Below are 57,671 nucleotides of genomic sequence, written 5' to 3'. Positions count from 1 at the left end.
GCAGTGATGCTGGGAATTATGTCATTTTGGTCTCCGGTGGACTTTCCGATAACTACAGTTTCGATTATAATGACGGTAATCTAAACATTGCAAAGGCCAATCAGACCATCACTTTTAGCCCTATCTCAGACAAGGTTTACGGGGATGCGGACTTTGAACTTTCCGCAAGTAGTGACAGCGGACTGCCTGTCAGCTTTGCCGTAGCTTCGGGACCTGCCACCCTTTCCGGGAATACCGTCACCATTACCGGAACGGGATTAGTAACTATTGAGGCTAGTCAAATCGGGGATGTCAATTATGAAACTGCCCCAACTGTAAGCCAAAGTTTTGAGGTAACAAAGGCATTATTGTCCGTTACCGCTGATGACCAAAACATCGTTTACGGGGATGCTATTCCTTCCCTGACCATTTCCTACTCGGGTTTTGTCAAGAACGAGGATGCCTCGGATTTAAATACTGCACCAGTGGCCTCCACTATGGCAGATGCTAGCAGTGATGCCGGGGTTTATGCTATATCGGTCTCCGGTGGCGTCTCCGATAACTACAGTTTCGATTATAATGACGGTAATCTAAACATTGCAAAGGCCAATCAGACCATCACTTTTAGCCCTATCTCAGACAAGGTTTACGGGGATGCGGACTTTGAACTTTCCGCAAGTAGTGACAGCGGACTGCCTGTCAGCTTTGCCGTAGCTTCGGGACCTGCCACCCTTTCCGGGAATACCGTCACCATTACCGGAACGGGATTAGTAACTATTGAGGCTAGTCAAATCGGGGATGTCAATTATGAAACTGCCCCAACTGTAAGCCAAAGTTTTGAGGTAACAAAGGCATTATTGTCCGTTACCGCTGATGACCAAAACATCGTTTACGGGGATGCTATTCCTTCCCTGACCATTTCCTACTCGGGTTTTGTCAAGAACGAGGATGCCTCGGATTTAAATACTGCACCAGTGGCCTCCACTATGGCAGATGCTAGCAGTGATGCCGGGGTTTATGCTATATCGGTCTCCGGTGGCGTCTCCGATAACTACAGTTTCGATTATAATGACGGTAATCTAAACATTGCAAAGGCCAATCAGACCATCACTTTTAGCCCTATCTCAGACAAGGTTTACGGGGATGCGGACTTTGAACTTTCCGCAAGTAGTGACAGCGGACTGCCTGTCAGCTTTGCCGTAGCTTCGGGACCTGCCACCCTTTCTGGGAATACTGTAACTATTACTGGAACGGGATTAGTAACTATTGAAGCTAGTCAAATCGGAGATGTCAATTATGAAACTGCCCCAACTGTAAGCCAAAGTTTTGAGGTGGAAAAGGCGGTTGCTGATATTCAAATCATGGATACACTTCAAAACTTTGACGGTAGCCCAAAAGAAGTGACCGTTATCACGCAGCCTGAAAACCTGAACTTTAATATTACTTATGATGGTAGTAATAATCCTCCTTCCATTGCTGGTATTTATACTATAGAAGTAACTATAGTAGAAGATAATTACAAAGGAGAACTAACAACTCAATTAATAATCAATAATGCTCCAACTACAAGCGGTATTCCAAATCAGGAAGTTGCGGAAGACAGCAATCCAATTCAGCTGAATTTATTAAATTACTTCAATGATGTAGAAGATGAGGATTCAGAATTAACATTTAGTGTGACTGAAAATTCAAAGCCTTCATTATTTTCCAGCATTAAATTAACGGATAACATAATAGAATTGAGCTTTAAACCTAATGCAAATGGTATAAGCACCATCACCATTAGATGTACAGATAGTAATGGTTTATTTATTGAGGACAGCTTTGAAATGGAAGTAACACCAGTGCAAGACCCTCCATTTTTTACAAGCGAACCCATAACCGAAGTCTTACAAGATGAAGAATATCAGTATAATATTACTGCCACGGACTATGATCAGGATGATATATTAACTATTTCAAATATCATAACATTACCATCGTGGTTAGAACTAATTGATAATGGTGACGGATCGGCTGTTTTGTCTGGATCAACCAATAATGATTTGGTTGGCACTTATGGAATTGCAATTGGTGTAACTGACGGTGAAGGCAATTCAGCCAATCAATTTTTTGATATAACAATTATTGACGTAAATGATCCTCCAATTTTCACAAGTTCACCTTTAATTGAAGCGGAGGTTGACCAGCCTTATACTTACAATATTACAACTCAAGATATCGATCAAGATGATGAAGTTTCAATTTATGTTGTTAAAAAACCTTCTTGGCTTTCATTTTCAACTGAAGCATTGCCTCAAGGAAATGCCACATTACAAGGCACACCCACCAATAATGACCGAAACAGCTCGCAAGAAGTAGAATTAATAGCTGTGGATTTAAGACAAGACACTACCTATCAAAGTTTTACTATAAATATAGATTTCCCCAATACGGCTCCATATTTCAAATCAGCTCCTATTTCTGAGGCCACACAGGACATAGATTATGAATATCAAATTGCAGTAGAAGATGCAGAGGGCGATTCCTTAAAAGTAACTGCTTTAAATTTGCCAGAATGGCTTGATTTCAATGAAGAAAGTTTGATTTTAGCAGGCTCACCTGGTAATAGTGAAGTAGGAGAGCATGAGGTAAGCATGGAAGTTGAAGATTTTTTTGGCTTAAAAGCCACCCAAAATTTCACTATTGAAGTCGAAAATGTGAATGACCCTCCAACTATCGTCTCAATTCCAGATACAATTGCGATTCAAAATCAGCTTTATGAATACAGAATTGAAACAGAGGATATTGATTTAAATGATAATGTTGAGATTACCATCCTTAAGAAACCAGATTGGCTAAACTTTGACAATGAAAATTTACTAAGCGGAACTCCTGTTTTTGAAGATGTTGAAAATAGCCCTTTTGAAGTAGAAATAAATGCTACAGATAATGATGGGGCAACAGACACCCAATCATTTAATATAAATGTCCAACTGGAAAATCTCCCGCCTACCATTGATCCTATTGACAATCCTGAAGCTATTTTAGAAGATTCGGATGAAGAATATACCATTAACCTGACAGGTATATCAGATGGAGGGGAAAATAATCAAGAAATAACCATTAAAGCCTCAACTGATTCCCCTGATCTTTTTCAAGAACTACATATTGAATATGAATCTCCTAATGCAGAAGCCATTTTGAAATATCAAATTCTACCTGATTCTTTTGGCATTGCTCAAATTACAATCAAAGTGGAAGATAGTGGCCCAAGCTCAATCAATTTTACAGAAATTTCTTTTCAAATTGAAGTTACTCCTATAAATGATGTCCCCGAAATAACTTCCACGCCAGTAGAAAGAACCTTGCCAAATGAGTTTTATCAATATCAAATTACAGCTATTGATGCCGATCCAAATGACGAATTAACTTTCACACTAACAAATGGGCCAGAATGGTTAAATTTAATAAATAAGGGAGATCAAACTGCAACTTTAGAAGGACAGGTGCCGGAAAATGCCACAAGTGAAGAAATTTCCATAACCGTCACTGATTTGCAAAATGCAAGCAATACTCAATCATATCTATTAAAGATTAATGACCCACCAATAGTTACTGACTTTGGCGTCAAAACGGATGAAGATATTCCTTACCATTTTGTAAATAGTGATTTTACAGAAAATTACACTGACCCTGAGGGTGATGATATAGAGGCAATCAAAATATTTTTCAACAGAGGCCGAATTCAATTAAATGGAATAGAAATATCAACCGGGGAGACCATTGATTTTGAAGATGATTTTAATTTACAATATATTCCTCCACAGGATTTTTTCGGGAATATCAATCTGGAATGGTCCGCAAGTGATGGTTTTGTATATTCGGAACTGGCCAATATTTTAGTAGAAATTGATACTGTTAACGACAAACCCATTTTATCGAATATTGAAAATACAACATTAGAATTCATACAAGGCTCAGAACCAATTACTATTACAGAAACCATGACAGTTTCCGATATAGATGATTTGACTATGGATACAGCTTGGGTTCAAATCACCAAAAATTACAATCCTTCAGAGGATCGGCTTTTTTTAATCGCGAACAGTAATAATGAAATAACATTTGAATTTAATCAAAGTTCTGGTTTACTATTGATTACTGGTAACGCTCCAAAATCGGACTATGATTTTATTCTGAGGTCTGTAACTTATCAAAATATAAATTCCTTATCAGATGATATATCGCTAAAAAATATAAGCTTTAGCATTGGTGACGGTGAGAATAGAAGCGAGGAAATTTCAAGGGAGGTTCAGTTAGCCAATGTTTTACCTGAATTGGATTTTGTAAATGCCTTTACTCCAAATGGAGACCAGGTTAATGATTCCTGGGATTTTCCAAATTTAGAAGCATTTGAACAAGTGAATATTTCAGTATTCAATACACAAGGAGTTCGAGTTTTCCATTGCACCACAAATGAATGTGAATGGGATGGAAATTTCAATCAGCAAGAACTTCCAGCAGGGACTTATTTCTATCTAATTAAATTAAATAATGGCAGAAGAAAATATGAAGGAGATGTTACGATCCTTAGATAAATTCAATATATATAAAGCCATTATTCTATTTTTAATGGTATATTTTTGCATAATTGAAACTTTGCAATCACAAGACATATTGTCTAGAACACAATTGTTTCATGCTATTGAATGGCAAAGCCCCGCAATGGCAGGAATACAAAATAATCTGTCTGCAGACATTATGTATCGCCAAGCATTAAATGGTTATGGAAATCAATCTGGTTATGTACAAGCAGGATTATTTTATCCAATCAAAAAAGCAAAAGGAGAAAACATTAACAACTCTTCCTTTGCCCTAAGTAATCCTGAAAAAGCAGAAGAATTTTATAATTCAAAAGTGGCCAGAAGAAAACAAGGTATAGGGCTACAACTCAACTCAATTCAACTTGGCCCTTTGGATAGAACAGAAATAAAAGGATTTTACGCTTATCATATTCCAGTAAATAATGCCTTCAATTTAAGTTTAGGAAGCGCAATGAAATTTCAACAGAATACAATTGGCTTTAATAATTTAAATGTTCGTGACAAGGCCAATGATGAATTATATCAAAGATTGATGAATTCTGATGCAGGAAGACAATCCAATGTCCAAATGGATTTATCTTTAGCCTATTATAGCAATAAATTATATTTTAGCTTTGTGGCTAATTCCCTTTTCACACAGTCTTTTCAGGAAAATGAAATGGCCGCCTATATGAACGATGGTTTGAATTTCAGTTTAATGGCCGGATATAAATGGAACTTAAATTCGGAATTGAGCCTTTTGCCTAATGCAGAAATCAATTACTTTGCCACCACTGGAGGACAATATAAATCTTCACTAAGATTAAAATATAAAGAATTAATTTATATCGGTATGGGAATGCATCACCAATTAAAATGGGCTGGATTATTCGGGGTGAATGTTCCGGGAAATTTTTTCGTTCATTATTCCTATGATTACTATACGGGATTTATCCAAGAATTCTCCAATGGTGTGCATGAAGTGAGCTTAAGCTTTTTGTTTAACAATAAAAATTCATCTACTCCATATACATGGTAAGACATTCTTTCTTTTATTTTTTAGGTTTATATTTATTCAGTATTCAAATTTTTGCTCAAAAACAAGTTGAATCATTAGAGAAACTATCTGAGCAAATTAATACGGAAGCAGAGGAGATACTGCCACTATTGAGCCCTAGTGGTGACAGTTTGTTCTTTGCAAGGGTATTCCATGAATTAAACAAAGGGGGTAAATACAGCGGTTCAGACATTTGGTTAAGCATATACGATAATGAAAGCCAAACTTGGGCGATACCAACAAATGATTTAAGGAATTGGAATGATAAACGCAATAATTTTATAATTGGCATAAATCCTAATGAAAAAATTATTTATCAAAACAATCCGAAAGATCCGGAGAAAGGAATTCGTTTTGTAAAAAACATCAATAACAATTGGACAAAACCTGAAAATTTATCATTGCCTGGAATCCCAAAAAGCGGATATCAGGGGATGTATGTAAGCCCAGATTATAGTGTTATTCTTATTTCAATGAAATCTTCCAATAATTATGGAAAAGAAGATTTATATGTAAGCACAAAAAATAATCAAGGCAATTGGACAGCGCCTGTAAATTTAGGTACCACCATTAATACCTCGGAATCAGAAATATCCCCTTTTTTAACTGCAGATAAAAAGACCCTATTCTTTGCTAGCAAAGGTCATGGCGGATATGGGGATATGGATATCTTTATGGCAGAAAGGCTATATAACAGTTGGACAGTGTGGAGCAAGCCCCAAAATTTAGGCGATCAAATAAATTCTGCAGCTTTTGATGGTTATTATAGTGAATATGGAGATAGTATTGCTTTTTTTAGTAGCAATAGAGAGGGGGAGTTGAGCGATGTTTATGGAGTGAGGTTTGGCAAAAACTTAGACCCTAGTATTAGAGAAAATTTCCTGGTATATAATGAAAAAAATATATTAGATAAAAATGAGGTTTTAAATATATTCGGTTTTCAGATTGATTCGTTGATTTACTTTGAAGAAAACACTGATAATATCAAGTCAAATTCATCAGAATTACTATTTTTCATTGCGAATAACTTGAAGAAAAAATATGATATTTCAATTCTACTTATCGGAAATGGGTCATCTGCTTTAACCAACACAAGACAAAAGAAAGCATCAATATATCTACAAAATAATGGAATATCTCCTAATAGAATTGAGACTGAAATCAAAAGCAATCTATCAAATTCAATAGATGATAAAATTTTATTATACTTTTACAGAAATAAAGAATAAGGTTAAAATAAAAGTATGGACTTAATAACGATTATAAAAGTACTTCTTAAAAGGAAATGGTTACTCATTGGAATACCTATTGTAGCTGGAATTACAGCCTTTCTGTTTACCTTAGATTTTAAAAAAACATATCGATCTACTGCTCAATTATCCACAGGCTTCACCATATCTGATGAGGTACAAATAACTGCAGAAAGGTTTAATTTATATGAAGCAGATGTAAAATTCAATAATTTAATTGAAACAATGAATTCATCTAGGGTAATGTCACTGTTATCTTATAGATTATTGATTCATGACCTACAAAATCCATCAAAAGCATTTAGAAGTATTGATGCGAAAAAAGAAGAAGATCCAGTTCTTAATGGAATGAATTTGGATAACATGTTAATTATTGCCCAGGCAAAATTAGATTCTTTAGCTCCCATTAATACATATATTGAAACAGATCAACGTCTTAAAAAACTATTAGAAGCTTATGAATACGATTTTGATGAAATAAATGATGATATCAATATATCTAGAATTCGAAATACAGATTATGTATCAGTAAATGCATATTCTGAAGATCCATTTCTTTCGGCTTTTATGGTAAACACATTATGTTCTGAATTTTTAAGATATAACCAAACAGTCCTGTCAGATAGATCTACCGAATCAGTATCCACTTTTAAAAAACTTGTTGAACAGAAAAAGGCTGAATTAGAGGAAAAGTCAGAGAAATTAAGACAATTCAAATCAAATAATAGCTTGCTTAATTTTTCTGCAGAAAGTGAGAGTAAAATTTCACAGTTATCTGAATTGGAAACCAGTCTTGACGATGAACAACGAAAACTAAGAACATATACTTTGCAACTTGAAGATGTGGATGCACAGATTAGAAGAGCTGGTGGTTCGCTAAGTACAAGCAACTCTAATATAGTTGACCTGAAGAAAAAAATATCCTTACTCAATCAAAAATATATTTCAACTGGATCTAATAATCCAAAACTTCTTGATTCTTTAAATGAATTAAGAACTGAACAACAAAGATTAATAATAGCTGCATCTTCAAAAACAAATAATTCTGATGAATTGAAGCGTTTAAATGACCGAAAGAATGATTTAGAGGTAAACAAACTGATATCACAGCAAAATATTGACGCTATTAAAGGTAACATCTATCGTCTTAGAAGAAATGTAGGAGGCTATGCAACAAAAGAGGCTCAAATTTCTGCATTACAAAGAGAAGTAGATGTTGCAAGTGAAGATTATAAAAATGCCCAAGAAAAATATAATAAATCACTAGATGTCTCTCTCGCATCAAGGAACTCAATTAATCAAATTTTAATCGGTTTACCACCATCCGAACCCGAACCATCTAAAAGACTAATAATAACGGGGTTATCTGGAGCAAGCACTTTTATTCTATGTGTTTTAGTCATAATTTTCTTAGAATATATTGATGTATCTATAAAAGATGTATCAAACTTTAAAAAGAAAGTAGATCTGCAATTAATAGGGTTTTTAAATACAATACCTTTAAAGAAACAATCATTAGTTCATTTATTTAAGACACCAACCGATGGATTAGACAAAAGCAAAAGTGTCTTTAGAGAGAGCTTGAGAAAAATAAGATTTCAAATTGAGAATCAAAAGAGGAAAATTTATTTGGTTACCAGTTTAAAACCAAGTGAAGGTAAATCAGTAATAATTGAATCTTTAAGTCTTGCCTTAAGTACCAGCGGACATAGTGTATTAATGATTGATTTTAATTTCTCAAATAATATATTAACCAGAAAATTTGGTGCTAATACCCACATTGAAAAAATACTAAATCCTAAAAGTGATAAAATAAATATAACAGTAACTAAAACAAGAATCAACGGTGTTGATATTATTGGATGTATGGGAGGTAATTACACACCTTCTGAAATATTTGAGATGAATAAAATATCTGTTTTACTGAACACTTTAAAAGATAAATATGACTTTATTTTTATAGAAGGTGCATGCCTTAATCGTTATTCTGACAGTAGAGAAATATCCAGTTTTGTAGAAGGAATAATTACTATCTTTTCAGCAGAATCTATTTTAAAAACTACTGATTATGAATCGATTGATTTTATAAAATCACTAAAAAACAAAAATTGTGGTGCTATTCTTAATAAAATTGAAAAGGATAATATGAACGTTTAGCTTTTGTTATTAGCGGGGAATTCAAAAAGAAAAGTAATTTTCAATTTAACTAGATATTTATATATCATTATAGGAATGATTACTCCAGATAACCAACCAACTATTAATATTACCGCTGGTTCATAAATATTTAAAACACTTGTAAAAAATAATCTTATAGCCGAAACAACCAATAAATGCATTAAATAGATATAAAGAGAATGTTCACCTACAATACTCAGGAAATTTAATTTATTGGTTTTAGTTAATAGAAAAGAAATTGTAAAGACATAAAATGTTCCCAGAATTGCTATAAGTCCGAATAAGAAAATATTTAGTTCTTGATTATTTAACCAATACCACTGAGAGAACCAAAAAAAAGGTGTCAAAATTAAAAATGGTTTAAAAGAATAGAAAAATTTATAATTATCCCTATTCAATAATATTTCACTTGTTACGTGTCCTAAAACGAAGAAAATAAAGTAATAAAAAATATCATGGATTAAACTATATTCTTTTACAAATACTGACAACCCATATAAAGCAATACCAATAATAAGTAACCAAAATTTATTCAATTTTAACTTTTGATAAAATAAGAAAAATAAGATAGAACTGTTGAATAATGCATACAGGTACCAAAGTTGATCTATAGCTCTAGGGTGAATTAACAAGTAAAGAAAGTCCAATAAATCCCTATTGGCATTTGTGTAGTTTGAAAGTATAATTTGAATACTTATTTGTATAACTCCCCAAATAAGATATGGATAAAATATAGTATTAAATTTGGTCTTCAAAAATTCATTTCCTTGTCTTTTTGCAATACTTTTAGCTACAAAAATACCTGACAAAACAAAAAATAAAGGCATCCTAAAGCTATATACTATTTCATTTGCTGTTTTTAGCCATATCTGTACATCAATACCAGACCTTTCAATACCAATTAAAATATGCCGATATACTACTAAAATGATAGCGATTCCTTTGGCGTAATTAACCCATTCTAATTTTGTGTTTTTTGTTTTTATCGAGTTTTTCAATTTATATTATCTCTAATCAGATTTTATTAGTATTCTTATATTTCAAATTTAAATTTAAATATTATTGCGGAATTTAAAACATAATTACTGGGTGAAGTCAGGATTTTTTACAATTTCTCAAAGACTTTCAGTACCCTTATTTGGAGTAGGAAGCTTTTTGATAATTATTAGGTCCTTATCCGAATATGAAATGGGTGCATGGGCATTATTCTTAAATATGGTCACAACACTTGAAGTTGCAAGAAATGGTCTTATCAAAGGAGCAATTGTGAGGTTCTATAATTCTGAAGAAAAAAGCCAGCATGAAAGTATAAGAGCCTCTTCTCTTCTTATTAATACAATATACACTATTATAACTACTAGTTTATTAATCATATTTGCTTCCACTATTGCAAATGCATTGAACACCCCATTGCTGACTGATATGTTATATTTATATACAATTTCAGCAATTTTCATGATCCCATTCTCACATTTTGAATACATTCAGCAATCAAATATGAATTTCAAAGGGGTGTTTTATGGTTATTTAACCAAACAAGGTCTCTTTTTTTTAACTATTCTCACTACCATTATTTTACTGGACATTAATGTAAATCCGAGACATCTGGTAGTTGCACAAGCTTTCGGAATTTTAATTGGCACTATTATTTCTTTTAAGTTTGCTCGGAAATATTTGAGTATGACATTAAAAATAAAAAAAGAATGGGTCAAAAAGCAGTGGTCATTTGGTAAATATGGTTTTTTAACAAATGTGAGTAATTCAGGATTAACTACAACTGATCATTTACTGATTGGTGGAATTGTATCAACAGCTTCGGTTGCCGTTTATAATGCTGCATCACGAATTACAAATATTTTCATTATTCCATCCGTTGCAATTGCAGACATATTATATCCTAAAAGTGTAGATGCTCAATCAAAAAGTGGCAATGACGCAGTAAGAATTTTATACGAAAAAGCAGTGGGTGCCACTTTAGTTCCTATGATACCGGTAATTTTAATTATTTGGGCTTTCCCCGAATTGATAATTGAAATTTTAGCTGGTTCTAAATATCTCGATTCCATCAATGTATTAAAAGTTGCAATCTTATCGATTGTGCTATTACCATTCATGAAGCAGTTTGGTACCATGATGAATACTTTGGAAAAACCGCATTTTAACTTTTATTTTGTTTTAAGTCTATCAATCTTCAACCTCTTAATGAATTATCTATTTATTTCTAATATAGGAATACTTGGCGCAGCTTACGCTACTTTATTATCCTATTTCATAGGATTTATTGCTTCTCAAATTATTTTAAAAAGAATGATCAATTCTTCTATAAAAAGAATAGTCTTCAATACTTTCCTGTTCTATAAAGATATTTTCAATTTACTTTCAAAAATTAAAAACAAATGACAAACACTACCCCACCTATTATTTGTATGGCATTCACTGCTTACAGGGGGAACTTTGCTAAAAGCACTACCCAAATTATAGGAAGACTCGCAAAAAATCATCAGGTATTATACATTGATTATCAATATACTTTTAAAGATCTAATTGATTGCTTTCTTGGAAAAAAAATAATTGAATGGAAAAGAATTCTTGGTTTGAAAAATAGAATTGAAAAGATTGAAACTGAATTTGATTCTTCAGTCTATGTATTATCCCTTCCTCCTGTAATTCCGGTTAACTGGCTCAATAATTATTCACTTTTTAAGAAGGGATTAAAACTGAATACTTTCTTAATTAGAAATTCGATAGAAAAATCAATGGAAAAATTAGGTTTTAATACCCCAACTATTATTAATGCTTACAATCCTTTTTATGGCTTATACAGCCGAAATATATTTCAAAATGAAAAAATTATTTATTACTGTTATGATGAAATAAGTGGCTCACCTTGGGCAAAAAAACATGGGGCTAAAATTGAAAAAGAATTCCTTAAAATAGCAGATTTGGTAATTACTAGTTCAAGCTCCTTACAAAAGGAAAAAGCAAAACATCACAATCGTGTTGAAATAATAGAAAACGGAGTGGACTTTGAGTTATTTAACAGTCAGATGGATAAAACAAAAAAGAATTCAAAGCCAATAGTAGGTTATATTGGAAGTTTAGATGAAAGAATTGATTACGAACTAATAGCATTCCTTGCATCTAAAAGACCTAATTTTATTTTCCGGTTAATAGGTAGAGTTGTTTATCCTGAATTGTTAGACTTAATACGAAATCTACCAAATATTGAGTTAATAGGACCAGTACAATATAGGCAGTTGCCTAAAGAATTATTAAATTTTGATTTATGTCTCATACCGTTTCTTAAAACAGAATTTACAAAAAATATCTACCCACTAAAAATAAATGAATATTTATCGATGGGCAAACCAGTAGTAAAAACAGATTTTGCTAGTTTACCAGAGTTTAATGAAGTAGTATGGACAGGTTCAGATTATAATGATTTTCTAAATAAAATGGAAGAAGCACTCACATATCAGGACGATGGTATTATCAAGAAAAGAATTCAAATTGCATCCGACAATTCATGGGCGAACCGAATTCAAAAGTTTCTACATTTAATTTAACAAAAACATTAAAGAAAGAATATTTTATTATATATTTAATTATATTTTTAACCTAATATATGAATACAAGAAGTACAATTATTTTTATTACTAGCTTTTTCATTTCCATGACTATTTATTCCCAGAATATAGATTATAACAAGGTCATTTTACCAGAGGAAGCGACTACAGATAAGATGGGAGAAAAGCTGGTTCAGATTGCCTGGCAAAATCATCCTTCTAATTTAGCAGTGAAAAAAGATAAAGAAATAGCAGCTAGAAATGTATCCTTAGCGAAATGGACTTGGTTGAACCAAGTATCGGCAAGAGGTAATTTGAATGAATTTACCATAAATCCAGATCCACAAATTAATAATTTCTTCCCAAGATATAATTTCGGTGTAACAATTCCATTGGGAATCATCCTAGAAACAAGTAATAATACCAAAATTGCTAAATTAGAACATCAAAAAACTGACTTAGCTATTAAAAATCAAAAGCTGACCGTAAGAAATGAGGTATTAAAGGCGTATCAAAATTATTTAATGGCTGAAAAAATACTAAAACTTAAAAATGAAATTACAGAAAATGAATATACAAATTATTTAACAGAAGAAGAGAAATTTGAAAACGGAACTAGCACAATTGAAGAATATAGAACCGCAACCAAGGCCTATAATAAAGAATTAGAAGCCAAAATAATAGCCACAAATAATTTTGAAAATGCAAAACTTGAATTGGAAATGCTAATTGGCATCCCATTAGAAGAAGTAGAATAATCTTTTTAATAACCAGTTTATGGAATTTATAAATAATAAATATAGAAATCTTGCTGAAATTGGAAATGAATACGCTAAAGAATATAGTAGCGCTAAACCTTTTCCAAATATTTATTTTGATGATTTCTTTAATGAAGATTTCTTAAATAAAGTATTGGATGAGTTTCCTGATATGAGTGGCAAACCTGATCTAAAATTTGACAACCCAAATGAAAAAAAATTAGCATCAAAAGGAGAGGCCAGATTTGGTGAAAACACTAAACTTTTTATGCATTTTTTAAATTCACAACCATTTCTTGAATTTTTATCTGCTCTTACTGGTATTGAAAAACTTATTCCGGATCCATATTTTGAGGGTGCTGGCTGTCATCAAATTCAACCTGGAGGATTATTAAAAGTTCATGCAGACTTTAATAAGAATAGATTTTTAGGATTGGATAGAAGATTAAATGTATTGATCTATCTTAACAAAGATTGGGAAGAATCTTATGGTGGTCATTTTGAACTTTGGGATAAGAATATGGAAAATTGTGAAAAGAAAATTTTGCCACTGTTCAACCGAATGGCAATGTTTAGTACCACAAGTGATTCTTACCATGGTCACCCTAACCCATTGACTTGTCCACCAGATAGAAATAGGAAATCTTTAGCACTTTATTATTACACAAATGGAAGGCCTAAAGAAGAAATTGAAGAAGGACTAGAAGAACACCGTACCATCTTTAAATATCGAAAAGAAGATGAGGAAGCACAGAAATTTGCAAAAAAACAAAGCACAAAGGAGCTCATAAAAGATTTTATACCACCTATTCTATTAAAAGCATTTAAAAAGAACTAACTACTATAAGAAATGAAAAAGGATGATGCCTACTACCCTAGTGCTTTTGCAGCCAATAAATACTTTCAATATTTTAGATATCTTATTGAATTTGCGAAATATAATGACTGGGCTTCAATAAAATCTTCATTCCGGTTGGTTTTGATGGGTTCCGCTGAAAAAAAACAAAGAATTGCTAAATCAAGATTAGGAAATTTTTTAATTCGAGAAGGAACTACCGACTTTCAATTTATTAATTATGCTTATGAGCGAAAAATTAGAAATTACCTTAAAACAAACATTAACTCATTTGATGTTTTTATTGATATTGGTGCTTGTATAGGAGAATATTGCGTCTGGTTAGCTCAACACAATAAAGAGTGTTATGCTTTTGAGCCCGTTCCGAAGAACTATATTGCACTTGAAGAAAATATCAACTTAAACAATGTAAAGAATAAGGTGAAAACCTACCCTTATGGTTTAGGAGAAAAAGAAGAAGAAGTATTATTTGAAGTAATGGATTCGGTAACAGGTAGTAGCCATATTAATAGAAATAATAATATTTCTGGTGAAAAGATTAAAATAAAAGAATTAAATAACATTTTACCTGAAAGCGAGATTAACAGCGAAAAAAGAATAATATTGAAGATGGACGTTGAAGGTATGGAAGTAGATGTTCTCAACGGTGGACATAAATTCATTGAGCGAATAAAAAACTTAAGAGTAATATACGAACATAGTTTTTCTGGAGCTGATGAGATAAAAAATAAGCTTTTAAAGTTAGGCAACTTTGAATTTAAACATCTTGATGAGTATAATATGATGGCAACCAAAAAATCTTCTTAATTATCATTTAACCTTAGCAAAATAGGAGAAAAATGCTATTTAATTCAATTGATTTTGCAATCTTTCTACCCTTAGTTTTTACTATTTATTGGTTAATTGGAACAAAGAGATTAAAATTTCAAAATCTACTCATCCTTTTAGCAAGTTATGTCTTTTATGGATGGTGGGATTGGAGGTTCCTTTCTTTGGTAGCATTTAGTTCCTTTGTTGATTTTTTTGTAGGCTTAGGTATTTATAAAACTAATAATAAATTAAGGAAAAAACTTTTATTGTGGACTAGTATAATCGTAAATCTAGGTTTATTAGGCACCTTCAAATATTATAATTTTTTCTTAGAAAATATTCAAGATGCTTTCTCATTCTTTGGACAAAATATAAACATAGGTTTTTTAAATATAATATTACCTGTTGGGATCAGTTTTTACACTTTTCAAACCTTAAGTTATTCTATAGATGTTTATAAAGGCAAGTTGATTCCCTCAAAAAATTTCATAGCTTTTTCAGCTTTTGTTTCCTTTTTCCCTCAATTAGTAGCAGGACCTATTGAAAGAGCCAAACATTTACTCCCTCAATTCAATAAACCAAGGAAATTTAATAAAACTGAAGCAATATATGGTCTTAGACAAATGCTCTGGGGTTTTTTTAAAAAAATTGTGATTGCGGATAATTGTGCAGAAATAGCAAATGAAATATTTAATAATTCTACAGATTATAATGGAAGTACATTATTAATTGGTGCTCTATTTTTTACTTTTCAAATCTATGGAGACTTTTCAGGATATTCCGATATTGCCATTGGTCTATCCCGATTATTTGGGTTCAATCTAATGAAAAATTTTGCCTTTCCTTATTTTTCACGTGATATAGCTGAGTTCTGGCGAAGATGGCATATTTCTCTTTCTACATGGTTCAGAGATTACCTTTACATTCCATTAGGTGGAAGTAAGGGTGGTAAATTGAATAAAATCAGAAATACATTCATAATTTTTATAGTGAGTGGTTTCTGGCACGGTGCTAACTGGACATTTATTATTTGGGGCGCGTTAAATGCAATTTATTTCTTACCACTATTGATATCAAAGAAAAACAGAAATAATCTAGACGTAATTGCACAAGGCAGGTTTATACCAAAATATAAAGAATTTGGACAAATGCTACTAACATTTTCGCTTACGGTAATAGCATGGATATTTTTTAGAGCTGAAAATGTTTCCCATGCAATTAATTATCTAAGTACGATATTTTCTGTTTCCATCTTTGAGCCAATTCAATTTCAGACCCTTAATTTAAATTTTAGTCTAATTCCTATTATAATAGTTTTCATATTGATAGAATGGTTAGGAAGAGAAAATGAATTTGCTATTGAAAAAATATTCAATAAATGGTATAGACCTGTCAGATGGGGAGTGTATTACACAATAATTGCAATAATATTGGTATATTCTGGAGCTCAACAAGATTTTATTTATTTTCAATTCTAGAGAAAATGAAATATTTTATAAAAGAAATTATCAAATTTTTATCTCTTATTCTACTAGTTTTATTGATTGGTATTTTCATCCCAACGACCCCCAGAGCTTCAAAATCATTACTCTTTGCTAAAATTAAAAAAGACTCTCTGCTTGAAAATGTGGAAAGTCCTCGAATAATTTTCATTGGGGGTTCAAATATAAATTATGGTATAAATAGCGCCATGATAAAGGATTCATTAGAATTAAATCCAATTAATACAGGTATTCATGCCTCTTTAGGTCTTGTTTATATGATGGACAATACCTTACCCTACATTAGAAAGAATGACTTAATCATAATGTCACCTGAATATGCACACTTTTTTGGCACATTCGCATATGGACGAACAGAACTCTTAAGAACAGTCCTTGATGTTGATAAAAGAGAAGCATTAAAACTGGGATCAAAACAATGGATCAATATCATAAGATACTTTCCTAAATATTGCTTAACAAAATTAAAACCAAGTGAATATTTTAATGTAGAGGAAGATAAATTTTACGGTGTGAATTCTTTCAATAAATTTGGAGACACCTATTCACATTGGGGAGAAGAACCACAAAATTTCACACCTTTTGTTAGAACAAAAAAATCTTTCAACCACAATACAATAAATGAAATTTTAGAATTCGAAAAAAATATAAAAGCTAAAAGTGCTGAATTATATATAGTATATCCCGGAATTCAATCCACTTCATTTAATAATATATATGAACAAATAAAAAAAGTAGAAAAAGAATTAAATAAGACCAGTTTATCAATAATCGGGAACCCTGAAAAATATAAAATGGCAGACAGTTTATGCTTTAATTCACCTTTACATTTAACAAAGGAAGGAATGGATTTTCGCACCACCCAGTTAATTAAAGATCTTAAAACTATAATTAATTAACAATGAATTATTCCAAAATAACATTTATATGATCGTATATTTTTTCTGTTTTAACAATCATAATATATTGTCCAGGCTCAGCTTCAATATCCTTAATATTCCATTTCAAAAGATGACTTCCAGCAACGTAATTCCCTGTATTTAATTTCTTAATAAGTTCTCCACGTATGCTATATAATTCCACATCTACTTTACTCGATCGATCCAATATGATTTCTAATGTAAGCAAGTCTGATACAGGGTTTGGATATAAATTTGAGATCAAGTTTTTCTTGGTGTTGATTGGTTCCAGCAAACCTGTAGTTACGACTGAGCCATACTCATAAGCTCCTATATCAAAACCCTCACCAGTTGGTCGCTCCCCTTTTTCAAAATCAAATATCACTCCAAAATCAGAAACATCCATTCCTACATCAATGGCAACAGAACCCTCTAAAAGACGAAAATCATTATTATCCATATTTCTGAATTTCACATCAGAAACTAAATAATCCACAGCTGATTCCCCATCCCTTGCAAATATATTATTTTGTTTATTAGCTGCATCCCTTAGTTCTTTCACAGAAAAGTCAATAAAAGATTCTTCAGCCCCTTTCCAAAACCCACTATTTTCATAGTCACTCCCTGGGTTAATAATTAAATTGTTAATAAAATTACTTTCAATGTAATCTCTACACCCCCCCCCATTAGGAATACAAGTGTTAAAATAGATTCCTCGGCCGTACATACCATTTGAAGCTTTTCCCGGAGAAATAATAGTATTATTAATAAAAGAATAAGACTTTTCTAAATCTACAACCGCATCAGTCATTCTTATATGCATCCAAATTCCATATTCTCCTGGATTAACAATAATATTATTAAAAAAAATGGTACCTGACAATGGGCTAATACATGTGATTCCTCTTTGTCCTTCCACTGCATACTCTTCTTTTTGTATTATCTTATTATTATATATTCGCCCTCCAGTTCCGCCTCCAATACCCATTCCATCAAACTGGGCTGTCTCCCCTTTGGTTCCATATCCATTTATTGTATTATTATAAATCTCGACATTACCTTGACAAAGAGAAAATTGCATACCATCCCAACCAGTGTCTTCCAATAGGTTATCATGGACTTTTACATTCTCAAGAAGATGAGCAAACCTTTCAATACCATCACATTCTAAAGCTGAAGTTTCATATCCAAAGGTAGCCCCTATATACATGCCTTCCCCGCCTGAATTATGAATATAATTATCATGAATATGAAGGTTTTTAAATGTATAATTTTCACGCCATGTTTCTGGTCTGTCGCATTTTGGATCAGTTTTAGCTGATATACCAGCAAAACCTGCGTTGGCAATCTCCAAATGATCTATCTCAAAATCAGAACTTAAATCTGACACTCCAAGTCCGACCTGACCTTTACTTTTAATTTCACTAATCTTTATTCCATATTTTTCAGATTCATCCCCTGTACCTGTTAAGTGAATGAATTCAGACTGTCTAAAAGATATGCCAGAGTATGTGGTAGCTACTATATCAACCAAACCTCCACAATTTTTAAATATTAAAGGATTTTCAGCAGTACCTTTAAACCCAATTAAACGAATTGCATCATAATTGCCAGCCTCAAAACAGAACACGTCACCAGGTTCATAATCAAAATCAGACGATTCTAAAACTAACAAACCATCACTTGGGCTAATAGTATGATCACAACCACAATCTTGCGCATAAACCATTGTAGTAATCAAGAAAAAACAAATTGAAGTAAAGAGTAACTTAGAGGGTTTCATAGTGGTACATTTAAGTAAAACAAAACATTACCAGATTTGTATTGAATCTTAAAAGAAAAATGTGGCTTAATAAAAATAATTTAATTTAATTTATTGCTTCATTCATTTCTAATTTGTATATAAATATATGAAAAATATATTCTTTTATGTAAATTTTTTACTACTATTATTGTTTATATTGCTTTTTATATCCTCGTTTATTAACCCATATAATATACCAATTGGCAATCTATCGTCTGTCTTCTTACCTTTTGTAGCCATATTTATTTTATTCTATTTCTTAATTTTAATTATTATTAATTATTCCAAAAAGTGGCTATATATAGCTGGAATCTCAATTGCTTCATTCGCACTAAATAAGAGCTATTTCTTAAATTTTGAATCCTCTAAAATTGAGCAGGAGAACATAAAAATCTTAAGTTATAATGTGAGCTTTTTTTCAGTAAAAAAAGTATTCAAAAAAGATTACTTTGACTCAAGTAAAAACAAAGAAGTTCAGTTAATAAGACAATTTGCTCATAAAGAAAGTCCAGATGTAATGTGCCTACAAGAGTTCTTTAATGATGAAAATTCCACAATTTATAATTCAATAGAAAGATTTGAAAAATTAGGTTATCATTATTTTTTAAAATCCAAACCCCGTCATGACAATGGTTTAAATAGAGGTCTAATAACTTTTTCAAAGTACCCAATAATTAATAGTGACATTATAGCTGAATCAAATAGAGAATATAATGGGGCAATTCTTACAGATTTGAAAATTTCAGAGAAGGATACCATTAGACTTATTAATGTACACCTTACGTCTATGGAATTAAACAAGGGAAGTAAATCATGGATAGAATTTATTAAGCCATTCTATAGCGCTTATACAACTGCAACTGTTGAAAGAATTAATCAATTAGAAGATATAATGTCATATATTAAGAACTGTCCATATAAAGTAATATTAGTAGGTGATTTTAATGAAACACAATACTCCTATTTATATAAATCTATTAAATCATTAATGAATAACAGTTTTGAAGAAAAAGGTAATGGACTAGGTATAACTTTTCCGTTTAAAATTCCTGGAGTAGGTGTAAGAATTGACCATATGTTCTACACTCCTGCAATTGAAATAATAGATTTTAATACATTGACAGATTTAGAACATTCAGAACATAAACCTATAATAGGCACTTTCAAAATTAAATAAAATCAAGTTAACCAGTGTGACAAATCTTTTTTAAGTAATTTCTGTAAGTCTAAAATATCTTCCTGATAAATATCTGAGGTAATCTTATTTTTTAATTCATTGTTCAACTTTACTTTATCAATATTCTTTGCTCTCAGTTTTTCAACTGTCTTTTTTAAGATTTTATTATTCTTTATATTATTATAATTATTAGGAAAACTTCTTTTCAAGAATTTCATAATAACACTCTCATGACCTACTAATTTATTAATTGATTCATTTTTTATCTTTCCTGATTGATTAAATTGAGTATCGGTTTCAAAATTAAATTCCTTTATTTCTAAAAACTTTACAATCTCCTTCATTGTAGCATTTGTGTCTTTAACCAAATCTTCAAAAAGTAATACCTTAATATTTGAGTTGTCAAAATTATTATAAAATGGCAGTAAGTGCTTAGCGTAAAATCCTTCTTGAACCAAATCGGCTCTTTTCCACCAAATTGAATCTTTATTAAAAACCTCTTTTTCAAATGAATCAGTAGGAACCTTACCCACTCTAAGTAAATGAGAATATCGGGAAAATAATCGCTCTGCAGGTTGTCTGAGAATTGCAATCAACTTAACCTCTTGTAAATACTTCTTTATTGCACTAATTGCGTGAGGCATATACATTGTAGTATTTGAAATTTCCCCAATAACTTGATTATTCTTTGCCGCACGGAATAATTCCAAATACTCATTGTAAGAGGTAATTGAGCCTTTGTAATGCTGAATTGTCTCATAATCCGAAATATCAGCAAAATCATGTTCTACATAAGCTAAAAAATTTGGTTCCTTAACTGTGGCCATATAAACCTCGGGATGTTGATTTAAATAATAGTCCAATGAAGTAGTTCCGGACTTTCCCGCTCCAATAATTAAAAAATCTGGTAGGTTTTGACCAATTTCGTTTCTCATTTTAATCTAATTAAAAATTTATTTCATACAAATATAGAAAAGCTATCGGAGGTTAAAAGGTATATTTATATCTTTACCCCACTGAAAATGTAAAATATGATTGTTGACTACATTAAACTAATTAGGCTCAAACACTGGGTTAAAAATTTATTTCTTTTCATACCTGTTTTTTTTGCAGGAGAAGTTCTTAACACTTCATTATACACTCCGTTAATAGCTGGTTTTTTTGCTTTTAGCTTAATAGCTAGTACAATTTATATTCTTAACGATCTTAAGGATATAGAAAATGATAAACTTCACCCAAAGAAGAGATTTAGACCATTAGCTTCAGGTACAGTATCCAAAAATGTAGCAATAGCTATTATCCCCGTTTTCTTAGTAATTGGTTTTATTATAGCCATAAGTATTAGCCATAAATTTAGCTTTGTGTTAGCTATTTATTTTTTGATGAATATAGCTTATACTTTTGGGCTTAAAAGAATTTCGATATTAGATATTATTATTGTTTCAATTGGCTTTGTATTAAGAATAAAAGCGGGTTCAATAATCACGCTTATCCCTCTTTCTCAATGGATAATCATAATGGTATTCCTCCTTGCTCTGTTTCTCGCTATTGCGAAAAGAAGAGATGACTTACTCATTAAAGAAGACTCTGGTAAGGATATGAGAGCTGCAAGCAAAAAATATAGCTTGGAGTACCTTAATGTTGCATTATCTTTAATTTCAGGTGTCATTATAGTTGCCTATTTGATGTACACTTTATCGCCAGAAGTAATAGAAAGAATAGGTACATATAGATTGTTTTATACAACTATATTCGTTATTGCCGGCCTGTTACGTTATTTACAATTAGCCTTAGTTGAAAATAATACAGGGTCACCCACAAGCCTTTTATATAAAGATAGATTTATTCAGTTTGTTATAGTAATGTGGGTGATGAGTTTTTACCTTTTAATTTATTTTAAGGACCTATCATTATTCTCAAACTAATTTTTTCTTATGTAAACCTCAATAAAAGAATCTGTAGGCCTACGAGGTGCCAAAAACTTATCCTCTAGCTTATAATGAACTTTCAGCGCTGAATGGACTTCATCAGGAAAAAAATTATTTAAATATGGTATGATTTCAAACAAGACAACATCATACTTTTCTGCCTCTATCTCACTTATGAAAATATCAACCTCCCTTTGAAACATGCCAACTCCTTTATGATACCAAAGTGGTTTATTTTTCTTTAGCTCATAGCCAATCTCATGAGCCAGAGGTGTCAATTCAGTCATATTAAGAATTTGAGGGTTTTCTTTTTTTACTTCCTTCATCTGCATCAACCTTTCCATACCTTTAACAGTAGATTCAGGCATGTATATACCTTTAAAAGCTCTTAAGTCTGAAAAAACCCATTGTCCCATTCCAATATTATTTTCCATTCTATCTGAAACCATATATGTGTTTTTAGAAATAGCATCTTCATCTACTTTTGCTAATTCAGGAAAAACCCTTATAACTTTTCGCTCAATATATTTCCAATATACGCCAGACCACCAAAACATTATTAGCAAACCAACTATCACCAGCTTTGGTAATTTCTTGAACTTCGCAGAAATATCAGTCAAACTGAAAAAGTAGGCAAAAGCAAAGCTATGAAAGAATATATTGTTATCGGGTGGAGTGTAACTTGTCACTTGAAACAACAAAGCCTCAACTAATATCCCTAAAGTGAGAAGAAAGAATAAAAAATCCCTTTTGTTAAATAGAAAAGATTTAAAATTCGAAGACTTCATCATAAGAACAAAAATAATCCCACTAAGATAAAATTTCTCCCACTTGGATTCTCCAAAAGCAGTCTTAATAAAGTCTAGCAAATGGATTCTGGAATTATGAGGTTCTTGCCCTAAATTAAACCAATAAACAAAATCATAAGATAAAAAGGGAAGAATAAATATAGAAACCCAAATTGCATAGGCTCCTAGAAAATACAATATATCCAAATATTTACGATCTATGATGGCATGATATAGCAATAAGAAAAAAGCTAACATAAATGCTAGACCTCCTCCGTCTTGCTTAGTATAGAAAGATAAGAATAAAAAGAAAGTAGCTCCCAACAAAAATAAAAAACGGTTCAAGCTATTCTTTTCCATAAAAATAAATTTTAAAAGAAATGCTAAACCAACTAACTCAAATACAATTACCGAATGATTATACCATGGCCAGAAATTAAAAAAAGAATATGATATTAAGAAGAGTAATATACTTGTTAACCGTAAACCACTGTTAATTTGAAAACTTTTTAAAATAGAGCTAAATGAAAACGCTGATATGATATTAATAAATACCTGAGCTTTTAAAAGTGAAAGCATGTATGGCCCAAATAATTTAAAAAACAACGCGGGAATAAGCCAATATCCAAATCCCATAGGAATACCAAAATCTTTAAAAGGTATCTGTCCTAAATATAATCGATAAGCTCCTTCCCATGATAAGAATATATTCACTCTATAAGGAAAGCTTGAGAAAAGTGGAATCACAGCAAAAGCAATAATTAATAATACTTCAAGAACATTTATTTGCTTCTTACTAAATTCAAAATGAGAAATTCTATTGATCAATGCCATTTTTCAAGGTTTTAATACCTAGCAAAACTACTATTTATTCATTAATTATTGCTAGATTTACATTGAATTATTAAATTATATGAATACCTATACCTATCGGGTAATAAAAGTATGAAGCAAAAAGTATCAAATTGGAGTAAGTACCCTAAAAAGGAATCAGAAGTAAAAAATTTCAGAGGAGAATTTATTAATGGTAGTAATACTATTGCTAGAGGGATGGGTCGTTGCTATGGGGATGCTGCATTATCTGACAATATACTTTCTACTTTAAATCACAATTTATTACTCTCATTTAATGAGCAGAACGGAGAATTAACATGTCAAGCTGGTGTTACATTAAAAGACATATTAGATGTTTTTGTTCCCAAAGGATGGTTTGTACCGGTAACTCCTGGAACAAAATTTATAACCGTAGGTGGTGCTTTAGCTTCTGATGTACATGGAAAGAATCATCATGTAGAAGGTTGTTTTGGTGACCACGTCACAAATTGCAGCTTAATTACAGCAGATGGAAGCAAAATAGATTGTTCTTCTAGAAATAATAAAGAGCTTTTTAATGCGACTAGAGGTGGAATGGGTTTAACTGGCATTATTGATACAGTTACCTTTAAACTCAAAAAAATTGAGACTAGTTACATAAATCAAAGGCAAATTAAGGCAAAAAACCTTTCACATATTTTCGAACTTTTCGAGCAGTATAAAGACCACACCTATTCAATGGCATGGATAGATTGCCTTAAACAAGGTGAGCAATTTGGGAGATCCATTATGATGATGGGAGAGCACTCAAAAATGGAGGATTTAAATACTAAACAAAAAAAGAATCCTCTTTCTACAGGGAAAGGTAATTTAATGAATATGCCAATTAACCTTCCTCCATTTGCGTTAAATAAACTTTCTATTAAAGTATTTAATTGGTTATACTACGCTAAAAATACCAAACAAGATATGGAAGGCGTAGTACATTATGATGGTTTCTTTTATCCATTAGATGCTATTCTGAATTGGAATAGAATGTATGGTAAAAAAGGTTTTGTTCAATACCAATTTGTTTTACCCATAGATAACAGTGAAGACGGTTTAAAAACTATTTTAAAAAAAATCAGTGAGAAAGGCTGGGGATCATTTCTTGCCGTTTTAAAATTATTCGGAAAACAAGACAGCCTTATTTCATTTCCTATGGAAGGCTATACTTTAGCATTAGACTTCCCAATTAAAAAAGGTCTTTTTAAATTTCTTGATGAACTGGATGAGGTAGTCATTTCATTAGGAGGCAGAATATACTTATCAAAAGATGCCAGAATGAAAGCTAATACATTTTGGGAAAGCTACCCTAATAGTAAAGAGTTTATTGAAATAGTAAAAAATTACAACCCTGAGTTTAGAATAAGCTCAGATTTATCAAAAAGATTAGCCATCCATTAACATGAATTCAGTATTAATTATAGGCGCTACAAGTGATGTTGCAATATCAACTGCTCATTTATATGCAAAAAAAGGTTATGAAATTTTATTAGCCGGAAGAAATTCAGAACAACTTGAAAAACTATGTTCAGATATCAAAATTCGGTATGATGTCATATGTAGTGCTCATAAAATAGATTTGTTGGATTTTCCTTCGCATAAATCATTTATAAATCAAATAGGTATAAAATTACCTAAAACTACGATCTGTTTTGCAGGTTTCTTGGGTGAGCAAGAAAAAGCTGCGGTTGATTGGGATGAAGCGCAAAAAATAATACAAACGAATTTCACAGGCATAGTCTCCATCATTAATTTAATTGCTGAGAAATATGAGTCAGCAAAAAAAGGAGAAATAGCAGTCTTGAGCTCGGTCGCAGGTGACAGAGGACGCCAAAGTAATTACACATATGGAGCTTCAAAAGCAGGCCTCACTGCATACTTATCAGGATTACGTAATAGGCTACATAAAAGTAACGTCCATGTATTAACAGTTAAACCTGGGTTTATCAATACAAAAATGACTGAAGGATTAGATTTGCCTAAAGCATTAACTGCACAGCCAGAACATATTTCAAAAGCAATTGAAAAAGGATTAAGAAAAAAGAAAAATGTAATCTACAGCTTGTGGATGTGGAAATACATCATGTTAATCATAAAGAATATTCCTGAAGGAATTTTTAAAAAATTGAAATTGTGAGTAAGTCCATCGCTTTTTTTGATTTTGACGGTACATTAACCAAAAAGGATACTTTTCTTGAATTCCTAAAATTCGAGTACGGAAAATTTAAATTCTACTGGGGTTTTACTATACATGCCCCATTCCTAATAGCAATGAAGCTAAAGCTTTATCCTAACTGGAAAGCCAAAGAAAAAATACTCAGCTACTTTTTGAAGGGTAAAAAAAAGAGATTATTAGAGAGATCAGCTAGATCATTTTGCGATGAAAAAGTCCCTGGTTTATTGAGAAAATCAGGGCTAGAACAACTAAAAATGTTGACCAAGCAGGGTGTCAAAGTTTACATTGTGAGTGCTTCCGCAAGTCTTTGGGTTAAACCATGGACTGACAACCTTAAAATTAATCTAATAGCAACTGAATTAGAAGACCTGAATGGGAAATTGACCGGTAAAATTAGTGGCAAAAATTGTTATGGCCCTGAAAAAGTTAAACGGATACGAGAATTAGAAAACTTAGAGCAATATGAAATGATTTATACTTACGGTGATAGTATTGGTGACAAAGAAATGCTAAAAATTGCTGACAAATCATATTACAAACCCTTCCGAGAATAACAAATACATCACCTAATCAACGGTTAAAATCCAAGCATCCTTAAAATCAAAGTATGGAAGATCCCGCACATAATGATAATAAATAAGGATCTCTTCTCTAGAGTTTTTCTTTTCTAAGTAAACATAGTGAAGGTTATTCTTTTCATTGAGATATCTATCTGACTTCATATTGTTTTCACTAATCATATTCATTAATTTATCCGCATTTTCTTTTGTAGAAAAAACACCCACAATTAAATAGTATCCAGAATTTAAATTAGATTTCAGCTTAGATTCTTTTTCTGTTTTATCTATTGTATCTTTTTCTAAAATTACATCTTCCGCTATTATTACGCTTTTTACGCTATCCACCTCTTCAATTACTTTTTCTATTTCATTTCTCTTCTCCTCTAGTAATATTTTTTCACTTTGAATACTGTCTAACGTTACTTCTTTCTCAGCTATTTGTTCTTTCGACTCCTTGAATTCCTCTTCTTGCAATTTTTCATTCTCATCTAACTTGTCCAATTTATTTCTTTCTCTCCTTTTTAATTTTATCTTTAAATTCACCTCATGTGATGCTCCACCAAAACTCCTAGTATTGATACCTGCAAATTCATAAGAGTAACTAAATTTAACTATATCATTCAAATTAAAGCCTACATGACCGATTGGCCCTGATTCATACCTATAACCTCCTCCCAACCACATAAATTTTTTATAATCAAAAATACCAATTAGTTCGGCTTGATATTGAACTTTATTTACATGTCTATATAATGCAAATGGTTTAAATGAAAAATTTTGACTTAGATTAAAATTATATGATGATGTAATAATGAATTTTTGTAATTGATCTAAAACGGGTGTATTTATTTGTTCAGTTGTTAATATACTATTATCGAAAAATTTAGGGAGGGATGCACCTATTTTGAAAGCCCTATATTGATAATTAAAACCAAATTGACTAGATAGATAATAATTGTTATCTACAGCGTTCAAAATGGCCGGATCATCAAAAATTTCAGGATCACTTGTATTGGCTAAGGTATTAAAGTCTAAAGTATTCTGGATGGTTCCAATTGATAAACCAAAACGAATATAATGATTTTCAGAAAACGGAACCTTATAGCCTAAAGTTAAATATGCTGTATTGGTATTCAATAGTACTGAAGATTCAGATTGTACAGAAAGACCATATGCAAAATTACTTTTATTTGCATACTGAAAATTAAAGGCAACAATTTCTGGTGCATCTACTACATCAGCCCATTGCCTGCGATATGTTAAATTAAATTCAATTCCTTCATTAGTTAAATAACTAGGATTATATAGATAAGGATTAAAGTAATATTGGTTGTATATAGGTAGATTTTGTGCTGAAATAATACTTGCACTATTGAAAATTATGAATAAAAAAATAAATAGTTTTTTCATATATATTTATCTTACAATACGCACTCCACCATTTATATTTTTCATACCAGGACACTTAAAAACATAATAATAAGCAGCCTCAGGCAGCAAGGCTCCATTAACAGTGCCATCCCAGTTATTTTCATAGGAACTATTTCTATACACTTCACGGCCAAATGAGTCATACACAATTAAACTGCAATTACTGATTCGTTCTAAATCATCAACTACCCAATAATCATTTCGGCCATCACCATTAGGACTAAATATTTTAGGAAAATCATTGGAAGGATCATTGTCCCTCACAATTACTGTAACATCATCTATACCTTCCTGATCATCAATATCGACTACTCGTAATCTAAATGTATATTCACTTTTAGATAAATTCTCCAATTTCAAAACGTTCGAATCTAAAGGTAGGCTACTAATTACAGGACCTGTAATTTGCTCCCAACTAAAGCTTGAAATGAGATTTTCGGAGTTTACAGTTCCTCTTAATATCAAATCGTCATCCGGTAGAATTAATGTGGTATCACTTCCTGCTATGGCAATAGGTGCTGGAATTAGCTTTTCAACATAAATTTGAACTTTGATCACATCACTAGAGATAGCTCCGTCATTATCTGTAACTGATAGTCTGAAGTTATAACTACCTTTTTGCGCTTCAGAAATTGTTAATGAATTAGAGTCAATTCCAGAGAACTTAATACCAACTCCATTTGTCAATTCCCATGTATATGATTCAATGGTTCCATCTTCATCAATTGCGTTAGATTCTATCACAATTGGGAGCTCTGTATCATATTCATAGATATCATTCCCTAAATCAACAGTAGGGTTTAGATTAGCAGAAGCAGGCAACACTTTTAATATAATCTCATCATTTGCTCTTCCACCCTGATCATCGATTACTTCAAAATCAAATAAATATTCCCCTGGATTTATTTCTTCTAATCTTAAATTAGGTGTATCTCCATTTAAAATCTTCACCTCGGGGCCTCTTTTTTTACTCCACAAGTATTCTATAACTTCACCATCCTCATCTTGAGCTGTCCCAGATAATTCTACAAAGTCAAGCGGTAATTTTACTGTTTTGTCAGCACCTGCATTTGCGTTCGGGAGATTATTTGAAAACTCCGGTAGCACAATCACCTTAATTTCATCACTGTTACTTGAACCGCGATCATCAAAAGCAGTAAAACGAAAAATGTAATTTCCTTCGACCAGATCCGTAACCTTCAAGTTTGGTTTATCATCGTGAATTAATTCTGCTTCTCCACCACTTATCTTTAGCCACGAATAACTTTCAATCGAACCATCTGAATCAGAAGCTTGACCATAAATTACAATACTATCTCGGGGAATAATGATGGACTTATCTGGACCTGCATTAACTATTGGTGGTTTATTGGCTGTGGTAGCAAAAACTCTTAGTTGTACTTCATCTGAATTACTTTCTCCATCATTGTCAACTACTCGTAACTTAAATAAATATATACCTTCTTTCAAATTAGAGACAGATAAAACGGGAGTATCAGTATTTTTTAAGTTAACTTCTGATGGACCTGATAACTTTTGCCATAGAAATGAGATTATTTCACCATCTTCGTCATTTCCAAGTCCAATTATATTCACATTATTCGTAGGTAGATAAACATCCAATTTAGGGCCTGCATCTACAAAAGGAGGAAGATTAGTATTTTCTGGAAGTACAACTATCAGTACCTCATCTTCATCTGTAACTCCTTTATCATCTTCAACTGTTAGGATAAAACGATATTGACCCTCAATTAAGTTATCTACTACTAAATTAGCTCCGCTTTGATTAGTCAAAGTTGCTGTATTTGGCCCTGCCACTTGTGCCCATTCATAGGATACAATATCACCATCTGAATCAGATGCACTTCCTTCAATAACTGTATTATCAGTAGGTAAAACAATCGATTTATCCTCTCCAGCATTTGCAATAGGTCCTTGATTTGACTCTTCAGGGTAAACTATTAATTGTATATTATCAGTTGCAGTGGCACCTATATTATCTGTAACTGTTAATCTAAATACATAAACACCTTCTAAAAGATCTGATATAGTTAAACTCGATGTAGATGTATTGGCTAATGAAACACCTGGCCCACTAACTTTATTCCACTCATAGGATTCAATACTTCCATCATTATCTGAAGCTATACCATTAATGGTAGCAGTATTCACTGGCAGATACAATATAATATCTTCTCCAGCATTAACAGTTGGCAAAATGTTAACATCTTCGGAATTAACAATTAATTCCATATCATCTGATGAAACACCACCTGCATTATCAGTAGCAGTTAGCTTAAACACATATGTACCTGCAACCAAATCATTAACAGTTAAAGTAGCTGTATTTTGATTAATTAAAATTGGATTAAAATCCGAATCTTGTGACCAAATTAAGGATGAGATAGAACCATCAGAATCTATTGCTGACCCTGAGATATTTATACTATTGGTCGGTAGTTTCAAACTACGATCTGGCCCTGCGTTTACAACTGGCAAAATATTACTTCCATTAACTGTAACATTAACTACATCAGAATTAGTAGCCCCATCATTATCTGTAGCAGTTAATTTAAAAGAATAAATACCTTCTTCTAAATTATTCAATCTAAGAGATAAACCATCTGAATTAATGGTGAGTTGTGATCCGCTGATTTGCTCCCATTTAGTTATTTCAATAGTACCATCATTGTCAGTCGCAGTTCCAACTATAATGACTGAGTCCTTTGGTAAACTCAAAACCTGATCTTTCCCCGCAAATACACTTGGAGCCTGATTAGTAGCGTTTACTGTCAGTTTTACCTCATCACTTGCGGATGCACCATTATTGTCCGTTACTTCAAAATTAAAGTTATATATTCCTTCAATTAAATTCGATATTGATACAGATTCAGTATCCGCATTTGTAAGTGAGGCTGAATTTGGACCATTGATCTGACTCCAATTGTAGGTGATAATTGTTCCGTCAGAATCAGTGGCACTACCATTAATAATCAGGCTGCTGGTAGGTAATGTTATACTTTTATCATTTCCTGCATTTACCTTTGGTATCTCGTTTACAGAGCCCGGCAAAACATTAACAATTACATTATCACTGTTGGTACCATTATCATTATCAGTAACTGTAAGTTTAAAGGTATAGAATCCTTCAACCAAATTTTCTATAATCGTAATTGCAGTATTTGAATCTACAATATTAAAGGAACTTGGTCCACTAACTTTTGACCACAAGTAAGAATTAATTGTTCCGTCAGTATCTGAAGCAGAACCGGAAAGTTCTACTGAATCAACAGGAAGAGTTATGTTTTTATCAGTGCCTGCTGAAACATCTGGATCAATATTAAATGATTCTGAATTCACTAATACTTCCATTATATCTGAACCAGAAGCATCCTCATCGTCTGTGACAGTCAATCTAAATCGGTAAGTTCCCGCTATTAAATCCGAAGCAATTAAAATAGCAGTTGAAGCATTATTTAAGTTTGCAGTATTAGGTCCCGCTTCCTGGCTCCACGAATAAGATGCAATAGAACCATCCGGATCACTAGCTGTACCAGTAATGGTAATTGAATTAGTAGGTAAAGTGATGGACAAATCACCTCCAGCATCTGCAATAGGATTTTGATTTGCTTCTAACACATTTAATTCCATTTCATCACTATCTTGAGCCCCATCATCATCAGTAACTGTTAATTTAAATCTATAGATTCCAACTTCGAGTTCAGTAACTGTTAAAGTTGCATTATTCGTATTACTTAAAGTTGCATTTCCACCCTGAACTTTTTCCCACAAATAAAAGGAGACAGTTCCATCTGAGTCAGAACCGTTACCTGTAACTGTTATACTATTAGTGGGTAAATTAATTGTTTGATCATCACCTGCATTCGCCACAGGGGGGTTGTTAACCTCTGCAGGATTTACAGTTACTTCTATTTCATCATAAGCTGTTGCGTTATCATCATCTTTTACAGTTAACCGAAAAAGATATTGACCTTCAACTAAATTTGCAGCATTTAAAGTACCAGTTGTTGTACCACTTAAATTAGCGGAAGGCCCGCTCCTTTTTGTCCATAATTTTTCGATGACGGTACCATCAGGATCATTAATCACACTAGTTAGTGTGGCGCTATTTACCGGTAAAGTTATGGAGATATCTTCTCCTAAACTTACTTCGGGTGATTGATTTGTTTCAGATACCTCAACAATTACATCATCTGTATCTACTTGACCTATATCATCTGTTACTGTTAGGCGAAAAGTATATATGCCCAAAACTAAATCGCTTAAGCTAGCTGTAGCTGAATTTTCATTTGTTAAGGTAAATGCTGAAGGCCCGTTAAGTTTTGACCATACATAAGAATTAATACTACCTCCTACTGAAGTTCCTGTTCCTTCTAAATTAGTGGAATTAGTTGGCAAAAATAAAGTAATATCATTGCCTGCATTTGCTACAGGTGGAGCCTGGCTACCATCCTTAGCATTACTAAGCATCCAATCATACCAACTTTCACTAGTCCAATTAAAATAGTTCCCATAATTCCCACCACTTATTGAACCTGTAACCTTTGCTCTAGTTCTACCACTGTTATCATAAACTTCATTCCATGCACTGTGACCTAAACCTGCATACAGAGTATAGCGGTACCTGGAGAAATCTTGGCCGCCAATTCCATCCAACAAACCTCTGTAGAAGTTTAAAGGTGCACCATAGCCCACTGTATTATCATTATCTCCATGATGAAACCAAACTTTAGTTCCATTATCATTTACTATATTATAAATCGTACTGGTACCTGCACCCGTTAATGCCCCACTAACGGTAAAAGTAGCGACTTCTTTCGCTGGCACTCCATTATTCTCTATTAATGTCATTAAACCAGCACCAGAGGCTGATAAAACTGAAATATGATAAGCACTAGGATTCGATTTATCTTGATATGCTTTTTTGACCCAATTATAAAATGCTTCCATCCTACCAGAGCCAAAATATCCATTATTATCCTGAGGGGCTAAAATAATGAATGGCACATCATTAGTTTTTAGCCAATTCATTAATTGCTTATTTGCTATAGTATTCAATGCAGAAACAGAGCCATCTCCACCCTGACCAATCCCATGATGCCAAATCAATAATGGCCAATCATCTCGTGAATTATAGTTTGCAGGTAAATACTCTACATAACCATCAGGGTTATTAGATGATCCATTATTTCGACTCGCTCTAGCTACATTTGTAAGCTGAGATGACTGAGCAAAAAGATCTAAGCTGATAAGCCAAATAACTGTAAAAAGTAAGAAAATACCCTTATTAAATAGTTGCATTTGTTATAATTACACTAAACTACATACGTTCTTACTTAAAATAGATAAATAACTAAAAAATATCGATTAATGTAAGCTTAATAAAGGTAAAAAATAAATAGAATAAATAAAATTATATATTAAATAATTTAAATACCACATTTTAAAATTTACTGAGCCAATTTACTTACTCTGAAAGAATTAATAGAAAAACAAAGAACATTAAGAAATATAGCTGTTTGTGAATAAATGAATACTTTTAAGTATTTAAAATTATAAATTAATTATTCTATATAAATTTATTAAGATTTCATTTCCTCAAATCATGGAAATAACGGATATTTGGTCGTATGTCTTCAATTAACCATTAATGCAGTTAAATGCTTTTCAACTCCTTTGAATTCATTGTATTTTTTATTGTTTGCTTTTACCTATATTGGTTTGTATTCAGAAAGAGTTTAATAAAGCAAAACATTTTACTTTTAATAGCCAGTTATTTTTTCTATGGCTGGTGGGATTGGAGATTTCTATCTTTAATAGCATTTAGTTCCTTAGTTGATTATTTTTTAGGTAATGCTATATCCAATACTAATCATAAGAAGAAAAAGAAAATTCTCTTATCAATTAGTTTAGTATGCAATTTAGGTTTGCTAGGCTTTTTTAAATACTATAACTTTTTTGTTGAATCCTTAATTGAATCATTCAATACGATTGGTTACTCCGGAGGAAGTATTCATACTCTAAATATCATACTGCCAGTAGGTATTAGTTTTTATACATTTCAAACCATAAGCTACAGTATAGATATATACAGAGGACATCTAAAACCTGATAAAAATTTAATAAATTTTCTAGCCTTTGTAAGTTTCTTTCCACAATTGGTAGCTGGCCCCATTGAAAGAGCATCTAATCTACTACCTCAATTTAGAAAGGAAAGAAAAATTAGTTTCCAAGATGGAAAAGAAGGATTTCAGATGATTTTGTGGGGATTATTTAAAAAAATTGTTATTGCAGACTTTCTTGGAAATTATGTGGTTGAAATTTTTGATAACCATGCTGCCATGTCTGGTAGTGAATTATTTCTTGGTTTAGCTTTTTTTGCTGTGCAAATTTATTGTGATTTTTCAGGTTATTCTGACATAGCGATAGGTGTGGCGCGATTATTTGGTTTTAAATTAATGCGAAATTTTGCCTATCCTTATTTTGCACGTGATATTGCTGAGCACTGGAGAAAATGGCACATTTCACTCTCTACATGGTTTAAAGATTATCTTTATATACCGTTAGGTGGAAGCCGAGGTGGAAAGCGCATGATCATCCGGAATACAATAATTATTTTTACCGTAAGTGGGTTTTGGCATGGAGCAAATTGGACTTATATTATTTGGGGTCTAGTAAATGGATTATATTTCTTACCTCTTATTTTAACAGGTATTCACAGAAATCATATGGGCCCTATTGCAGAAGGAAAGTTCTTCCCATCTCTAAAAGACTTCTCTTTGATAGCATTAACTTTTGTCCTCAAAACATTAACATATGTGTTTTTTAGGGCTGAAAATATACAACAGTCCTGGTCCTACTCAAAAGGCATGTGGAGTACTTCTTTATTTTCTATTCCGAATATCCATTTTTTAGCCCCTATGCCTTTAATAATTTTGTTTTTTACAATTGAATGGTGGAATAGAGATAAACAATGTGCTATGGATTTAGGAAATACACCTATTTTCATTAAAAGATCAGTTTATTTAGTTGTTTTTAGCATGATCATTATTTTCACTTCTAATGATTATAATGAATTTATTTACTTCCAATTTTAATCTGAATCTGTAATGAAGCAAATAATTAAAAGCACAATCAACTATTTACTTATAGGAACAATCCTCATGTTTTGCTTAAGCAGTATTATTTATTCTATAGATTTAGAACATGTTATATCTCATTATGAGGATGAACAAATTGTTAAAAAAATTCAATACTATGAAACGCATAAAGAAAAGTATAATACTATCTTCATAGGCACAAGTAGAATATATCGACAGGTTAATCCTTTTTTATTTGATTCTCTAACAAATGAAACAAGTTCATACAATGCATCTCATGCAAACTTAAGACCTTACAGAAGTTATGATTATGCATATTTCCTAAATCTAGATGAAAATGTGAAAAATGTTTTTATCGAAATGGTTCCTCCTTCAAGAATTGGAGGTAATTATAATGCTAATCCCGAGTTATTTTCAATCAATTACCATAAGTATTTTTCCATTATTGATTTTTGTCTGAAATCAAATTTTCCACTAAAATTTAAGGCTTACTATTTCCTTAATTACTCACAAACATTCTTTTATAAATATCTTGGCTTCGGACTAAAAAAATATATTGCTCTAATAGCGGATGATCATGAAGCTGATTTAGAACCTTTATTTTATGATATTGATAAGACTCAGGGTTACTTACCCTATGAAGCCGAATTAGCCTTACATAAAAACCAAAATTTGATTAAGAGAAGAGAAAGCTTTTTACAAAATAGTGCGCAAATTCTAAGTCAAAGTATAAAGAACTCTAATACTCCTAATATAGGCAATGACATTAGCAAAGATCAATATATTCAGGATTTAATCGATTTGGAAAATCACTTGAGAGAAAAAAATATTAAAGTTTATCATATTGTGAGCCCACGAAAGAAACCATGGGATCTAGCTTACATTGAATCAATGAAAAGATTCGTTTCAGGGGATGTGATTGATCTTTCATCACCCACTAAATACCCTGAATTTTATGAAGAGATGTATTCTTTTGACACCAATCATTTAAATAAAGCTGGAAGCAGGTTGTTCACTAAGGAACTGTTCAAAATCTACGATGAATCAAACCAGTCCAATTGAGATTAATTCTCATACCCTATTTGGATGATCTATATACTTCATTCATAATTGCCTTTCCTACGTATGGTCGGTAATGAGATCCATCATAAAAATTTTTAAAATCAGCTGAATACTGATTAAATCCTGAAAAATCATATACATTTTTCTTTCCGAAAATCCTTTCTAATTTAATAATGTCAATTGAATGTAATTGTAATTGATTATAATTAGGACCAATAATAATTCGATAATTTGTGTTATGCTTCTTTAAAATAGATTTTATTTTCTCTAATTGCAGGTATTGGGTAGAATCAATAACGGGTTTTTCTACAGTAGAAAAGCCATTCTGCTTTTTAAAGTACGAACTATATTTATCAAAATATTGGTTGCCAATTCGACTAAGAGATTCCTCGCACCCCTTGAATAAATAATCATTAGTAATTGCTGAACACTCCATATCTCTAGGTATTCTATTTCCCAATTTAGTGATTAATCCTCCTGTAAGGTAATCAAGATAAAACTTTAGGAAATCTTTATGCGTCAAAGATTCAGCAAATACCCAATAAAAATCTTTCTTAGATTGATTAGTCAATGCATGGTGCTTAATGAATAAATGATAATCTCTATTTTTCGTCTGAGAAAGTAATTGCCTATCTACTATGATTAATGCATTTTTTATGGGATCACCAATGCTGTCTATAAATTCTAATTTTTTCATTACACCAAATAACGACTCCGCTGAAGCATCAAAATGATATGGACTAATATTACCGTTTAAATGAACACTCCAATCATTTGATAAATATGCAGATGATCTAGAATTACCAAAAATAAACGAATTATAGTTGTATTTGGCTCTATTATCTAGATAGTATGTCGTACTAATATAATCTCTATTAACAGGGAAAATCCCATAAGAATAATCTTCATAATCAAATATAATTTTGTAAGGATCTGTAATTATTATAAGGAGAAGAACACCGATAAACGGTGCGATTATCAAACTCATTTTTTTTAAATACCTTTTCATAGATCAAAATTGAAAATATATAAATGGAATTTCTTCACTAGACTGTAGAAATATGACAGCTAAAATAGTGGCATAATAAGCAGAATAACGTACCCATTTAGGGGTATGATCTAAATACAAGGGACATTCCTTATCTCTTTGTAACCATTCCAATGTTAACATAAGTCCAATTAACCCCCAATGAGTTAAATAACTATAATCAGGTATAGTAAACAAACTCCAATCGAACATGCCCTTCATATAAGTCCAGGATTGCCCAATATTCTCAGCTCGGAAAAAAACGTAAGTAAAGGTTTTAAGTACGAAAGTACTCACAATTAGTAGAAAGACTTTAAAGGAGGGAAATATCTTTCCCTCTGCAATTGGCCCCATATGGTTCCGATGTATTCCAGTAAGAATAAGAGGAAGAAAATAAAGTCCATTAACAAATCCCCAAATGATATAAGTCCAGTCTGCCCCATGCCAGAAACCACTAACTGTAAATATTATTATTGTATTCCGTATAATCATCCATTTTCCACCCCTACTTCCTCCTAAAGGAATATATAGATAATCCTTAAACCAAGTGGAAAGAGATATATGCCATTTTCTCCAATGTTCCGCCATGTCACGAGCAAAATAAGGGTAGGCAAAATTTCGCATCAAGTTAAAACCAAATAATCTAGCAGTGCCAATGGCAATATCTGAGTAACCAGAAAAGTCACAATAGATTTGGATAGCAAAATAAGCTAAACCGAGAAACAAAACACTACCTGGTAAGGTTTCATGATTATTAAAAATATCATTTACATATACAGCGCAATTATCTGCAATAACGACTTTTTTAAAAAGACCCCACACAATTTTTAGTGATCCAGATTTAGCCTGTTGATAAGAAAAAATTCTTTTTTTCTCAAATTGTGGTAACAAATTTTTAGCTCTCTCGATGGGGCCAGCCACCAATTGTGGAAAGAAGCTAACAAAAGCTAAGAAATCAATTATTTTGTTAGTTGGCTCTAAATGCCTTCTATATATGTCAATAGTGTAACTTAATGTTTGAAAGGTGTAAAAACTTATACCTACTGGTAGTATAATGTATAATGATGAAATATTTGGACTAGTACCAAAAAAAGAAAAAGCAGAAGCAAATGATTCTATAAAAAAATTGAAGTATTTAAAAAAACCAAGTAGGCCGAGGTTCAAAAAGATACTTAATAATAAAAAACGCTTCCTTACTTTTTGATTTTCACTATTATGTATAGCAAGACCAATAAAATAATCGGCAAAAGAACTAAATGCTATCAAAAACAAGAATCTCCAATCCCACCAACCGTAAAAAACATAACTAATTAATAATAAAAAAATATTTTGTGTCTTTAGCTCCTTTTTAAAAACAAACCAATAAAGGAAGAATACTATCGGTAAAAAAATTAAATATTCTATAGAGTTGAAAAGCATACTAAAATATCGAAGAAGTTATAATGATTTTTAAAGCATTCATTGAATTCAAACCGAATTAAATATTCTTATTTATTCTTTCCTTATCCAAATATTTCATAGAAGACATTAGGCCCATTATAGGATAAAATAAAAACGATATTGGAATTTGTGCAGTGACAACTTGAGCATAAAGTGCAATAGTAATACCAAAAACAAAAGTCACAAAAGCCAAATAATAAAACTTAATAGTTAAATTTTTAGAATAGTAGTAGTTTCTGATCCCCTCCTTCAAACCCACAAACAAAAAAGTCATAAAAATGATAAGTCCAATCCAACCAGTTTCCAAAGCTAATTTCAAATAACCACTGTCTGGAGGAAAACCAGCTAAATCATGATTAGGATTGTATTTTAAGCCAGATGCTCCTGAAGTCATTACTCCACCTCCAATAGGGTGGTCGTGTATATATGGCTGGATTGCATGCCTATTCACATCACGAACGTTTAGAGAAGCATCTTCTGTATCGAAAGTGGTTCGTATCCTTCTAACCATAGCGCTACCATAAATTGGCCCAAATAAAATGTAAGCAAAAGCAATAGATCCAATTATTGCAAAAACAAGTGTTCTAATATTATTAATCGTTAAAAAGCCAAAAATTAAAAAGGCTGCTGGTATCATTGCATAAGCAGTTCTTGTACCAGAATATCCCATTCCAAGAAACATGAAAACACCTAAAACCAACAAAAGTATTCGTAGCATTAATTTCATTGGGCGTGTAGCAAGAATCAAAGTAATAATCGTAGAAGAAGCCATAAATATACCATATGACGTAGGATCAGAAAGTAAGGAAAATTTCCTGTATCGCCCTTGAACAAAAATTCTTTTAAACCTAAAATTATCAGCATGCACCCACCTTACCTCAAAATCCATAAGCCCAAACCATTCTTGATAACATGCATATAGTGCAGTAATGGATGCCATAACCACCCATAAAATCACCAATTGTTTAACAAACTTAAAATCACGTGCTAAATATTGACTAACTATATAGGTACATAAAAGAGCGAAATTCCCCTTAGCAATAAGAAACCAGCCAGACATATTCATTAAATTGGGATTTAAAGCCTGAAACATATTATATAAAAATACTATCAAGAAGGCGTAGGTAACATTATTATGTAAAAAGGAAAAACTATAATCTTTCTTTGCAATCTTTTTGAATAAAATGACGACTAAAGTCAAAAACATGATAAACTGAATTGCTGTAGCAAAAGGGATGCTTTGACCAAACTTTCGCTCTGTAATATACATCCCGAATGGTATAACAAAGACAGTAAAGAAACCTATCTTTGGATAAATGAATAGTAATAACAAGTACAACGTTCCAGCTATACCTATAAATAAAGCCACTCCGAAAACAAAGCCTATCTTAGTAGTTACAAATACTATAAATGCAGTAGCTAAAACTAATAAGACAAGTACAAATGGGCTTTTTAGTTTTAGAACAACTATATTTTTATACAGCCAATTTATAAGAGCTACATATGCGTTATCATAGTATTGGAGCAGGCTTTTCATTTTATAAAAATACAACTTTCAAGAATAAAAAAACGAGGGTCGCAACAACAAATGCTGTAACTAATATAGTCAATATATTTTCATCCGAATACTTATCTTTCATTTCTTGAACTGTAAAATAATGTACGCTTTATTATTTTCTCTTTTGTCTTCTTACCATTTAACAGTGTACCCACCCAACTATACCTAATAAAGTAATGATATGTAATTAGAGAAAATAAAGTAGTGAAAAATATAATGAAGGAAACTTTCAGATATAAGCTTACTTCATATTTCAACAGGAACAACTGTAATAGTATTATAATGGGAAAATGAATTAAGTAAAACCAATAGGAACAGTCTGAAAAATACCGTAAATATTTTGATTCTCTATTAAACACATCCATGAAAATGGCAATATGTCCTAATACGAATAGCATTGTTTGCATAGAAATCAATATCGAAAAAAGAAGATGGTTTAGTTCATCTCCATAAGTTCGAGTTATATATAATAAAACAAAACCAAAAATAAGATAAGAGTACCGTAAGTTTCTCAATTGAAATAAAAAATCATGTCTATTATTAATAAAAGCACCTAGCATGAAAAAATAACCAAAGTATAAAATTTGTCCTGGCCTCGGAATCAAACCAGTCCATGGTTCCACCACTGTATCAAAGAAAAAGTACTGTATAGCAATTAAGAAGATAGTTAATAAAAAAAATACTTCTTCACTAAACTTTACTGAAGGTAAACTGAAGTTTCTTATTAAAAATTTAATGGATATATAAAATATATAAATAATGATTAAATAGTAAAGAAACCAGACATGATAAAAACCTGTCCAATTTAAACTGCCTTTAAGTACCTCTCCCCAGAAAAAACTTGAGCCCAGATCATCAATATTTCTATAAATAGCGAAACTAAAACCGCAAATTGGCACTATAACTAATACACTTAAAATAAAAGGAAGTACTATCCTTTTATATCTATGAAGTACAAATGCCTTTAAACCAATCTTCTCATTTAGAAAATCAGCAAAAAACCCCGCGACTAGAAAGAATAATGGCATCCTAAATGAATGAAGATAATGATAGATCCAATCCATTGAAGCTGCAGACATAACATCTTTAGGCCAACCGCCTCGAGGATCATTTTGATAAGCTATGACCGCATGAAGTACCACTCCTAGCCACATAGCTATACCTCTCAGCGCATCCATTCCATGTATTCTTGACTTTTTCAAATGCAACCCTTATAATTTCTAATTAAGAAAAGAGGGATGAAATCATCCCTCTTTTCTTAATTTATTTAATATATTTAAAAATAATCTATCACTCCTTTATAAACCTGATTGTTTGAAGACCTGATTGATCCCCTTTCACCTGCATCATGTATACGCCTGATTTTAAAGTTCCTAGTCCTGATAAACCCACCTTACGCAGTTTTGAATCATCCTCAAATGCACTGTGATAAACCCGCTGACCCCTCAAGTTTAAGACTGTAACCTCTACCTGCCGATCTACCGAACCCAAATACAACTGTAGGTCACCCTGTCTTTCGTTGTACGGATTAGGGTATAGCTTCAAAATCTCTTTCTGAGACAGCTCTAGCTCTAACCTTTCATCTTCCGTTTCCTCATCCTTAGTTCTCATGGCAATGCTTGGATCGATAGCATTGGAAGACGAGATAATAATGGCGCCTAAGTATGAATATGATGCCCCTTCATCTGTGGTAATGGTCACCAACAACTCACCATTGTCGTCTGGACGAAGATTATCCAGTGAAACAATATCATTCACGTTATTGGCCGCATTCAACTTCACGCTTTTACCATTTACGCTGTAGACTGTGGTTCTATTTCCGTTCCCATCTCGGCTGGCAAAAAAACTGAACTGATACACTTGCGATAAATCCAGATTGTAAAAACGCAGCTGCGCAGTCTTTCCCTGGTCCATCCACCATGTGCTCCGCATCACATTGTCCGGCACTATTCCACTGTTATCTCCTGTATTCATCCCGAACGGATTATCCCCATTGAAGCCATACAAGCTAATATCATATGCCGGATTAGAGGCTACCACTTCAAATGCTATACCTGTATTATTATTCTTGTCATCCTTTAGGTCAGTATATACCGCCCCCCCTTCCGGAACATTATTAGTGTTATTCCATGGTGACCCTTCCGGATCCGCAGCGTTAAAGTTCATCTTGCTCACCATATTATAAACAGAGGCCCCAGTAATATTAGAGTAATCGCTTGGTCCTTCACCTAAGAGGGCACGCACCTTATAATAATAGGTAACCCCCGCTTGAATGGAGGATGCATCTGTGTAGGTGGTAATATCTGGCCCTAATGATGCCAATAAGCTATAGCTTGAGCCTCTATTTTCTGATCGCATCAATTCATAACCCGTCTCCAAGTTGGTATTATCATGCCAGTCCAATTTGATCGCACTTGAACTTATTGGCGTTGCCACTAAGTTGCTAGGGGTTGCGGGTATGGAGGCCGCCTGATAGCCTTTCACTACCATTGCGTTTACATATCCATAAGATGCTGAAGAAGCCTTCTCAAAACTAATTGTTATTGTACCATCTGCATTTGGTATTACCCCTTCAATCGTTACTGTGTTGTCTACATTATAAGAAGCATCCAAACTCACACTTTCATTATTGATACTATAATGTATCGTTCTGTCCCCACCACCTGACCTACTTGCGTAGAAGGTAAAATCATATGCCTTATCGTTGGATAAGCCTTCTAATGTCATGATGCGTTCCTGCGTACTACTTACCCATAAAGCAGTACTGGTAACATTATTTGGATAAAGGCCTGTATTTACTTCCCCATTGGTATTGTAACCATTCCATCCGGTTTCCAAAGACAGCATTAATATATTCTCGCCCGCCACATCTGAACTAATATTATTCAATGTGCTGCCTGCTGCTCCACTGCCCAGATAGTTATTCCATGGGCTTGGAGAAGAGTAATTCGTGCTGCCTGCAAAATTAATGTAATAGTGATGCAGCCCCTCTTCTTCTACTCTGAGCTCAAAACTCTCTCTACTTTCCCCTATGCCATCGCTTGCCACCACGGTAATGGTGTAAACTCCTGCTTCTCCTTTGGATGGGCTAAACGTTAAGCTCCCATCACCTGACCCTTGATCGGTAAAACTACCAAAAGATGGGAGCCCTTCTATACTCAAACTAATTACATCTTCTGCTGCATCTTTTGCTTCTACACTAATAGATAAACTAGCTCCTATCGACAAGGAAGCATCCGCTATCTCTGTTATCACCGGAGCAACATTTGGTATTGATATACTAACTGCTTGGCTCAAATTCTCGCCTACCGCATTAGATGACCCTATCTTATAATAATATTCTTGATTAGCACTAACTGTTGCGTCTGAATAGCTGGTTGATCCTTCTTTCTGGGTGGCCAGTAAATCATACGTCCCGTCAACACTTTCTGCTCTGTATACTTTGTAGCTAAGTTCATTGAATGCCTGATCGCTCCAACTCAATTCTACCTCACTACTTTCTTGATTATATACTGCTGATAAATTTCTTACCTCTGCTGGTGCCTCTCCGTTATCGTAGCGCTCCTCCAGTACTAAAGCATTTAAATAACCATAACTTGATCCGCCTGCTCTGGCGATCTCCACTGTTATGATCCCTCCGCTAGGGCTTGTAGTTAAGCTTACCGTCTCACTTGTATTCGATGCCGCATCCAACACAACTGTTTGCCCGCCTACCGTATAGCTGGTGCTACGGTCATTGGTTGCATAACGACTTCCGAAAAAGCTTAATTCGTACTGCTTGGTATCATCAAGACCTCCTATCGTTACTTCCTCTGTACCTGAGGCGGTCCAGTATGCACTTTGCATTACATCATCCGGGAATACACCGGAGTTATCTCCTGTAGTACTTCCCAAGGTATTGGAGCCATTCGTTGTCCAGTTAGAGCTGATGCTGACTGCAAAACCACTCGCAGACCCCGTAATATCTTCTAAATTCGTATAGGTATCGCCCTGTACCGGGTGTCCGCTGGTATTGTTCCATCCTGCCCCTCCTAATAAACTACCATCCGTGAAGTTTACCTGAACAATCGTATTAGGGTTTTTATCAGTTACCACAATAACAAATTCAGTAGTAGCACTCGCCCCATCTTGATCACTCACTGTGATACTTGCATTATAATTACCATGGTCCGAATAACCTGGCGATAAATCAATCTCTGCGCTACCATCTATGTTCACCGTCATCGTGGCAAAGGATGGCAAACCATACTCCCATGATAAATTTGAACTGCCTTCTACATCGTTCGCCTCTAATGTAATAGCACTATTACCTCCCTCCTCCAATGTTACATCAGCAACAGTAGTTATGGTAGGAAGATGATTATTGTTAACCTCTAACGTTAAGGTGTCACTGGACACTCCACCGAAATCATCACTTAAACTGATGACGATCCCTGAATAAGGAGAGGAAACCGTATCTGTTGCAGATGGTGTGAATCTTAGTAAACCACTGCCGTCCCCATAATCTACCAAACTGGCAAATGACGGTAGGTTAGTCCCGGTTATGCTAAGCTGATCCCCGTCAGCATCATTACCGTAGATATTGACATCATACTCACTATCGTAACGTATCGTTAATCGGTCTTGTAAATCATCCAACTCCGGAACACTGTTTAAGGTCGTCACCATTATCTCCGAACTATCGCTTCGCCCCCCCGCATTTACTGCGTAAACCCGATAGTAATAGTCTATATGCGATTGGAGGTTTTGGTCCAACAACTCTAGAACACTACTTTCATCTGCTAGAATCTCGGCATTTGGAAGGAAAGTAGTCCCATCTAGAGATCTAAGAACTTCATAATAATCTGCATTAGATGAATTATCCCAAGCAAGACTAATTTCTGTTGTTGAAATAGACGTTCCTACCAAGTTAGCTACTGAAGAAGGGGGACTAGGAAGAGGTAAAGTAGTAATCTCCACAATGTCTGGATTAGCGACTTCAAAATAAGTACCTTCTATGGTAAATTCGCCATAATTATTTCCTCCATCCCACCTATTAGCATAAAAATTTAAGTCACCATTAGTATATCCTGAACTAATCCCATTAATGACACTAATATTATTTAATAATCCATCTATAACATCAGATGAAAAGTCAACCTCAGCTAAAATAACATCAGATGCAACTGGTGTGAAGGGATAAAGATTATTATTATTATCATAATACCACTGGTTATCAATATATTTAATAGCAATTAAATGGCGACTATTTGAAGAATGAGGCTGATTACTAGCAAATCTATCAAATATATCTTCCTCAGAAAACATTATGTAACCGTTCCCAGTGGCGTTATCCATTGCGGCAATTCCTGAATTAATATCTCCAATCAATGAAGAGGAGCTAATCGCATCTTTTGAAGCACCGTACTCATTTAATGATGCAATTTGATAAAAATAAGTCTTGCCTCCTTCTACATCATTGTCAATGTAGCTGGTGTCATTTGCGCCCAATATAGCTATAGGTAAAAAAGGACCTGATGAGTTATTCGCTCGGAAAATTTGAAAACCAGTTTCATCATTACTCAAATCATTCCAACTTAATACTACTTCATTGTATGCTGAAGAAACACCTGCCAAGTCTGATGGGGAAATAGGTGGATTACCATCAAGCGAATATTCACCATAAAAAGCGCTATCCGGTATTCTCTCTCTACTAGTTATTCCATGAGCTGTATTTTTCCAATAAACTTCTAATCCTTGACCACCACTACCCTGATAGAAAGCTACAAATATCTTGTATGATCCAGCTTCAGGGAAAAAATATGTACCTTCCCTGTATCTCATTCCATGTCCACCATCATTATCTACTACAAGGTTATTTTCATCATAAGCTCCAATATACAACTTACTTCCATCATCGGAATTGGTTTCAAAGGTGTATTCACCTGCCACGGGGATATTTATCTCTCCTTCAAATAAATATCCGTAATTAGTATTTTGAGATCTTCCTGAAATATCGAAATTAGGAAGCAAACCACTTTCAAGAGGAGTTAATGTATTAAAATCAGGTAATAATGATCCTGCCCATCCTTTATTATAGAATTTGTAGTTAACACCATTTGCAACGGCAACAGAAACTACTAAATTACTAAAAGGAGAAGTGTTTCCAGTTATATCTTTAGCTTTCACCATAAACTGATATGAAGTGTTTTCTACTAAATTATAAACTGTTGCTGATGTTTTCTCAGTCACCAATGACTTCACACCATCCTTATATATTTCGTATTTATAAACTCCTACATCGTCCATAGATTCATCCCATTTGAGACTAATAGAATTAGAGCTTGAACCTGTAACGTGCAGATTTATTGGTGCAGTTGGCGGATTGTCATCAACTTGAGTTCTTACCTGAATCTCATCAGAACTTGCCGCAGCTGAATAATTATTTACTGGCCTCACCTGATAGTAGTATTCTGTATTTGGTTCAAGATTTTCATCGACATAAATATTTTGACTTCCATCAACAATAGAAATCAATTCATATGCTCCCCCAAAACTCAAACTCCTATACACTTCAAATCCAGTTGCAGGATAAGAACTACCCACATTAGAAGCCCACTGTAATTTTATCTGCGTTTTTGATTCAGCAAAACCAGCAAATGAACTAATAGCATTGGGCTTGTTTATTCCATTAGCATCGAGTACTGTAAATGAATTAGAAAAACTACTTGAACAACCAAATTTCTCAGTCACGGTTGCTTGATAATTTCCTGGGGAAGGTGCATGAAAAATTCTATCAGTACTAATAATTTCCTCAGTACCTTCTAATCTCCATCCATATTCTATATAACCTTCTGGTAATTCTAATGGTGCGGTACTTTTACCATTCGGTGCTGGTATTACTCTACTATTCAATCCACTTATTTCTATGTCTGGAGTTATAGTACCACCCTTTTCTTTTATCTCTATTGCTCTTTTAGACCATGAATTCCATTTACCGTTCTCTTTAAACCTAACATCATAAAGACCATATTCTGTTACATTTAACTGATTGCTATTTTCCCCCTGAATTGTAGCTCCATTCTTTCTCCATTCGTAAGCCTCAAAGCCTGCAGTAACTCCTAATTGTACTGAAATCTCTTCATTTGGACAAATTTCAGATTTCTGATAAAATTCAAAAACATCTCTTGAGGTACTTGTAGAAACAAGTGTTAATTCACCTGTCATTACAACTGGATTTGTTCTATTAGCTCTTTTAACAAAAGGCCAAAAATCCGATTCCCTATAATGAGTATTCCATACACCATGCCCTAGATTGTGGTAAACCGTGTATCGGATATTACCACCTTCTTTAACTATTTCTTCTACTAGTGCTCTTGAAGTATATGGCGTAGGCGAACCATCTTTACCTCCTTGTGATAGCCAAATTGGAATATGTTTATAATCACTAATTCCTTGATAAAAATTGGGAGAAGCCGCTGACATTGGAAGAGCAGCAGCAACTAATTTTGGGTAACTACTAATGTAATTCCAAACTCCTGACCCTCCAGCTGATAAGCCATGTACTACAATTTCATTTTTATTAACATTAATCTGATCAAAATGATTATTAATTAAATCAGAAATAACCGAAAAATGTGGATCACCCCAAAAACCTCCTGTATTTTGAGGATAGAGTAAAAACCCATTATACTTTCCTCTTTTAATATCATCTTCATGCATTCTCGCTGCATGCACTAAGCTTTTCTCATTATCATAAATTGAACCACTTTCACCTCTACCGTGAAACATGATTAACATCGGATATTTAGTATTTCCTGAAGGATCATAATTCTCAGGAAATCTTAATCTAAATGCCATACCGTTATAATAGTAGGCTTTAAAATCGTTAGTATTCCAATTAACACGTTTGGTTCTGACCCACTTACCAATTTCCCCTCTTGGAGGTGTGGATGGCGGATTGTTACTATCATAATTTAAGATAGGATCATTAGGGTCTAAGACCTGAGCCTCAGCCCCAAAAATAGCTATTCCCAAAAATAAAGTAAGTATGAATCTGAAAATATTCTTTCTTGCCATGTCCAGTAATTTTAAAAAGAGTTTGGGGATGACTCTTTAAAGGTTAATCATTTTTTTTAACTTTACGTAGTTCAAATTTAAGTATTTTAATAATATTATAAAACAATAATATTATTAATCATAATAAGATACTCATGTAATATATATCTAATAATCCAATATTTACTCTATTTAAACTCTATTTTTAAGGATTATTCTATTTATTATTATATAAAAGAAGGATTTCAACTGAATATAAAAATTTTAAAATTTTATTATTTTTTCGATAAACCCTGTTTTATTACATACAAATAATACTTAGCATATACCCTAAGATTAATTATTAAATATTCTATCACTCCTTTATAAACCTGATTGTTTGAAGACCTGATTGATCCCCTTTCACCTGCATCATGTATACGCCTGATTTTAAAGTTCCTAGTCCTGATAAACCCACCTTACGCAGTTTTGAATCATCCTCAAATGCACTGTGATAAACCCGCTGACCCCTCAAGTTTAAGACTGTAACCTCTACCTGCCGATCTACCGAACCCAAATACAACTGTAGGTCACCCTGTCTTTCGTTGTACGGATTAGGGTATAGCTTCAAAATCTCTTTCTGAGACAGCTCTAGCTCTAACCTTTCATCTTCCGTTTCCTCATCCTTAGTTCTCATGGCAATGCTTGGATCGATAGCATTGGAAGACGAGATAATAATGGCGCCTAAGTATGAATATGATGCCCCTTCATCTGTGGTAATGGTCACCAACAACTCACCATTGTCGTCTGGACGAAGATTATCCAGTGAAACAATATCATTCACGTTATTGGCCGCATTCAACTTCACGCTTTTACCATTTACGCTGTAGACTGTGGTTCTATTTCCGTTCCCATCTCGGCTGGCAAAAAAACTGAACTGATACACTTGCGATAAATCCAGATTGTAAAAACGCAGCTGCGCAGTCTTTCCCTGGTCCATCCACCATGTGCTCCGCATCACATTGTCCGGCACTATTCCACTGTTATCTCCTGTATTCATCCCGAACGGATTATCCCCATTGAAGCCATACAAGCTAATATCATATGCCGGATTAGAGGCTACCACTTCAAATGCTATACCTGTATTATTATTCTTGTCATCCTTTAGGTCAGTATATACCGCCCCCCCTTCCGGAACATTATTAGTGTTATTCCATGGTGACCCTTCCGGATCCGCAGCGTTAAAGTTCATCTTGCTCACCATATTATAAACAGAGGCCCCAGTAATATTAGAGTAATCGCTTGGTCCTTCACCTAAGAGGGCACGCACCTTATAATAATAGGTAACCCCCGCTTGAATGGAGGATGCATCTGTGTAGGTGGTAATATCTGGCCCTAATGATGCCAATAAGCTATAGCTTGAGCCTCTATTTTCTGATCGCATCAATTCATAACCCGTCTCCAAGTTGGTATTATCATGCCAGTCCAATTTGATCGCACTTGAACTTATTGGCGTTGCCACTAAGTTGCTAGGGGTTGCGGGTATGGAGGCCGCCTGATAGCCTTTCACTACCATTGCGTTTACATATCCATAAGATGCTGAAGAAGCCTTCTCAAAACTAATTGTTATTGTACCATCTGCATTTGGTATTACCCCTTCAATCGTTACTGTGTTGTCTACATTATAAGAAGCATCCAAACTCACACTTTCATTATTGATACTATAATGTATCGTTCTGTCCCCACCACCTGACCTACTTGCGTAGAAGGTAAAATCATATGCCTTATCGTTGGATAAGCCTTCTAATGTCATGATGCGTTCCTGCGTACTACTTACCCATAAAGCAGTACTGGTAACATTATTTGGATAAAGGCCTGTATTTACTTCCCCATTGGTATTGTAACCATTCCATCCGGTTTCCAAAGACAGCATTAATATATTCTCGCCCGCCACATCTGAACTAATATTATTCAATGTGCTGCCTGCTGCTCCACTGCCCAGATAGTTATTCCATGGGCTTGGAGAAGAGTAATTCGTGCTGCCTGCAAAATTAATGTAATAGTGATGCAGCCCCTCTTCTTCTACTCTGAGCTCAAAACTCTCTCTACTTTCCCCTATGCCATCGCTTGCCACCACGGTAATGGTGTAAACTCCTGCTTCTCCTTTGGATGGGCTAAACGTTAAGCTCCCATCACCTGACCCTTGATCGGTAAAACTACCAAAAGATGGGAGCCCTTCTATACTCAAACTAATTACATCTTCTGCTGCATCTTTTGCTTCTACACTAATAGATAAACTAGCTCCTATCGACAAGGAAGCATCCGCTATCTCTGTTATCACCGGAGCAACATTTGGTATTGATATACTAACTGCTTGGCTCAAATTCTCGCCTACCGCATTAGATGACCCTATCTTATAATAATATTCTTGATTAGCACTAACTGTTGCGTCTGAATAGCTGGTTGATCCTTCTTTCTGGGTGGCCAGTAAATCATACGTCCCGTCAACACTTTCTGCTCTGTATACTTTGTAGCTAAGTTCATTGAATGCCTGATCGCTCCAACTCAATTCTACCTCACTACTTTCTTGATTATATACTGCTGATAAATTTCTTACCTCTGCTGGTGCCTCTCCGTTATCGTAGCGCTCCTCCAGTACTAAAGCATTTAAATAACCATAACTTGATCCGCCTGCTCTGGCGATCTCCACTGTTATGATCCCTCCGCTAGGGCTTGTAGTTAAGCTTACCGTCTCACTTGTATTCGATGCCGCATCCAACACAACTGTTTGCCCGCCTACCGTATAGCTGGTGCTACGGTCATTGGTTGCATAACGACTTCCGAAAAAGCTTAATTCGTACTGCTTGGTATCATCAAGACCTCCTATCGTTACTTCCTCTGTACCTGAGGCGGTCCAGTATGCACTTTGCATTACATCATCCGGGAATACACCGGAGTTATCTCCTGTAGTACTTCCCAAGGTATTGGAGCCATTCGTTGTCCAGTTAGAGCTGATGCTGACTGCAAAACCACTCGCAGACCCCGTAATATCTTCTAAATTCGTATAGGTATCGCCCTGTACCGGGTGTCCGCTGGTATTGTTCCATCCTGCCCCTCCTAATAAACTACCATCCGTGAAGTTTACCTGAACAATCGTATTAGGGTTTTTATCAGTTACCACAATAACAAATTCAGTAGTAGCACTCGCCCCATCTTGATCACTCACTGTGATACTTGCATTATAATTACCATGGTCCGAATAACCTGGCGATAAATCAATCTCTGCGCTACCATCTATGTTCACCGTCATCGTGGCAAAGGATGGCAAACCATACTCCCATGATAAATTTGAACTGCCTTCTACATCGTTCGCCTCTAATGTAATAGCACTATTACCTCCCTCCTCCAATGTTACATCAGCAACAGTAGTTATGGTAGGAAGATGATTATTGTTAACCTCTAACGTTAAGGTGTCACTGGACACTCCACCGAAATCATCACTTAAACTGATGACGATCCCTGAATAAGGAGAGGAAACCGTATCTGTTGCAGATGGTGTGAATCTTAGTAAACCACTGCCGTCCCCATAATCTACCAAACTGGCAAATGACGGTAGGTTAGTCCCGGTTATGCTAAGCTGATCCCCGTCAGCATCATTACCGTAGATATTGACATCATACTCACTATCGTAACGTATCGTTAATCGGTCTTGTAAATCATCCAACTCCGGAACACTGTTTAAGGTCGTCACCATTATCTCCGAACTATCGCTTCGCCCCCCCGCATTTACTGCGTAAACCCGATAGTAATAGTCTATATGCGATTGGAGGTTTTGGTCAGTAAAAGCAATAACGCCACCATCTTGAGCATCAAAAGACTTCAGTAGCTGGAAATTCTTTGCTTCATTTATTGCTCTAGTAACTTCAAAATGGGTTTCATCTGAGCTTTCATCAGTAAAAATTAAAGATACAAAATCAAGACCTACCTCATCTAATTCTAAGTTTGAGACTGCTACTGGTGCACTTGGCAATGGATCTGTTGTAGCCTCACTTCCTGGATTAGCAGATAACATGATATCCTGAATTTGATCATCCATTGCCTGATCAAATGCATAAAAGTCATCAATATAGCCCGTGAAATTACCAGACACTTGATCAAATGCATTAGAGCCGTTAGTTCCACCTAATCCTCCAGCATCCCCATGAGTGTTGACTGAAGTATAAGTTAAATCTGATCTGCTTGCAACTAAGGTTCCATCAATATACAATCTTAAGGCACCTGCCTGATAAACACCCATTACATGATGCCATTCGTTTCGTGAAACTGGTGCTTGAACTGAGAATATAGCATGACCATTTTGGGTAGTTAATTGCAAATCGCTATCAATTAATCTGATTGCAAATCCGTTAGTAGAACCACCTTCATCATAAATATCTTGATTTCCACTTACATCTAAACTTTTAAACCAAAAAGAGACAGAACGTTCAGTAAAAGCAGTATGTATAAATTGATTTCCATTATCTAAATTCAAAATTGAAGAACCGTCAAAACTTATAGCTTTTGATCCCTGTATATTGTCATTTACATATGAAATGTCACCATTATTTTGCACGTCTATATTATTACCAGATTCATCTGTGAGGTTATCTTCAAATTTTAATCTAGCTAAAGATGGAATCATGCTTTGGGCAGATTTTACGCTATTATATTCTGTCAACGCTTCAATTTGATAAATATATTTGGTTGCAGGCTCTAAACCACTGTCTGTAAAAGAAGTAGAGTTGGCTGGTAAAATTGCAATAGCTTGCATAGTACCTCCTTCTTTTGATCTATATATCTGAAATTGAATTTCATTATCAGAAACATCATCCCAATCTAACTGAATTGATTCATAGGAGATTGTAGTAGCTGTTATATTTTCAGGTGGCAATATTTCTTCATCAGGAATACTTATAACTCCTGAAACATCCATTATATCTTGAATACTACTCTCTGACAATGGCGTGTTGAACATATAGAAATCATCTATATATCCTATTAATCCTCCACTTGTCTGGTTAAAAGCATTAGAACTATTTGTTCCTCCAACTCCTGCATCATTACCGTGCCCGTCAATAGTGTTGTATGGAAGATTTAAATCCTCATCTACTTTGATACCATCTACGTATAGATAAGCTTCTCCATTATTAAAGACACCAGCGATATGAGTCCACTGATTTAATGCAATAGGTGCAACTAGCGTCCTTTGCACACTCCCATTTCTAATTGCAAATTCTAAATCACCATTATTAATTCTCATCGCTACTCCATTTACCGAGCCTCCCTCATCAAAAATATCCTGAATCCCTAAATCAGATGATTGCTTTATCCAAAAAGCAATTGATCTTTCATTAAAAGCTTCATGAATATATACATCATTTCTATCAATATCCACATAACCATTACCGTTAAATTCAAGACTACTACTACCCTCAATTTTTTCTAGGGTAGAAAACGAAGGTTGACCTGAAATTGAAGAGCTAATATTATTCCCACTGTTATCACTAACATCTCCCTCAAATTTTAAATTTGTTATTGATTCATTGTTAAGAGAAGTAACCGAAACAATTCTATTGCTAAATGGCGACTCATTTCCAGTCAAATCTCTTGCCTTAACTCTAAACTTATAGATTTTATTAGACTGAAGATTAAAAACTGTAGCAGCAGTAGTATCTACCGAAGTGACTTTAACACCATCTCTATAAATATCATAACGATAAACTGCAACGTCATCTGTAGATTCCTGCCAGATTAGGGAAACGCTATAAGAATTCACGGCTTCTAAAGTAAGATTTGATGGGGCAGAAGGAGCAGTCTGATCTACCAAAGTTGTAATGGCATCGCTAGCCAAACCATTTGAAGCCGCTTTCGCATTAATCGTTCTTACCTTATAATAATAAGTACTATTTGGATCTAAGTTTGAATCGACAAATTCAAGTGCTTCAGCACTCACAGCCTGAACATATTCGAAAGGTCCTGCTTCTGACATTCCTCTATAAATCTCTAATTCCGTGGCAGGATTTACATCTCCTAAATCAAGACTCCAAACCAATTTGATTTCCGTTTTAGATATAGCGACACCATTTAAAGCCAAAGGCATTTTTGGCCCATTTGAAGCATTTGCATCTTTTACTGAGAAAATATTTGAAAATTCGCTAGAACAACCAAAATTTTCTGCGACTAAAGCTTTATAATCTCCTGGTGAAATAGCTTCAAATACTCTACTACTACCAACTAACGCATCATCAAAATCATTTCGCCACTCATAATTAGCATAACCTTGCGGTAATTCTAACTTTACACTTGTAGCTCCATCTAATGATGGTAAAAAATGACTTACATTTTCAACTAGTTGAATATCCGGAGTACTAGTTGGGTCTTTCAACTTTATTTCAACAGGGCTTGGGGACCAATCACTCCAAGTATCCCCTCTCTTAATTCGTGCCTCATATATACCATAAGATGTAGCAACATATTCATTTGAATTTGCACCTGCTATTAATTGCCCATCTTTACGCCATTCATAATCATCAAAACCAGCTGTAAGTCCTAACCTTACATCAATTGCGTCTTCAGCACATAATTCATTTTTTTCTAGAAATTCATACACCCACTTTTTATTATCTTCAAATACATTAACGTATTCCCCATACAACACTGCTGGGTTTGCCTTATGGACCTCATTATAAAAATCAAAGTAGTCCGATTCTGCATAGGCTTTATCGAATATACCATGCCCTGCATTTTTATATTTTGTATATCTTACATTACCATTTTTCGCAATTATCTGATCTATAATATTTTCGGTCGTGAATGGAGAAGGGCCATCATCTAACTCTCCTTGAAATATCCATAAAGGCATATGCTTATATGCATCAATATTATCAGTTGAACTACTTTTAACACCAGCCATTGGAGCAGCAGCAGCATAAGTCTTAGGAGCATCCTGTATAAATATCCAAACTGATTGCGCTCCTCCGGACCTACCCGTTAATGAAACTCTATTAACATCAAAATTTAAATCTTGCTCTGCTTGCCTAATGATTGTATTTATACTATTAACATGGTTAGAATTAAACCATCCTCCACTAGCTTGAGGTGACAAAACAAATCCATCGTATTTATTAGAATTAATGCCATCTTCATAAGCTTTTGCCCCTGAATTATTTAAATGACGCTCGTTCATATATATATCACCATTCTGAAAACCCAAACCATGCAAGAGAACAATCATTGGATACTTTTCAGATCTATTAGGGTCGTAGTTATTAGGAAATCTTAATCTAAATGGAACACCGTTGATAATGTAAGATTTCCATTTTTGAGTATTCCAGCTAACACCTGGTGTCCTTACCCATTTAGCTACAACATTGGAGGGTGGTTTTGGGGGTGGATTGTTTTCATCGTAATCAATTATAGGGTCGTTTACATCAAAAACTTGTGCGTTTAAATTAGTTAAACTGAAAAAAAAGGCTAACAAGAGAGTCAAATAACAATTTTTCATGGCAATAATTTTTCGAACTTGATTAAGGCGGGGATTGTCCTTGTTAAACTAATGTAAATATAGAAAATTAATGAAAAATACAATAATTTTATTTAACAACGTTTAAATACTTACATCTATAAAAAATATTTAAAATATCAATATTCAAATAAAACTAAGTCTATATCTACCGTATAACAAAATAATATTATACAATTACCTGAAATACAGATACTAACGCGTTTATAACAAATTTTAACTTTTCGATTAAACAGTGTTTTTTATAGATGAATTTTTAATTAATATTACAGACATGACTTTTCAAGCAATATTATAATTATTTAATAAGATTTAAATAAGTTGATTGATTGTTTTCAACCATTACATCTAAATTAAAATCTCGTCTGATAGAAAGAAAAGCTTCCTCTCCATACTTTTTTATCAGATCCTTATTTTTGATATATTTTGAAATTGCATTACTAATAGCATTTATATCAGAAGGAGATATTAGAATACCATTTTTTCCGTCTTGAATAATCTCTTTTGTACCATCTACTTCAGAGGCAATAATTGCTTTTTTCATTGCCATAGCTTCCAATAACCCAATTGGCAAACCTTCCCAAAGGGAAACTAAGCTGTAAATATCAATAGCTGCTAATAGTTGGGGGATATTTTTTTGAAATGGCAACCTTTTAATAACGTTAGACAAATTTAAATTAGTGATTAAGTCATTTACCTTACTATCTAACTCCCCTTCACCCACAATTAGCAGTCGAAGATTTTTCTCCTTACTGTAAGCCCGGTTAAACCCTTTAATTAATGTAAGCGGATCCTTTTGGAATGTAAGCCTCGCAATAAATCCAACCCATATTTCATTATCACTAAGGCCAAATAGTTTTCTTGAATTCAATCGGTCAATATTGAAATCAAATTTTTCAAATGATATTCCATTATTGATTACTATTGCCTTAAAACCTTTTATATTATTCTCCCCTGTTAATCTATTACTCTCTGAAACACAAATAACCTGGTCAGAATTTTTGGTTATGTATTTTTCTGCTTGAATTCTTAATCGTCTTACAAAATAGGATTGACTATCATTAAAAGACCATCCATGCACAGTATAAATAAAAGGGATTTTTAGTTTCTTTGAAACTGAAATGGTATTTGAAGCTGCTCTAGTCCCGTGTGCATGAATAACATCAACTTTTTTATCTTTTACTAACTTCATTACTTTCCTTCTTACCCTCGGATCAAAAGGGACTTTTGAGTAAATCACATAAGTTTCAATCCCTTTAACCCTTAAGGCTTCTACCATTGGCCCTTCAGTAAAAGACAAAACAATAGGTTTAAATTTTTGTAAGTCTATGTTTGTAGCTAAATCATGTACATGGGTTTCTCCACCACCAACTAACCCCTGTCTAATTGTTAATAGTACTTTTAATTTCTTTTCCATTTGACATGCTTTAGAATTAGGATTTATATATAATATTCCACCAAAAGCCTCTCAATATAGCCTTGAAATGCATCTTTTCACTTTTTAAAACTGAGGTCAAAAGATTCTTAGGCAAAGCAATTAAAGTGATATATACCATAAAAAAAACTCGTCTAGACAGAGTAAAATTTCTCCTTACAAACAAAATCCTATTTCTAAATAAATAATAAGACTTAAGCGGATTCATTTTACCTATTGACATAGATTCTTTATGATGTATGACAGCTCTTTGATTAACATAAAGATCAAATCCAGCCCTTTTAACTATCTCTGACCAATCCATTTCTT

At 33.4% G+C, this 57,671-nt stretch carries 32 protein-coding genes (2 of these 32 running past the window's edge); 18 read left to right on the top strand and 14 right to left on the bottom strand.

Features of this window, described 5'->3' with window-relative positions:
- The 4 genes in view from ACFE0M_RS04575 to ACFE0M_RS04560 are tightly spaced (at most 15 nt apart) and all read left to right on the top strand, a layout consistent with a single transcriptional unit that may run on beyond the window.
- A protein-coding gene (locus ACFE0M_RS04575) for an MBG domain-containing protein (RefSeq protein ID WP_434544565.1) crosses the window boundary here: on the top strand, window positions 1-4,559 show its 3' portion. 1,495 nt of this gene lie to the left of the window's left edge; the window shows 4,559 of its 6,054 coding nt (coding positions 1,496-6,054); its start codon lies beyond the left edge, outside the window; the stop codon is at window positions 4,557-4,559.
- A complete protein-coding gene (locus ACFE0M_RS04570; RefSeq protein WP_434544564.1) occupies window positions 4,516-5,583 on the top strand; it encodes a PorP/SprF family type IX secretion system membrane protein in 1,068 nt (355 codons plus the stop codon). The genes ACFE0M_RS04575 and ACFE0M_RS04570 overlap by 44 nt, the downstream gene beginning before the upstream one ends.
- The gene (locus ACFE0M_RS04565; protein ID WP_434544563.1) at window positions 5,577-6,830 is read left to right on the top strand and encodes a hypothetical protein; all 1,254 of its coding nucleotides are present in this window, start codon (window positions 5,577-5,579) and stop codon (window positions 6,828-6,830) included. Before ACFE0M_RS04570 ends, ACFE0M_RS04565 begins: the two co-directional genes overlap by 7 nt.
- A gap of 15 nt (window positions 6,831-6,845) precedes the next feature.
- On the top strand, window positions 6,846-9,008 hold the full coding sequence (locus ACFE0M_RS04560) for an exopolysaccharide transport family protein (protein WP_434544562.1): 2,163 nt from the start codon (window positions 6,846-6,848) through the stop codon (window positions 9,006-9,008).
- Here the strand turns inward: ACFE0M_RS04560 and ACFE0M_RS04555 are convergent.
- Window positions 9,005-10,027 (bottom strand): acyltransferase family protein, encoded by a 1,023-nt coding sequence (locus ACFE0M_RS04555; RefSeq protein ID WP_434544560.1) that lies wholly within the window; start codon window positions 10,025-10,027, stop codon window positions 9,005-9,007. The two genes, ACFE0M_RS04560 and ACFE0M_RS04555, sit on opposite strands and share 4 nt — an antisense overlap.
- Window positions 10,028-10,118: 91 nt before the next feature.
- Here ACFE0M_RS04555 and ACFE0M_RS04550 point away from each other — a divergent pair, with 91 nt between their 5' ends.
- The 7 genes from ACFE0M_RS04550 (at window position 10,119) to ACFE0M_RS04520 (ending at window position 17,420) form a co-directional block, all read left to right on the top strand.
- A complete protein-coding gene (locus ACFE0M_RS04550) occupies window positions 10,119-11,429 on the top strand; it encodes an oligosaccharide flippase family protein (protein WP_434544559.1) in 1,311 nt (436 codons plus the stop codon).
- Between the two features lie 356 nt (window positions 11,430-11,785).
- Window positions 11,786-12,595, top strand: a complete 810-nt coding sequence (locus tag ACFE0M_RS04545) for a glycosyltransferase (protein ID WP_434544558.1) — start codon at window positions 11,786-11,788, stop codon at window positions 12,593-12,595.
- A gap of 59 nt (window positions 12,596-12,654) precedes the next feature.
- Window positions 12,655-13,353, top strand: a complete 699-nt coding sequence (locus ACFE0M_RS04540; protein WP_434544557.1) for a TolC family protein — start codon at window positions 12,655-12,657, stop codon at window positions 13,351-13,353.
- 19 nt (window positions 13,354-13,372) lie between these two features.
- Window positions 13,373-14,191 carry a 2OG-Fe(II) oxygenase gene (locus ACFE0M_RS04535; protein WP_434544556.1) on the top strand — a complete coding sequence of 273 codons (819 nt, stop codon included), beginning with the start codon at window positions 13,373-13,375 and terminating at the stop codon, window positions 14,189-14,191.
- Between the two features lie 12 nt (window positions 14,192-14,203).
- Window positions 14,204-15,016: an FkbM family methyltransferase gene (locus tag ACFE0M_RS04530; protein ID WP_434544555.1), complete on the top strand. Its 813-nt coding sequence runs from the start codon at window positions 14,204-14,206 to the stop codon at window positions 15,014-15,016.
- Window positions 15,017-15,048: 32 nt separating this feature from the next.
- Window positions 15,049-16,497: an MBOAT family O-acyltransferase gene (locus ACFE0M_RS04525; protein ID WP_434544554.1), complete on the top strand. Its 1,449-nt coding sequence runs from the start codon at window positions 15,049-15,051 to the stop codon at window positions 16,495-16,497.
- Window positions 16,498-16,502: 5 nt separating this feature from the next.
- Window positions 16,503-17,420 carry a hypothetical protein gene (locus ACFE0M_RS04520; protein ID WP_434544553.1) on the top strand — a complete coding sequence of 306 codons (918 nt, stop codon included), beginning with the start codon at window positions 16,503-16,505 and terminating at the stop codon, window positions 17,418-17,420.
- Between the two features lie 7 nt (window positions 17,421-17,427).
- On the opposite strand, the gene ACFE0M_RS04515 is transcribed toward ACFE0M_RS04520, so the two are convergent.
- Window positions 17,428-19,203, bottom strand: coding sequence for a choice-of-anchor Q domain-containing protein (locus ACFE0M_RS04515; protein WP_434544552.1), 1,776 nt, complete (start codon window positions 19,201-19,203; stop codon window positions 17,428-17,430).
- Window positions 19,204-19,330: 127 nt separating this feature from the next.
- Between ACFE0M_RS04515 and ACFE0M_RS04510 the strand changes: the two genes are divergently transcribed.
- Window positions 19,331-20,401 carry an endonuclease/exonuclease/phosphatase family protein gene (locus ACFE0M_RS04510; RefSeq protein WP_434544551.1) on the top strand — a complete coding sequence of 357 codons (1,071 nt, stop codon included), beginning with the start codon at window positions 19,331-19,333 and terminating at the stop codon, window positions 20,399-20,401.
- A gap of 2 nt (window positions 20,402-20,403) precedes the next feature.
- Here ACFE0M_RS04510 and ACFE0M_RS04505 read toward each other — a convergent pair whose 3' ends face one another.
- Entirely contained in the window at window positions 20,404-21,336 is a 933-nt protein-coding gene (locus tag ACFE0M_RS04505) for a sulfotransferase family protein (RefSeq protein WP_434544550.1), read from the bottom strand.
- Between the two features lie 96 nt (window positions 21,337-21,432).
- Between ACFE0M_RS04505 and ACFE0M_RS04500 the strand changes: the two genes are divergently transcribed.
- Window positions 21,433-22,326: a UbiA prenyltransferase family protein gene (locus tag ACFE0M_RS04500; protein ID WP_434544549.1), complete on the top strand. Its 894-nt coding sequence runs from the start codon at window positions 21,433-21,435 to the stop codon at window positions 22,324-22,326.
- On the opposite strand, the gene ACFE0M_RS04495 is transcribed toward ACFE0M_RS04500, so the two are convergent.
- Window positions 22,323-23,951 (bottom strand): hypothetical protein, encoded by a 1,629-nt coding sequence (locus ACFE0M_RS04495; protein WP_434544548.1) that lies wholly within the window; start codon window positions 23,949-23,951, stop codon window positions 22,323-22,325. The genes ACFE0M_RS04500 and ACFE0M_RS04495 overlap by 4 nt on opposite strands.
- A gap of 111 nt (window positions 23,952-24,062) precedes the next feature.
- On the opposite strand from ACFE0M_RS04495, the gene ACFE0M_RS04490 reads away from it, so the two are divergent.
- The 3 genes from ACFE0M_RS04490 to ACFE0M_RS04480 are packed head-to-tail and all read left to right on the top strand — an operon-like array spanning window position 24,063 to window position 26,705.
- Window positions 24,063-25,376, top strand: a complete 1,314-nt coding sequence (locus ACFE0M_RS04490) for an FAD-binding protein (RefSeq protein WP_434544547.1) — start codon at window positions 24,063-24,065, stop codon at window positions 25,374-25,376.
- Window position 25,377: 1 nt separating this feature from the next.
- Entirely contained in the window at window positions 25,378-26,112 is a 735-nt protein-coding gene (locus ACFE0M_RS04485) for an SDR family oxidoreductase (RefSeq protein WP_434544546.1), read from the top strand.
- Window positions 26,109-26,705: an HAD-IB family hydrolase gene (locus ACFE0M_RS04480; protein ID WP_434544545.1), complete on the top strand. Its 597-nt coding sequence runs from the start codon at window positions 26,109-26,111 to the stop codon at window positions 26,703-26,705. Before ACFE0M_RS04485 ends, ACFE0M_RS04480 begins: the two co-directional genes overlap by 4 nt.
- A gap of 12 nt (window positions 26,706-26,717) precedes the next feature.
- Here ACFE0M_RS04480 and ACFE0M_RS04475 read toward each other — a convergent pair whose 3' ends face one another.
- Window positions 26,718-28,121: a PorP/SprF family type IX secretion system membrane protein gene (locus tag ACFE0M_RS04475; RefSeq protein WP_434544544.1), complete on the bottom strand. Its 1,404-nt coding sequence runs from the start codon at window positions 28,119-28,121 to the stop codon at window positions 26,718-26,720.
- Between the two features lie 6 nt (window positions 28,122-28,127).
- Complete coding sequence (locus ACFE0M_RS04470; protein ID WP_434544543.1) at window positions 28,128-33,464, bottom strand: PKD domain-containing protein; 5,337 nt, start codon at window positions 33,462-33,464, stop codon at window positions 28,128-28,130.
- 359 nt (window positions 33,465-33,823) lie between these two features.
- On the opposite strand from ACFE0M_RS04470, the gene ACFE0M_RS04465 reads away from it, so the two are divergent.
- Both ACFE0M_RS04465 and ACFE0M_RS04460 read left to right on the top strand, forming a co-directional pair.
- Entirely contained in the window at window positions 33,824-35,260 is a 1,437-nt protein-coding gene (locus ACFE0M_RS04465; protein WP_434544542.1) for an MBOAT family O-acyltransferase, read from the top strand.
- A 12-nt stretch (window positions 35,261-35,272) separates the two neighbouring features.
- Window positions 35,273-36,325, top strand: coding sequence for a hypothetical protein (locus ACFE0M_RS04460; protein ID WP_434544541.1), 1,053 nt, complete (start codon window positions 35,273-35,275; stop codon window positions 36,323-36,325).
- Window positions 36,326-36,341: 16 nt separating this feature from the next.
- On the opposite strand, the gene ACFE0M_RS04455 is transcribed toward ACFE0M_RS04460, so the two are convergent.
- The 8 genes from ACFE0M_RS04455 to ACFE0M_RS04420 all read right to left on the bottom strand — a co-directional run.
- On the bottom strand, window positions 36,342-37,334 hold the full coding sequence (locus ACFE0M_RS04455; protein WP_434544540.1) for a hypothetical protein: 993 nt from the start codon (window positions 37,332-37,334) through the stop codon (window positions 36,342-36,344).
- Between the two features lie 3 nt (window positions 37,335-37,337).
- Window positions 37,338-38,618, bottom strand: a complete 1,281-nt coding sequence (locus tag ACFE0M_RS04450; RefSeq protein ID WP_434544539.1) for an MBOAT family O-acyltransferase — start codon at window positions 38,616-38,618, stop codon at window positions 37,338-37,340.
- Between the two features lie 211 nt (window positions 38,619-38,829).
- Window positions 38,830-40,329 carry an O-antigen ligase family protein gene (locus tag ACFE0M_RS04445; RefSeq protein WP_434544538.1) on the bottom strand — a complete coding sequence of 500 codons (1,500 nt, stop codon included), beginning with the start codon at window positions 40,327-40,329 and terminating at the stop codon, window positions 38,830-38,832.
- 92 nt (window positions 40,330-40,421) lie between these two features.
- Complete coding sequence (locus ACFE0M_RS04440) at window positions 40,422-41,552, bottom strand: acyltransferase family protein (RefSeq protein ID WP_434544537.1); 1,131 nt, start codon at window positions 41,550-41,552, stop codon at window positions 40,422-40,424.
- Window positions 41,553-41,640: 88 nt separating this feature from the next.
- Window positions 41,641-48,408 (bottom strand): fibronectin type III domain-containing protein, encoded by a 6,768-nt coding sequence (locus ACFE0M_RS04435; RefSeq protein ID WP_434544536.1) that lies wholly within the window; start codon window positions 48,406-48,408, stop codon window positions 41,641-41,643.
- A 334-nt stretch (window positions 48,409-48,742) separates the two neighbouring features.
- Window positions 48,743-55,909 carry a LamG-like jellyroll fold domain-containing protein gene (locus ACFE0M_RS04430; protein WP_434544535.1) on the bottom strand — a complete coding sequence of 2,389 codons (7,167 nt, stop codon included), beginning with the start codon at window positions 55,907-55,909 and terminating at the stop codon, window positions 48,743-48,745.
- Window positions 55,910-56,225: 316 nt separating this feature from the next.
- A complete protein-coding gene (locus ACFE0M_RS04425; protein WP_434544534.1) occupies window positions 56,226-57,344 on the bottom strand; it encodes a glycosyltransferase family 4 protein in 1,119 nt (372 codons plus the stop codon).
- 16 nt (window positions 57,345-57,360) lie between these two features.
- A protein-coding gene (locus ACFE0M_RS04420) for a glycosyltransferase family 2 protein (RefSeq protein WP_434544533.1) crosses the window boundary here: on the bottom strand, window positions 57,361-57,671 show its 3' portion. 577 nt of this gene lie beyond the right edge of the window; 311 of the gene's 888 nt are visible here — the last part of the coding sequence; its start codon lies beyond the right edge, outside the window; it ends in the stop codon at window positions 57,361-57,363.

Origin of the sequence: Marivirga sp. (genome assembly GCF_051117495.1) — a bacterium.
Lineage (GTDB): Bacteria > Bacteroidota > Bacteroidia > Cytophagales > Cyclobacteriaceae > Marivirga.
Note: the sequence above shows the minus strand (reverse complement) of the source record. Positions and strands in the feature narration are given on the sequence as shown.

Coding starts and splice junctions, on each gene's coding strand:
- ACFE0M_RS04455 (WP_434544540.1), bottom strand. CDS start 37,334: ATGAAAAGGTATTTAAAAAAAATGAGTTTGATAATCGCACCGTTTATC.
- ACFE0M_RS04445 (WP_434544538.1), bottom strand. CDS start 40,329: ATGAAAAGCCTGCTCCAATACTATGATAACGCATATGTAGCTCTTATA.
- ACFE0M_RS04525 (WP_434544554.1), top strand. CDS start 15,049: ATGCTATTTAATTCAATTGATTTTGCAATCTTTCTACCCTTAGTTTTT.
- ACFE0M_RS04435 (WP_434544536.1), bottom strand. CDS start 48,408: ATGGCAAGAAAGAATATTTTCAGATTCATACTTACTTTATTTTTGGGA.
- ACFE0M_RS04460 (WP_434544541.1), top strand. CDS start 35,273: ATGAAGCAAATAATTAAAAGCACAATCAACTATTTACTTATAGGAACA.
- ACFE0M_RS04520 (WP_434544553.1), top strand. CDS start 16,503: ATGAAATATTTTATAAAAGAAATTATCAAATTTTTATCTCTTATTCTA.
- ACFE0M_RS04485 (WP_434544546.1), top strand. CDS start 25,378: ATGAATTCAGTATTAATTATAGGCGCTACAAGTGATGTTGCAATATCA.
- ACFE0M_RS04490 (WP_434544547.1), top strand. CDS start 24,063: ATGAAGCAAAAAGTATCAAATTGGAGTAAGTACCCTAAAAAGGAATCA.
- ACFE0M_RS04560 (WP_434544562.1), top strand. CDS start 6,846: ATGGACTTAATAACGATTATAAAAGTACTTCTTAAAAGGAAATGGTTA.
- ACFE0M_RS04425 (WP_434544534.1), bottom strand. CDS start 57,344: ATGGAAAAGAAATTAAAAGTACTATTAACAATTAGACAGGGGTTAGTT.
- ACFE0M_RS04515 (WP_434544552.1), bottom strand. CDS start 19,203: ATGAAACCCTCTAAGTTACTCTTTACTTCAATTTGTTTTTTCTTGATT.
- ACFE0M_RS04510 (WP_434544551.1), top strand. CDS start 19,331: ATGAAAAATATATTCTTTTATGTAAATTTTTTACTACTATTATTGTTT.
- ACFE0M_RS04505 (WP_434544550.1), bottom strand. CDS start 21,336: ATGAGAAACGAAATTGGTCAAAACCTACCAGATTTTTTAATTATTGGA.
- ACFE0M_RS04570 (WP_434544564.1), top strand. CDS start 4,516: ATGGCAGAAGAAAATATGAAGGAGATGTTACGATCCTTAGATAAATTC.
- ACFE0M_RS04500 (WP_434544549.1), top strand. CDS start 21,433: ATGATTGTTGACTACATTAAACTAATTAGGCTCAAACACTGGGTTAAA.
- ACFE0M_RS04475 (WP_434544544.1), bottom strand. CDS start 28,121: ATGAAAAAACTATTTATTTTTTTATTCATAATTTTCAATAGTGCAAGT.
- ACFE0M_RS04495 (WP_434544548.1), bottom strand. CDS start 23,951: ATGGCATTGATCAATAGAATTTCTCATTTTGAATTTAGTAAGAAGCAA.
- ACFE0M_RS04540 (WP_434544557.1), top strand. CDS start 12,655: ATGAATACAAGAAGTACAATTATTTTTATTACTAGCTTTTTCATTTCC.
- ACFE0M_RS04465 (WP_434544542.1), top strand. CDS start 33,824: ATGCTTTTCAACTCCTTTGAATTCATTGTATTTTTTATTGTTTGCTTT.
- ACFE0M_RS04535 (WP_434544556.1), top strand. CDS start 13,373: ATGGAATTTATAAATAATAAATATAGAAATCTTGCTGAAATTGGAAAT.
- ACFE0M_RS04545 (WP_434544558.1), top strand. CDS start 11,786: ATGGAAAAATTAGGTTTTAATACCCCAACTATTATTAATGCTTACAAT.
- ACFE0M_RS04430 (WP_434544535.1), bottom strand. CDS start 55,909: ATGAAAAATTGTTATTTGACTCTCTTGTTAGCCTTTTTTTTCAGTTTA.
- ACFE0M_RS04470 (WP_434544543.1), bottom strand. CDS start 33,464: ATGCAACTATTTAATAAGGGTATTTTCTTACTTTTTACAGTTATTTGG.
- ACFE0M_RS04530 (WP_434544555.1), top strand. CDS start 14,204: ATGAAAAAGGATGATGCCTACTACCCTAGTGCTTTTGCAGCCAATAAA.
- ACFE0M_RS04565 (WP_434544563.1), top strand. CDS start 5,577: ATGGTAAGACATTCTTTCTTTTATTTTTTAGGTTTATATTTATTCAGT.